The sequence below is a fragment of the Streptomyces sp. NPDC054813 genome, from assembly GCF_053611365.1.
On the sequence record NZ_JBSHAF010000008.1, the window covers coordinates 345881 to 403238 of the forward strand.

The following is a 57358-nucleotide window of genomic DNA, read 5'->3' on the forward strand; positions in this document are numbered from 1 at the left end:
AAAAAAAATATTACACACGCCCCGTGTCCCACCCCCCCCCCCCCACACATATTTTCCCCCCCGCCCCCCGCGGGGGGCGCCCCCCCCCCCCGCGCCCCCCCCCCCCCGCTGGTCGTACCGGCACTCCGGCTCAACTCGACGAGCAGGATCCGCCGTTCAGCGTGAAGCCGTACGGCGAGGAGTTCTTGCCGCTCCAGGTACCGAGGAAGCCGAAGGACAGGGTGCCGTTCGGGGAGACCGACTGGTTGTAGTCGGCCGAGTCCGCGGTGACCCGGCCGCCGCTCTGGCTGACGCTCGCGTCCCACATCTGGGTGACCTTCTGGCCGTCCCGGAAGGACCACTGCACCCGCCAGCCGGACAGGGCCTGGGTGGTGGTGACGGTGACAGTGGCCTGGAAGCCGTCGGTCCACTGGTTGACCAGGTCGTAGGAGACCCGGCAGGTGGCCGCCGCGGATTCCGTGGGCGAGGGAGAGGGAGCGGGGACGGCGGAGCCGGTGGCCTTGCCGCCGGTGCCCGCCGTGGCGGTGGAGGTGCCCTGGGGCTCCGGGTCGGGGTTCCTGTCGGCCGGCTTGCCGGCGGTGGCCGACGAGGGCGGGGCGGCGGAGGCCGTGTGGGTGGCGGGCGGCTCGCTCGGCGGGGGCAAGGTGGTGGGGTCGGCGACCGGCTGACGGTCGTCGTGGGAGGCGGTGGCGGTGTCGTCGCCGGAGCCGCCGCCCATCGGCATCATCGACACGCCGAGCGCCACCAGCGAGATCATGACCGCCGCGCCGAGCAGCCCGTGGCGCAGCACCCGCCCCCGGCCGGTGCCCTCCTTGGGGTCACCGCCGTCGTTGTCGCCGGCGCCCGGGCGGCCCGCGCCGAGCCGTACCTCGGCCGCGCGGCGGCGGCGTTCCAGGTAGGCGAGGCCGCCCCAGCCGATGACCCCGCCGGCGAGCGCCGCGGGCAGTCCGCCGCCGTGCAGACGCAGACAGGCGGCGGCCTCGGCGCACTGCACGCAGGTGGCGAGGTGCCGGGAGAGGTCGTCGGGCGTGTCGGCCGCGGCGGACCGGGTGACCGCGTCCAGGAGCCGGGCGTAGCTGCGGCATTCGGCGGCCATCGGCGTGTCGAGGTGCGCGCGATGGCAGCGGTCCCGGAACAGGCCGCGCACCTGCTCCAGTTCCTGGGCGGCGACGACCGGGTCGAGCCCGAGCCGGCGTGCCACCGAGGGCAGCGGCAGCGCCTCCACCTCGGCCAGCCACAGCAGTGCGGCGTCCGCCTCCTGCATGTCGCGCAGGCCGCGCAGTGCGACGGGCCGCTGCAAGGGCGGGCCCGTATATCGCGTGGCCTTCTCGGAGTTGAGCCAGAGTCTGAGGTCCGGGTCGAGCTTGTGGCCCAGCCCCTCGGCCTCCCAACTGGCGGCCGTGTTGCGGACGGCCGTGAGCAACAGCGGGATCATCGGCAGCCGGGCAGCACGTCGTCCGACGCTGCGGACGGGGGTGAAGTCCGTGTCACGGGCCTCGCGCATACCGAGGGCGAAGGCCTCGGTGGCCAGTTGATTGGCCGTCAGAGAGCCGGACGTGCACAGGTCGGCGTAGGAGAGCACCGCGTCCCAGCATTCGGAGAACAGCGCTGCCTCGGCGGCGTCCTGGGGGATCGGCAGGTCGGGCATGGGTCTCCTGCATCAAAAGCGAGGTCAACTCACCACATCGGCAATGGAGTTGGGGGGAACCTCGCGGCAGGACCCGAGCTTTTCACGTCTCCTGCACAACTGACAAGCGGCATATTCAAAACCGGTTACCGATGGTCGTGCCACGGATCCTCCCCGTCACCCGTACCACCGGTCCCCGGCGTCACGTCAACCGCCTTGCTCAGCTGCCCTGACCGCGCCTCGGCCACCACCCGCCGCCGCCCGTCGAGCGCCCGCACCGGGTACGCCGACCGCGCCGAATCCTCGCGGTCACCGTACCGGGCGAAAGGTACGCCGACGGCCGATGCCGGTACATGGCCGTGGATCGCGGTCCAGCCGGAGAACGCGTTCGTGTCCGCCGTGGCCCACAACTCCGCCCTCCTATACGCACCGCAACCGCGTTCCGACTCACCGTCCTCCTCGGTCCCTCACACATCGAGGCCCGGGAGGTAAGCGCGGTCACCGCGGGCGGAGTCGGGAGCCCGGCCGACGCCGTCCGGAATGCCCAGAAGGGCGTCGGCAGACCGCCTGACGCCCTCCTGTGTCCGGTGACCCGGCGAGTCACACCTTCGTCGGTTCCTCCGCGGGGAGGCTGTCCATGAAGGAGCTGACGGAGAAGACGGCGTTGCCGGGGCCGGGCGGGCCGTAGCCGGGGGGCGAGGACAGGCCGAAGTCCTCCATCGTCTGCCGGTAGGCCTGGAGCAGGCGGATGTGGTACTCCAGCGGGGCGCCCTGCGGGTTGGCCTTGCCGAGCGGGGTCGTCGGCTCCGGGCACCAGGTGGTGAAGCGGGGCGTGATGCCGTGCGACATGAAGAAGCGCAGGCCCTCGGTGGTGGACTTGATCGCCTCGTCGACCGTGGTGAAGCCGAAGGGCTCGGCCATCTCCACACCGGCCACGAAGTTGGGGATCACATTGCGCGCACCGAAGATCTCGGCCGAGTCCAGGATCCGCTTGTGCCACTCGTCCCGGCCGACGTACCGCTCCTTGCCGGGGCAGTACATCTTGAACAGGTACTCGTCCCACACCTCGTAGTTGGGGTGGTAGATCTGCACGCCGTAGTCCTTGAACCGCTGGACGTCGTCCTTGGGCAGCGCCTGGGCGACGACCTTGCCGATCCAGCGGTTCGGGAAGTGCTCCTCGATGGCCTTGGCGTACATGCCGTAGAAGTCGGCCTCGTCACGGCCCTGGAGCTTGGAGGTGATGGCACCGCCGGTGAGGGTGTAGGCGGTGGAGGTCTTCGCCGTGTCGTACCGGTCGATGATCTCCAGGGCCTCCAGGACCTCGTCGACGTCCTTCACTCCCGTGTACGGCCGGCCGGCGGCCTTGTGCTGGCGCCAGTTGTGGTTGATGTCGCAGTACTGGCACTCCTCCTTGGCGCCGAAGTACTGGCAGACCCGGAAGACCGTGAGGTAGATCAGGTAGCCCCACTGGATGGTCGGGGCCACCTCCATCACGGACTTCCCGTTGGCGAGCTTGTGCCGGTAGTACTCCGGCATCGGCGGCACCCCGACGTCGGCGATCCGCTTGCCGTCCAGGTAGAGCCCGAGCAGCCCCTCCTCGTCGGCGGCCACCCGGTACGGCGAGGCGGGGTTCACGCGTACGGAGACGACGGTCCGGCGCAGGTCGTACGGACCGCCCGTGAGGATGATCTCCTCCGGGGGCCGACGCAGCGCGGCCTCGCCCAGCTCGGGCAGAGTGCCGTGGTCGAAGGAGAAGATGAAGTACGACTTCGGCTTGACCTCGCCGCTCTCGTTGTCGCTCAGGGCGGAGGGATCGAAGGCGACACCGCCCCGGAGCAGGTCCTCCTTGAAGACGGCTTCCCTCGGTACGTGCGGGAACCTCTCCATCAGATCCTCGACCAGCGCGGTACGGCTGCCCATCCCGTGTCTCCTTCCGACTCAGGCGTTCGACTCCTCACGGTATGCCCCCGCTCGTTCGTCGGCCGTGCCGGGTCCCCTCACGCCATGCGATTCGTCCACCTTCGGGAGGTTTCACCCCTCTCCTCAGCTGCCGCCGGCCCGTCGTGTCGACTCGCGCAGCACCACATGCGTGCCCAGGACCAGGTGCTGGCCGTCCGGCAGGTCGTCGCGGCGCAGGGCGAGACGGACGGCCGCGCGCCCCAGTTCCTCCTGGGGCACGTGGACCGTGGTGAGCGTCGGGTAGACGTCCCGGGCGACCGGGATGTCGTCGTACCCGGCCACCGCGATGTCGTCAGGGATACGGCGGCCGGATTCGCGCAGGGCCTGGATCACGCCCGCGGCGATCATGTCGGTGGCGGCAAAGACCGCCGTGAACTCCCTTCCGGAGGCGAGGAGTTCACGGGTCGCCTGGTAGCCGTAGGAGCGGGAGAAGGTGCCGTCGGCGATCAGGTCGAGGTCCGGGGTGAGGCCGAGGAGTTCATGGGCGCGGGTGAAACCGGCGATGCGCTGGGCGCTGGTGGAGAGGCCGGGGACGCGGCCGAGGTAGGCGATGCGCCGGTGGCCGCCGGAGAGCAGGTGGCTGGTGAGGGCGAAGGCGCCGCCCTCGTTGTCGTAGTCCACGACCGTGGCCGGGACGCCGGGGCCGAGCGGCGGCCGGCCGACCAGGACGAGCCGGGAGCCGGCCCGGTCCAGGGCGTGGGCGAAGTGGGTCATACGGTCGTGGTAGGCCTTGTCCGCCAGGGCACCGCCCACCACGATCACCGCGTCCGCCCGCTGCTCGCGCATGGTCTCCACCACGGCGAGGATGCGCCGCGGGTCGCCGTGCGTGGTGCAGAGCATGCACAGCCGGCCCTCCGCCGAGGCCTGCTCCTCGACCCCGCGGGCGATGTGCGCGTAGAAGGGGCCGGTGACGTCGTCGACGACGAAGGCGACCGTCTTGTTGGTGGCGCCGCCGAGCGCGCGGGCATGCGCGTTGACCACGTAGTCCAGCTCGCGCATCGCCTTCAGGACCTTGGCGCGGGTGGTGGCGGCCACCGGGTAGGTGCCGCCCAGCACCCGGGAGACGGTCGACGCGGAGACCCCGGCCCGTGCGGCCACGTCCCGTACGGTCGAGGCGTCCCCGTTCGGCGCCGGCTGTGTCCGCTTCGCCACCGCTCGGCTCCCCTTCGTCATGTGTTCAGGTCACCCTACGAGACGGCCGTCACGCGGCCCGTTCGAGGACCGAGTGGTCGACCGCGTACCGCAGGCCGTCGCCGGCCAGCAGCCGTTCGGCCTCCGCCACGACAGTGAGCCCGAGCCGCGCCAGCTCGTTGCCCTGCGAGCCGGCGAGGTGCGGGGTGACGAAGGCGTTGGGGAGGTCGAACAGCGGGGAGTCGGCGGGCAGCGGCTCGGGGTCGGTGACGTCGAGGATCGCGGTCAGGCGGCCGGTGCACAGCTCCTCGACCAGGGCGTCGTGGTCGACCAGCGAGCCGCGCGCGGTGTTGATCAGTACCGATCCGTCCGGCATCAGGGCGAGTTCGCGGGCGCCGAGCAGACGGCGGGTCTCGGGGGTCTGCGGGGCGTGCACGGTGACGATGTCCGAGGTGCGCAGCAACTCGTCAAGGGGCAGCAGGGGCACACCGAGCCGGCCGGCCTCTCCCTCGTCGACGTACGGGTCGGCGAGGCTCACCACCAGGTCGTGAGGGCGCAGGAGCTCGATGAGGCGGCGGCCGATGCGGGAGGCGCCGACGACGCCGACGCGGCGGTGGAAGTTGCCGATGCCGGGGACGATGCCGCCGTAGGGGTAGGTGCGCCGGGTGCGCAGCAGGTCACGGAAGGCGAAGACGTCCTTTCCGGCGAGGAGGATCATCGCGAGGGTGTACTCGGCGACGGGCAGCGCGTTGGCGGCGGCCGCCGAGGAGACGAGGATGCCGCGCTTCCAGACCTCGGGCGTGGTGAAGCCCTTGACCGAGCCGGCCGCGTGCAGCACCGCGCGCAGTGCGGGCACCGCGTCCAGGGCGGCCGCGTCCAGGGTCGGGCAGCCCCAGCCGGTGACGAGGACCTCGGCGCGGGCGAGTGTCTCCCGGGCCCGGGGATCGGTGAAGTCGTCCACCACCAGAGTGGGATCGATTTCTACGCACGCGCGCAGTCGTGCGAGCACCTCCGGCGGAAAGATGTGCGGCACGTTCTGGGCTGTCATGGCGAACACTGCCTGGGGACGCTCGGGCAAGGAAGTGACCTTCCGGCTCGGTGACGCGCGGATAGCAACCGGTCTCTACCGTAGGTCTCGGCGAATGAGAGGGTCAATGCACACGCACTCTCCGGCGGACGAGAGCGCGGAGCACGACAGGCACGGCACAACAGGCATGGCATGGCACGGCAGGCATGGCACGACAGGGATGGGACGACACGATGACGGATCCGGCGCAGACGGTCACCAACTGGGCCCGCAACATCACGTACACGGCCAAGGAGTTCCACCGCCCGGACTCGCTCGACGCGCTCCGGTCGCTGGTGGCGGGCGGTGCGCGGGTACGGGTGCTGGGCAGCGGCCACTCCTTCAACCGCATCGCCGACCCGGGTCCGCAGGGCCTGCTGGTCTCGGTCGCCGGGCTGCCACCGGTGATCGAGGTGGACACGGCGGCCCGCACGGTCCGGGTCGCGGGCGGGGTGCGGTACGCCGAACTGGCCCGCGCGGTCCATGCGTACGGTCTGGCGCTGCCCAACATGGCCTCGCTGCCGCACATCTCGGTGGCCGGTTCGGTGGCCACCGGAACGCATGGCTCGGGCGTCACCAACGGGTCGCTGGCGGCGCCCGTCCGGGAGGTGGAGCTGGTCCTCGCCGACGGTTCGACGGAGACGATCGCGCGTGGCGACGCCCGATTCGAGGGTGCCGTGACCTCGCTGGGCGCGCTCGGCGTCGTCACCGCGCTCACCCTCGACCTGGAACCGGCCTACGAGGTCGCGCAGACGGTGTACGTCGAACTGCCGCTGGCGGGGCTGGACTTCGCGGCCGTGTCCGGGGCCGGGTACAGCGTGAGCCTGTTCACCGACTGGCGGGAGCCGGGCTTCCGGCAGGTGTGGGTGAAGCGGCGCACCGACCGCCCCGCCGTGGACTTCGGCGGGGCCGCGCCCGCGACCGAGGCGATGCACCCGGTGCCGGGCATGCCGGCGCGCAACTGCACCGAGCAGTTCGGGGTGCCGGGGCCCTGGCACGAGCGGCTCCCGCACTTCCGGGCGGAGTTCACGCCGAGCAGCGGCGACGAACTCCAGTCGGAGTATCTGCTGCCGAGGTCGACGGCCGTCGAGGCCTTGCACGCGGTCGACGCCGTCCGGCAGGCGGTCTCCCCCGCTCTGCTGACCTGCGAGGTGCGGACCATCGCCGCCGATCCGCAGTGGCTCAGCCCCGCCCACGGCCGGGACTCCGTGGCCCTGCACTTCACCTGGGTCGACGACCTGGCGGCCGTGCTGCCCGCGGTGGGCCGGCTGGAGGAGGTGCTGGCGCCGTTCGAGCCGCGTCCGCACTGGGGCAAGGTGCACAGCGTCCCCGGCGAGGTGCTCCGCGGCCGCTACCCGCGGCTTGCCGACTTCCGTGCGCTGGCCCGGACCCTGGACCCCGAGGGGAAGTTCGCCAATCCCTTCGTCCAGGATGTACTGGGCGGATGACGAGCTCGCGTATCCCTTCGACAGGCTTAATAAAGCCCTTTTCCTAATCCCTTGTCGAAATCCCGCCGCAGCCCATAGCCTTGCGCCGTGTGAAGCACACATCACGTGACATCCGCACCGCGAACCGCTACGAGGTGCTGCGGCACATCATCGCCGAGTCTCCCACCTCCCGGCAGGAGCTGGCGTCCGTCACCGGGCTGAGTCTGGCCACGGTCGCCACGCTCGTCGGCGAACTGCTCGAACTGCGGATGATCACCGAGGTCGGCTTCGAGGACTCGGCGGGCGGCCGGCCCCGGGGGCTCGTGGCGGTCAACGCCTCGGGGGGCGCGCTGATCGGCGTGGACATCGCGGAGACGTACGTCCATGTCGAGCTGTTCGACCTGGCGCTGAACGTGCTGGCCCGCGCCGAGGAGGACCTGCGCCCCGGTGAACACCGGCCCGGACAGGTGGTGAGCCATGTCGCCGCCGCCGTCGGCTCGGTGGTGGCGCAGGCCGGGGTGGAGGGCGCGCGGGTGCTGGGCGTCGGGGTGAGCGCGCCCGGGCAGGTGGACCGGGACACGGGCATCGCCGAGTACGCGCCCAACTGGGACTGGCACGACGTGCCGTTGCTCGACCTGCTGTCCGAACACGTCGCCTACCCCCTCCACCTGGACAACCCGCTGCGGGCCTGCGCGGTGGCCGAGCAGTGGTTCGGGGCGGCGCGCGGGCGCGGGGACACGGTGGTGGTGAACCTCGGCACCGGGGTCGGCGCCGGGCTCGCCCTCGGCGGCGGACTGCACCGGGGCGTCAGCAACAGCGCCGGGGAGTGGGGGCACACCACGCTCGTCCTGGACGGGCGGCCGTGCCACTGCGGCAACCACGGCTGTGTCGAGACCTACGTCGGCGCGCCCGGCATCATGCTCAACCTGCGCGAACTCAGCCCGGACAGCCCGCTGCTGCGCCCCGAGGACCAGACAGCCACGATCGAGGCGCTGGCCCGCGGGGTGGCGGACGGTGACCCGGTGGCGGTCCAGGTGGTGCGGGACACGGCCCGGTACATCGGCGCCGGGGTCGCCAACCTGGTCAACCTGCTCAACCCCGAACTGGTGGTGCTCAGCAGCTGGGTCGCCCGCAGGCTCGGCGAACCGCTGCTCGCCGAGGTCCGCGAGGCCGTCCGTCGGCATGCGCTCGGGCGGCCGTTCGCCGCCACCGAGATCATGCTCTCCCCCATCCCCACCGACCCGGTCTGCCTCGGCGCGGCCACCTTCGCGCTGGAGGGCGCGCTGCGGTCCGTGGGGCAGCGCAACGGGGTGCGCCCGGCCCGTACCGCGTCCGCCTCCCGGTGATCGATTAGTCCAACTCTCGGGTCCTTTAATCCATTGCCGGGCCCCTCGGCGCTCTGCGACCGTCGTTGCGTATCCGCGGCCGGTCGGCCTCCCAAACCGGCCGGCCGTACGTCGTGTACGGAACGAGGGAGTCCCCCAGCGTGGCCGGAAGCATCGAGGTCCGCGGTCTGTCCCGCACCTTCCACACCACCGTCCGGCGCCCGGGTTTCTCCGGCGCCCTGCGATCACTGGTCAACCCCGAACGCGTAGAGAAGCACGCGGTCTCCGACATCACCTTCGCCGTCGCCCCCGGCGAACTCCTCGCCCTGCTCGGCCCGAACGGCGCGGGCAAGTCGACCACGATCAAGATGCTCACCGGCATCCTCACCCCGAGCTCCGGCCACGCCCGGGTCGCCGGCGTGGTGCCGTACCAGGAGCGGCAGCGCAACGCCCGTAACATCGGGGCGGTGTTCGGGCAGCGCACCCAGCTGTGGTGGGACCTGCCGGTGCGGGAGTCGTTCGCCATCCTGCGGGACATCTACGAGGTGCCGAGGGCCGAACACGCGGGACGGCTGCGGGAGTTCGACCAACTCCTCGACCTGTCCGCCTTCTGGGACACCCGGGTCCGGCATCTCTCGCTCGGCCAGCGGGTCCGCTGCGACCTGGCGGCCGCCCTGCTGCACGATCCGCCGGTGGTGTTCCTGGACGAGCCGACGATCGGCATGGACGTGGTGGTGAAGGAGCAGGTCCGCGAGTTCCTGCGGTACCAGGTGGCCGAGCGCGGCCGTACCGTGCTGCTGACCACGCACGACATGACCGAGGTCGAGCGGCTCGCCGAGCGGGTGGTGCTGGTCAACCACGGGCGGCTGGTGCTCGACGGCACCCTGGACGAGATCCGCCGTACCTTCGGCTCGACCTGGCAGGTGCGGGCCACCCTCGCCGACCCGCACACCCCGGTCGGCCCGCTGCCGGGCATCACGCTGGTGAGCCGGGACGGCCCCCAGGTGGTGTTCGGCCCGGACGGCCCGGCCGCACCCACGGTCCACAAGGCGCTGAAGCTGGTCATCGAGCGGTACGAGGTGACGGGCGTGGCGGTGGACGAGGCCGACCTGGAGGACGTCATGCGGGCGGCCTACGTGCAGGCCGAGGCGGTCTGAGATGGCCCTGTCCTACGGCTGGCGGGCCGCCCGGGTCACCCCGCTCGGCGAGCTGTACACCCCGCCCCGGATCACCGGAGTCCTACTGCGGCTGACCGTGCAGGTGGTGCTGGTGGCCTCGCTGTGGCGCGGCCTGTACGCCCAGTCCGGTACCACCGCGGGTCTGGACCGCGGCCAGGCGGTGACGTACGCCGTGATGGCCGTACTGGCCTCCCGGCTGCGGGAGCTGGACCAGTACGCGGGCCGGGACACGGTCATGCAGCATGTGCACTTCGGCACCATCGTCTACTGGTACCTGCGCCCGATGCCACCCCAGCGCTACCACGCCCTGCGCGCGATCGGCGAGCAACTGTACGGCCTGACCTGGGCGTTGGCCGGGTACGCGGTCTGTCTGGCGGTCGGGGTCGTGCAGCCGCCGGGTTCGGCGGCGGTGGCGGGCGTGTTCGTCCTCAGCCTCGCGCTGGGCCAGTTGGTCCTCTACTACGTCATGCTCCTCATCGACCAGCTGTGTTTCTGGACGCTGCGGAACACGGCCGCGATGCTGATCCTGGTCTTCGCGCAGAACCTGCTGTCCGGGGTGTACGCGCCGCTGTGGTACTTCCCGCACTGGTTCATCACGCTGAGTTCCTTCCTGCCCTTCCAGGCGACCCTGAGCGTGCCGCTGTCGCTGTACGTGGGCCGCGTCCCGCTGTCGGACGCCCCCTTCCAGCTCGGCGTCCAGGCCGCGTGGGTCGTGGCCCTCTACCTGTTCACCCGGTTCGTGTGGCGGCGGGCCGCCCGCCGCGTGATCTCGCAAGGAGGCTGAGACCGATGAACGCCGTACGGATCATGTGGCGCATCACGCGCCTCAACTTCCGCGCCCAGCTGGAGTACCGCACCGAGTTCCTGATGATGATCGCGATCGGCGCGGTCTGGCAGGTGTCGGTGATCGTGTTCGCGACGGTGCTGCTCACCCGGTTCGCCGGGATGGGCGGCTGGGACAGCAGCGACGTCCTGCTGATCCCGGCGACCCGCATGCTGGCGCACGGCCTGTTCGTGCTCCTCCTGGGCCGGGTGCACGGCCTGGGCCGGAGCATCCAGGAGGGCAAGATCGACGCCTATCTGCTGCGCCCACTGCCCGTCTACCGCCAGGTACAGCTGGAGTTCTTCCCCACCAACGCGATCGGCGACCTGACGGTGGCGGCCGGTCTGATGGCGGGCGCGCTCGGCCGCAGCGAGCTGGACTGGACGGCGGGCCGCATCGGCTACCTGGTCGCGGCGGTCCTGGGCGGGATGCTCCTGGAGGCGGCCCTCTTCACGGTGGTGGCCTGCGCCTCGCTGCGCTACCCGGCCGCCGACTACTGGGGGCGCTGGCTGGAGGAACTCCTCGGCACCTTCGGCAGCTACCCCCTGAACGTCCTCCCCCGCGCGGTCGGCGGCCTCCTCACCTACGGCCTGCCCCTCGCCTTCGTCGCGTACTTCCCGGCGGCGGTCCTCACCGGCCACGGCCACTCGACCGGCGCCCCCTACTGGCTGGCGGCCGGATCCCCGCTCCTCGGCCTGCTCGCCTACCTGGCGTCGCGCTGGCTGTGGCGGTGGGCACTGGGCCACTACACGGGGGTGAACGGCTGACCGGCCGGCGGGGCCGTCAGCCGAGCAGCACCTCCTTGACCCGCTCCGCGAAGGCGGCCGGGTGCGCCACGGTGCCCAGGTGCCCGCCGGGGAACTCGGCGAAGTCGCCGCCGGTGTACTGGGCGACGAACTCCGCCGTGCGGTGGAGGAGTTGTTCGCGGGAGTCGGTTCCGGCGGCCACCGTCAGGCGGGGCAGGCCGGTCGCCGGCCGGTAGGCGGTGAACGGGCGCAGGACGTGGTCGAGGAAGACCCCGAAGGGCGTCGGTTCGCCGGCGGGCGGGCGCCCGCCCTCCAACTGCCCGATCAGCTCGGCCCGCAGCCGCTCCCCGTCGGGCAGCAGGGTGACGCACGGCGGCTCGTGGGCGATCACGCCCCGCAGCCGCCCGGGACGGCGGGCCAGCAGGTCGAGGGCGGTGATGCCGCCGGAGCTGGTCCCGAGGACGTACGCCGCCCCGTCCTCGCCCGCCACCTTCGCCAGCACGCGGTGGGCGCCCTCGCTCCAGTCCGCCACCCGCTGATCGGCGACCGGTGCGCCGAGGCGGCCGTGGGCGAGGCCGAGCGGGTCGTACGTCACGACGGTGAAGTGCGGTGCCAGGTGGCCGATCAGCGGGTCCAGGCCCATGGGGTGGCCGGCGCCGCCGGGGAGGAGGAGCAGGACGGGTCCGGTGCCGGAGACGTCGTAGTGGAGTTCAGGCATGGTGGTCGGTCTCCTCGCGGGGCCAGTTCTCAAGGGCGATGTGCAGGGCCTCGATCGCCCGGCCCCAGGAGGCGCGGACGTCCCGCGCGGCGTTGAAGCCGCCGCCCGCCTCCAGGACACAGAAGCCGTGGAAGGTGGCGCGCAACAGGCGTACGGCGTCCGTGAGATCGGGTTCGGCGAGGCCGTAGCCGCGCAGCATGCCGTAGGTGATCTCGACGGTGCGGCGCATGCCGGGGTCGTCCGGGTCGACGAGGGCGGGGTCGATCCGGATCTGGGTGGCCGCGTAGCGGCCGGGGTGGGCGAGGGTGTAGGCGCGGTAGGCGTCGGCGTAGGCGGCGAGCGCGTCCTTGCCGGAGCGTCCGGCCACGGCGGTGGCGATGCGGTCGATCAGCTCGCCGCCCGCGAGCCGTGCGATCCGGTGCCGCAGGTCCTGAAGGCTCCTGACGTGCGAGTAGAGACTCGCGTCCTTCACTCCGAACCGGCGGGCCAGCGCGGACAGTGTGACCTGCTCGAAGCCGGCCTCGTCCGCGAGTTCGGCCGCCGCCGCGACCAGCCGGTCGACGGTGATTCCGGCACGGACCATGCGTCCTCCCTAGGGTTCACAGCCTGAATCCTAGAGGTCCTAGGTTTCGAGGTCCAGGCGATTATCAACGGGACGCGGTCGGCGTAGGGTTGCCGTGACGCGGAAGGGGCAGCCGTGACACGCGAGGCGCGACGGGCGGAGCGGGCGGCGCGCGCCAAGGAGGCGGCGGCCGGTCAACCGCTCTGGAAACAGAGGGACTTCGGCTTCTTCTGGCTCGCTCAGACGCTGTCCGTGCTCGGCGACTCCTTCAGTCTCGTCGCGCTGCCCCTGCTGGTCCTCCAGGCGACCGGCTCGGTGGCCCGGATGGGCCTGCTCACCGCCGTCGGCGGGGTCGCGATGGTGCTGGCGGCGGTCTTCGCCGGGGTGGTCGTGGACCGGGTCGACCGGCGGAAGCTGCTCATCGCCTGCGACCTGGTCCGTATGGTCCTCTACGGCCTGGTCCCGGTCGTCTGGCTCGCCGGGCCGCATCTCTGGCTGCTGTACGTGGTCCTGCCACTGTGCGAGGCCGTCGGCATGCTCTTCGCCGTCGGGTACGTCACCGTCGTACGGGGACTTGTCGACGTCACCCGGCTCACCGAGGCCAACGGGAGGGTCAACGCCACCGCGGCGGCGGCCGGTGTCCTCGGTCCCCTGGGCGCGGGTCTGATGGCCGCCTGGACGGGGCCGGCCGACGCGGTGGCCGTGGACGCGGCGAGCTATGCCGTGTCGGCCGCCCTGCTGTTGCTGGTCCGGGTCCGGGAGCGCGCCGGGGACGACCAGCCGGCCGGGAAGCGGGGCGTGTGGCGCGACCTGCGGACCGGGGTCGGGTACCTGGTCCGGCACCCCGTCCTGCGGTCGGTCACCGGACTGCTCGCCGTCTTCAGCTTCCTCAGCCTCGGCATCAACGACCTGGTCATCTACCACCTCAAGCACGACCTCGGCCACGACGACGGCACGGTCGGCACGGTGCTGGCGGTCGGCGCGGTCGGCACCATCACCGGGGCACTGCTGGTCGCCCGGCTCCGGCGGCGGCTGGGCTTCGGACCGACCTGGATCGCGTCGATGACGGTGTGCGGACTGGCCTTCGCCGGGCTCGGCCGGATGCACACCGTACCTGTCGTGGCCGTCCTGTGCGCGGTCTACCTGGCCTGCGTGGGGGTGGCGGGCACCTGTTCCATGTCCCTGCGTCAGGAGATCACCCCGGAGCCACTGCTGGGCCGGGTCACCTCCGCGCACTGGACCCTCCAGTACGCGCTGGCCCCGGCCGGTGCCGCCGTCCTCACCTGGGCGGCCGAGCGGTACGGCACCGCCGCCGTGGCCGCCGTCGCCGGTGCCTGCTGCACACTGACCGGCCTCGCCGCCCTCGGCACCCCGATCAGAAGGGCGGCGCCACTGCCCGCGGCGGCCGCGCCGGAACACGGCAACCTTCCCCGCGCCGGCGACGACCGGGAGGCATGACTTCCGCACCACGCACCACACGTCACCGCCGCGTCCACGCCTTCCGCAGGCCCGCGATCGGGGCCCTCGCGGCCGCCGGTCTGCTGGCCGGCGCCTGGTACGCCACCGCCGGCGCGGCGACGACCCCCGACCTCCGGGTCACGTCCACGGCGGTGAGCCTCAGCGCCAAGTACCCCTATCTGTCCGCCGGTTACAACAACACCCGGGAGTGGAACCGGACCGCCACCGCGGTCGCCCCCAACGGCACGATCCGGGTCGCCTGGCCCGCCGCCGACGGCGTCCATGTCACCCCGCTCACGACGGCCGGCAAGCGGTCCGGGGCCGACACGGTCGTCAAGGGCGCCCAGGAGGTCGGCGGCCTGGTCGCCCACGACGACGGCTTCGCGCTGCTCACCCGGGTCTCCGACACCAACAAGTGGAAGGACACGGCGGCCGCGATCGTCCGCTACGCGGGCGGCAGGAAGACCTGGTCCGCCAAGCTGACCGGCACCGCCACCCACGACACCTCCCCCACCCTCGACGGCCGGCTCGCCTGGAACGGCTCCAAGTACGGCGCCTACTTCGTGGTGCACGGCGCGGGCGGCTTCGCCGACGGGCACTACGGCGACAAGCTGTCGTACGTCAGCGCCAAGGGCGCGAAGCTCGGCGGCGGTTGGAGCTGGGGCTGCAGCCACAACGAGGGCATAGCGCTGCACGCCGAGACCTCCGGCGCCTTCACCTCCCTCTGCTTCGACGACTGGCGGTCGGGGCTGTTCGTCTCCACCGGCATCGGCGCCCCGGACGCAGCTCCGGTGGTCCAGCGCGAGCAGTGCTGGGCGGGCTACTGCGGCGGTACCTTCCCGAGCCGCACCGGCGACCTGGTGAAGTCGCCGACCGGCAGGTACGCGACGGCGTTCGCCTCCCGGGGCGCCGCCTCCGCGAAGAAGAACCCGGACGACTCCAGCGGCCGCGGCTGGACGGTCACCCCGAAGACCGCCACCCACCAGGTCGCCATCGCGTTCCTGAAAAACCGCAACTCTGGTCCCGGCAAGGCCGTGTACCTCACCAGCGCCAAGACCGTCGAGAACGTCAATGTCCACCTCGCCCCCTACGGCAAGGACAAGCTCCTGCTCTCCTGGGAGTCCCTGAAGAACGCCAGGTGCTCGGCGGGCACCTGCACGGGCACCTTCACCGGCACACACCTGCGGCTGGTCGACTGGAGCGGCAGGTTCGTCAGCGCCGACAAGGTGGTGAGCGCGCGGATCACCGGTGACATCGCGGTCCTCAAGGACTCCGCCCTCACCTGGGCCTACGCGCCGGTCACCCCGGCCTACGGCACTCCGCTCACCGGGGCGTCCCCGACCACGACGACGCTGCGGATCGCCGGTCTCACGCCGTGACGGGTGCCGCCCCACCGAGCGCCTCGACCATCCGGCGCATGACCTCGACGGGCAGCGCCGGATTGCGGGCGGCCGCCTCGGCGCCGCCGCCCCGCAGCAGCTGTGTCAGGAGCCCTACCGGCAGGCGGGGATGGAGGGCGGCCGCGTGCCGTACGTGCTCGTGGGGGTCGGCCAGCAGCCGGGCGGCGGCGACCGGGGACAGCCGGGGGTCGGTCGCGGCACGGTAGCGCACCTCGTCGCTGGGGTCGCGGCTGAGCCGTTCCACCAGGTCGGGCGTGGACTCGGGGTCGTCCAGGGCCAGTCGGCGCATCCGCGGGCTCGGGTCGTCCGCGTAGCGCAGCAGGCCCTGGCGCGGGAAGTTCGGGTGGCCGCGCGGGCGGTCGGGGCTGGTCAGGCTGCCGGTCCACCACCGCCACACCCGCAGCAGCATCTCGGCGGGCGCGTCGTCGCAGGATTCCGCGAGGAAGAGCTGGATGACCCGGTCCTCGTCGTCGGCGAGACGGGCGACCGCGTCCGGCGGCAGATGCCGGGCGCGGGCGACGCTTCTGCGGACGAGGGGGTGGGCGGAGGCGGCCAGGCGGCGCATGGCCTCGGGGTCGTCGTGGAGCTCCATGACCCAGTCGAGCGGGAAGTAGTGGCCGTTCGGATCGAAGTCGACGGGGATGTCGGCGCGTTGTTCCTCGGTGAGGTCGGCCCGGATGGACACGGACCAACGGACGCGGGCGTCGGGATCCCCTGCGAGCAGGGCGACCAGGTCGGGGTCCAGCCGGGGGTTGTGGGCGAGGGAGCGACGCTCGTCCGAGTCGCCGTCGCGGGCCAGGTGCTCGGCGAGTTCGCGCTCCAGCAGGCAGCTCTCCAGCGCCTCGCGCTTGACGTCCCCGGACGCGTACACCGACCGGGGCATCGGGTGGTCCCGGTGGTGCAGCGGCAGCGTCCGCTCGCGCACCGCGCCGGACGGGTCGGCCAGGAGCGCCGCCCGTGCCGTGGCGTCGAGGTGCGGCCAGGCGGTCACGCAGGCCACCGCCCGTACCCCGCCGTCGGGGTCGGTGGTGGCCAGGGCGACCGCCAGGTCGGCGGGCAGGCCCTTGAGACGTGCGGCCTCGCAGCGCACGCGTGCGGACGGATCGGCGGCCAGCTCGCGGCAGGTGTCCTCGGGCAGTTCGGCCCGCCGCTCGGCGGCCACCATGGCGAGGAGCCACCGGTGCCGTTCCTCCCGCTCGGCCGCGATCAGGCGCGCCCACTGCCCGGGCGTGATGTTCGGCTGATGCTCGGCCGCGCTCATCCGGACCTTCCAGTCCGGGTCGGCCAGCAACGCGTCCACGACATCCGCCGGCATGGCGCTGTACATGGCGAAGAAGGTCTTCTTCAGCAGCAGCGGCCGTAGGTCCTTCGGGGTGGCCGGGTTGAGCCAGAGACCGCTCGCCCAGGAGTCCAGCAACTTCGGCGGGGGCCCGGGCCCCCGGAACAGCGCCTCCCAGGCGGCCGCCCGGTCCTCCTCGGTCTCCGCGGCAGCGGCCTGCGCGATCGCCTCCTGCCGCTCCCTGATCCGGTCGACGGCGACGAGCCGGACCGTGTACTCCTCCGTCGTGGCTCCGACCAGGGCGTCCCCGTCCAGGGAGAGCGTCACGAACTCCGGCTGTCCGGGCCGCTCACCGAAGACTCCCGCGAGGTCCCAGGCGTCGGTGAGCCGAACCCGTACCCAGCGCCTGCTCGGATTGCCGGAGAAGTTGACGAGGAACACCCCGTCCCCGTCGAACAGACCCGCCCCGGACGCCAACCGACGCCACTGCGCGTTGAGTTCCGCGACCGAATCGGGCCGGTCGAGCGCGACCTCCACGGTCGGCTCCGCCTCCCACGCGATCACGTACCGCCACGCCACCGACGGCGGCACCACCTCCTCGACACACGGGTCCGCCACCAGCTCCAGCCCGGCCCGCCCCAGCAGTTCGGTCAGTTCGTCCTTCCACCCCATGATCCGCATCATGCCCGACGCGGCTCAGCCCGGCACGATGTGCTCCACATCCACTCCGTCGCCCTGCCAGCGGACCCGCAGACCGGGTCCCCCGCTCCACAGCACGGTCAACTCCTTCGCCCCTTCGGCGCGTACCGTCACTGTCTCCCCCAGCGGCACGGCATCCGCCGCCCCGGTGAGCCGGCTCAGCGCCACGAACAGGGTCGGGTCCTCCCCTGTGACCCCGGTCAGCTCGGCGTCGAGGCCCACGACGGGCAGCAGTTCGGACCGGAGCCCCTCCGGTGCGGCCCAGCCGGTGACCCGTACCGGCGTCCCCGGTTCCGCCCCTGTCACCTGGAAGGCCCGCACCTCCACGGCCCCGCGCACCAGCACGGCACTCGTCACGCGGGCCCCCGAGGCGGCCGTGTGCCGGGAGGCCGCCCAGCCCTGCCCGACGCCCAGCGGCACGATGTCCGTCCGGCTCGGATCGCCGCCGACGAGCACGCTGTTGTCGTACGACGCCGACGGCTCGGTCACGGTCGAGTAGCCGAGCCGGGTGTAGTAGGGGTCGTAGCGGACGTCCTCGCTGCCGTGGTTGTGGAGGCGGACGACGCCGTCCGAACGCGTGGACTGGAGCAGCCAGTTGGCGGGCGCGATCGGCGTGACCGCGTCGGCGCGCTCGGCCGGGCCCGGTTCCTCCGGCACCGTCCACACCGCGTGGTCCGGCGGGAGCAGCAGGCCGAGGAAGCCCTTGCTCGCCCAGTACGGGGACGCCGGCCCCGAATAGCCTTGCAACACCGCCACGTTGGGCCCGTGCCAGCCGAGGGTCAGGAGTCCGTGGGCGTCCACCGCGCCCCGGTCCAGGAAGTACTTCAGCGCTCCGGAGGCCAGCCGCCGGGTCTCCCCGGGAGACAGGGGCGTGCGTCCGGTGAGCGCGCCCAGCCAGAGCGGGGCCGTGGTCGCGAAGCGGTAGGTCAGCGAGCGGCCCTGGTGCATCGGGGCGCCGTCGCCGCCGAACAGCCGGGCGTAGTCGGCGAGATGGCGTTCCAGACGGCCGCCGTACAGGTCGAGCAGCTGCTCGTCGCGGGCCAGCCAGGCGTGCAGCACCGGGTAGAGGTGCATCGCCCAGCCGTTGTAGTAGTCGAACTTGCGGCCGTCGCCGTCGGTGTACCAGCCGTCGCCGAGGTACCACTCCTCGATGCGGGCCAGGCCGTGGTCGACCGCCTTGTGCGCGGCCTCCGGCTCGTGGCCGACCTCGGCGAGGAAGCCGCCGACCGTCACCGGGAACAACTCCCAGTTGCAGGGCCAGGGTTCGGCGGTGAGCGCGTCGGCGAGCCAGGCCGCGGCGCGCTGCCGCACCCGGTCGTCGAGGCGGTCCCACAGCAGGGGGCGGGTCAGGCGCAGGGCGAGGGCGACGGAGGCCGCCTCGACGAGCGGCTGGCTGCGGTCCTCGACACGCGGCCACCCGCCCGACACACCGGCCGCGAGCCCGTCGGCGTACCGCTGGAGCACGGTCTCGTCCCGGCGGAAGGCCGCGAGGAGCAGGGTGCGGGCGTAGCCCTCCAGGCCGTCGGAGAGGTGCCCCGACCAGCTCTGGTGGTCGCCGGGGAGGTGGTAGAGGGCACGGTCCGGAGTGGCGTACGGCTCCACGGCGGCGAGCAGGGCGTCGGCCGCGGCCTCCCAGTGGGCGCGGGTGTAGCCGGTGCGCGGGCTGGGGCCACGGTCCTCGGCGGGCAGCTGCATCAGTGCTCTTTCTCGCTCGTACCGGACCTCGTACCGGACCTCGTACCGGACCTCGTACCGGACCCCGTGCCCGACCGCGTGCCGGATTTCATACCGAACCTCGTGCCGTTCGAACCTGGGGCGCCCCGGTTCCGGTCGGGACGCCCCAGGGGCTCATCCCGCCCGCACGGTGCCCCGGGGCACCAGGTGCCGGGCGAGCAGTTCGTCACGCACCAGACCCGCGTAGACGGTGGCTCCGTACGCGGAGGTGTGCGTGTTGTCCTTCTCCTCGTTGTACAGGTACAGCGCCTTGGAGCCCTCCACGCCGAGGGACTCCACCAGCGCCTTGGTCTTCGCCGTGAGGTCGATCAGCGGAACGTCCTCGGCGGCGGCGACCGAGCGGATCACCTCAGGATGATTGACGCCGAGCCCGTTGACCAGAAGCGCGATGTCGTTGTTCAGCGTGCCGTCGGAATTGAACCAGCGGCGCACGATCGGTGTCACCAGCACCGGCCGCCCACCCCGCTCCCGGACGCCCGCCACCAGCGTCTCCAGATTCGCGCGGTAGGTCGCCTCGTCCGTCGTCTTGTCGTTGTGCGCCAGCTGGATCAGGACCAGGTCGCCCCGGCCGATCAACGGCTGGACGGTACCCCAGAGTCGAGGGTTCTGGAGATAGGTCACCGTGCTTTCGCCGGAGTCCGCGTAGTTGGCGACGGAGACCCCCGTGCGCAGGAACTGCGGGAGCTGCTGGCCCCAGCCCGAGTACGGGGCGGCGGGCTGGTCGCAGACGGTGGAGTCGCCGACCAGGAAGAGCCGCCGGGCGTGCCGGGCCGGGGTCACCCGGATGCCGGCGAGCGCGGGCGCCGAGCCGCCGATCGCCAGGTCGAGGCCGGGCGTTCCGTCGGGTCCGGTCGGCTCGCCCTCGGGCGTCCGGACGTTCACGGTGAAGCTGCGGGTGACGTGCCGCCCCGCCGGCGCGGCCGTCTCGGGGAGCAGCGAGCGCCGGGTCTCCCCGCTGATGCTCGTGCTGGACGTGGCCGCGCCGCCGAGCCGGACCGTCACGTCGTAGTCGCCCGGCGGGACGTCGAAGTGGCAGGCGTCGGCGGTGCAGTTCGCGAGGGAGACCGGCAGGTGCCGGTCGTGCGCCTGGGCGGGAGTGCCCGTCAGGCAGGTGGCTGCGCTCAGGACGACCGCCGCGGCCACGGCGGTACGGACACCGTTGAAACGTCTCACTCGGGACTCCTCCGTCACGGCGACAAGGCCTGGCGGGGACCGTACCGCCACTCGCAAGCGCTTTCTAGCCCTTGGACTGATTTCACGAGAATGCCAACCCCGGGACAGTGAAAGCCCTTTCGCGAAATCGATTCAACTGCCACTCTCACAGTCACCCGCACCCCCGCCCCTCCGAAGGAGGCACCCCCATGTCCGGAGTCAACGGGAGACCCCTCGGACGCCGTACCTTCGTCCTCGGCAGCGCGGCCGCCGCCGGCACCGCCGCCCTCGCCGGCCCGCTCGCCACCACTGCCTCGGCCGCGGGCTTCGGCTGGTCGGACGACGGCTCCCACTACGTCGTCGACACCGGCGCCAACCTGGTCTTCAAGGTCAGCAAGACCAACGGCGACCTCACCTCGCTGGTCTACAAGGGCACCGAGTACCAGGGCTACGGCGGCAAGAACTCGCATGTCGAGTCGGGCCTCGGCACCTCCACGGTGACCATCGCCCAGTCCGGCACCACGATCCTGATCTCGGTGACGTACGGCACGCTGAAGCACTACTACGCGGCCCGCAGCGGCGAGAACAACGTCTACCTGTGGACCGACAAGGCCGACTCCTCCGTCACCGCGACCCGTTACATCGTGCGCGTCAAGGCCGGCCTGTTCCTCAACGACGAGCCGGATTCCTACACTTACGCGCCCACCGTCATCGAGTCCGCGGACGTCTTCGAGAAGTCCGACGGCCAGACCCGCGCGAAGCACTACTCGAAGCTGCGGGTGATGGACTACAGCTACATCGGCTGGACCACCGGCAGCGTCGGCCTGTGGGTCGTGCGCAGCAACCACGAGAAGGCCTCCGGCGGCCCGTTCTACCGCTCGCTGCTGCGCCACCAGAGCGCGGACGGCGGCGGGCTGTACGAGATCCTGTACTACGGCGAGAACCAGACCGAGTCCGAGCGCTACGGCCTTCAGGGCCCGTACGTCATCGCCCTCACGGACGGCGGCGCGCCCTCCTCCGCCCTCTACCCGGGCACCCTCACCACCTCCTGGGCGGACTCGCTCGGCATCTCCGGATACGTCGCGGCGAGCGGCCGGGGCAAGGTCGCGGGTGTCGGGATCAGCGGCCGGGACACGGCGTACGCGTACACGGTGGGTCTCGCCAACTCCGCGGCCCAGTACTGGGGTGCGGCCCGCGCGTCGGACGGCTACTTCACCATCGGGAGCGTGCTTCCGGGGACGTACACGCTGACCGTCTTCAAGGGCGAACTGGCGGTGTACACCACGTCGGTGACGGTGACCGCGGGTGGCACGACCACTCTCAACACCCTTGCGATCCCGTCCTCGAACGACCCGAGCAACGCGAGCGCGATCTGGCGGATCAACAACTGGGACGGCACGCCGGGCGGGTTCAAGAACGCCGACCTGATGACGTACGCGCATCCGTCGGACGTGCGGGCCGCGTCCTGGACCGGGAACGTGGTCATCGGCAGCGGCACGGAGACCTCGGCCTTCCCCTGCTATCTGTGGAAGGACGTCAACAGCGGGATCATCGTGTACTTCAGGCTGACGGCCGCCCAGGCCGCCGCCGCGCACACCCTCAGGATCGGCGTGACGACGGCCTACGCGAACGGCAGGCCGCAGGTCGTCGTCAACGACACCTGGACCTCCGCCGTCCCCTCGCCGCCCAGCCAGCCGAGCACCCGGTCACTGACCGTGGGCTCCTACCGGGGCAACAACTACACCTTCACCTACAGCGTCCCGGCGTCCGCCTGGCTGACGGACACCAGCGCGTACAACACGCTGAAGATCTATGTGGCGAGCGGCTCGGGAACGACGTCCTTCCTCAGCGCCGGCACCTCGATCGACGCGATCGACCTGCTGGCCTGACCTGATCGGAGCTCAGGTTCCGCGGGTCCACTGCTGGTTCGTGCCGCCGTTGCACGTGTACGCGATGACGGCGGCCGAGTTGGCGGTGGACGCGCCGTTCACGTCCAGGCACTCGCCGCTGGTCCGGGCCTTGATGTTGACGTAGGAGCCGGAGGTGACGACCGACCACTGCTGGGTGGTGGCGCCGGTGCAGTCCTCCTGGGTGACGTCGGTGGAGTTCTCCTGGAGGCAGAGCGAACTGCCCCGGCCCATCAGCTCGTAGTAGCCGGTGCCCAGGTCCTTGAACCACCACTTCTGGTTGGTGCCGCTGTTGCAGGTGTACTGGCTGATCGCGATCCCCTCCCAGAGGGACTGGCTCGGGACGTCGGCGCACTTGGCGCTGTGCCGGGCGATCAGCGTGTTGTAGGTGGCGCCGGTGCCGGAGACCGTCCCGGCGGTCGTGTCGACGGACACCTCCGGGTACCAGGACATCGACATCGTGGTGGTGGTCGGGAAGGTCAGCGGCAGCCAGACGTAACGGGAGTCGTCGACCGTGCCGCCGAAGGAGTTGCCCCAGCGGTCGCCCAGGTAGAGGTACGAGGTGCCGGACGTGCCGGTGACCGGAAGGACGTACGCGGTCTGGGAGTTGTAGGCGGTGGAGTCACCGACGTTGGTGAACACCGTCCAGGGGCCGGAGAGCGAGGTCGCGGTGGCGTACTGCTGCTGGTTGGCGCTCCAGCCGGTGGCGCCTGACGTCAGCATGAAGTACACGCCGTTGCGCTTGAAGAGGGCGGGCGCCTCGCGGTGGCCGCCCGCCCAGGGGTTGGCGACCAGGCTCGCGATGGCGGTGTAGTCGGCGGTGAGCTTGTAGATGTGCAGGTCGTAGTTCTCGTTGGCGGCCGAGACCATGTAGGCGGTGCCGTCGGTGTCGACGAACGTCGTGATGTCCCGGGACATGTACTGGCCGAGCGGCTGGAAGCTGCCCTGGTAGCTGTAGTTCCCGTCGACGGTGTCGGAGACGGCGACGGCGGCCTTGGCCTCGCTGTAGTCGACGCCGTTCTCCTTGTGCATCCACATCACGAACTTGCCGGTGGAGGCGTTGTAGATGACCTTCGGGCGCTCGATGTAGGCGGTGCCGAGCTCGGCGGCGGAGGACTGGGTGAGGACGTGGTTGCGGAACTCCCAGGTCTTCAGGTCGGTGGAGCGGTAGGCGTCCACGTACTTGAAGGTGTTGTCGGAGTTGCGGTCCTCGCCGAACCAGTAGTAGTACGAGCCGACCTTGATGACCCCGCCGCCGTGGGCGTGGACGATGTTCCCCGAGGTGTCGGTGAACTGTGTGCCGTTGGTGACGGTCTGTGCGGCGGCCGCGGCCGGGCCCGCGGTGGCCAGGGCGCCGATCACCACCAGGCAGAGGGACAGCAGGATCGCGTACGCACGTCTCATCTCACACACGCTCCTTCGGGTTCGAGATCACGAACGGCGGTTGCCATCACGAACGTTGTGATCGCCGAAAAGGTAAGGGTGTGTTACGGACAGGTCAACGGGTCTGACGAGACAAGGGGGAAAGCGATTTCCAACCGATCGTCGCCCATCCGCGTTTTTCTGTTATCCGGCGCCTTCCACCGCGTCTCCGATGACGTGCGCAGCCACCTCCACACCACCGCAGCGGCCGCCGGCGCCCTCGCCGCCCTCCTGGCCTCCGCTCCCCCGGCGTCCGCCGCCGGCCCCCGGGACGTCACCGCCGACGTACTCGCCGACCGGGACGTGACACTGACCGGCGACACGGTCGTCACCGTGCCGGCCGGGACGACGACGTACGACGGCGTCCTGCACGGCGAGGGCACGCTCACCGTGCGCGGCGGCGGCACGCTGGTCCTCACCAAGGACAGCGACTTCACCCTGCCGAAGTCCCGGCAACGGCAGGTCGTCCGCACCCAGGGCGGCAACCACCCGTACACGACGGTCACCAACCCCGACCCGCCCGCGATCACGGTCGAGCGCGGCACGACCCTCCAGTACGGCACGGGCGGCGGCACCGGCCTGGTCGGCCACTTCCCGTACAACACGCCCGGCTACCAGCTGAACCAGCTGAACATCCGGGTCGACGGCACCCTGCGCCTGTCCCTCACCCGCACGTTCAACATCGGCACCATCAGCGGCTCCGGCCTGGTGACCCAGCCCCGCAACATGTGGGGCACGCTGGACCTGGCCGGCACCCACCCCTTCTCCGGGGTCATCGACAACGGCACCGGCATGGCCGTCGGCCGCCCCGAATACCCGGTCGCGCTGCCCCACGCCCGCGCGATCCTCAACCAGGGCTCCTGGATCATCGACACGCCGCTGTACCAGACGATCACCCTGGGGCAGGACTTCTACCAGCGGGAGTACGGCAGTGACGTCAACGTGCACTCGCGACCGGGCAGCAAGGTGGTGCTCACCGGCCAGTACAGCTACAGCGACCGGGGCGGCGACACCAACCCGTCGCTGAGCGACCCGTCCCTCAACTGGAAGCCCGTCGCCCACCAGTTGAACAAACGGGGCACCAACATCGAGGGCGCCGACGTGCACTGGGGCGACGGCACCACCCACCGCATCTTCATGCCGGGGACGAAGGACACCGTCTACATCAACCTGCACGAGGCGAGCGGCCGCCGCTCCCGGCTCACCTTCGACTACGACGGCCCCGTGACGCTGGGCGCCCCCATCGGCGGCGGCCGCTACCACGACACGCTGGCCGCGCCCGGCGCCGGGGACATCGTGATCGCGGGGACACGCGGCGACGACGTGACCTTCGCGGCCGCCCAGGACTACGACGGTTCGACCACGGTCGAGAAGGGCGCGGTGCTGCGCCTGGGCTCGGGCGCGAAGGGCGGCGACGGCTCCCTGCTGACCGGCACGGAGCGGCGCCGGATCGTGAACGACGGCACGCTGTACGTACAGAACACGTCAACTCCGGTGAAACTGGCCTACATGGGCGGCTCCGGCTCGCTGGTCCAGTCGGGTGCGGCGACGACCACACTGACCGGGAGTTCGGTGACGTACACGGGAGCGACGACCGTCGGAAAGGGCACCCTGGCACTGCGCTCCGGCGCGACTCTCGTGCACAGCAAGGCGATCCGGCTGACGTCGGCGACCGCTCGGCTGGACGTGGGGCCGGCCGGCCTGCGGGTCGCCACCGCCCTGTCCGGCAAGGGCACGGTGCGGGGCGCGGTGACCAACGACAACCTGGTGGCCGGCGGGTTGACGGTGCGGGGCGACTACACCCAGCACAAGCAGGGCGAACTGGTCCTGCGGGACAAGCCGTTGAAGGTGACGGGCCGCCTCACCCTGGCCGGCGCGCTCGACATGTCCGCCGCGGGCAGGTCCCCGGCCGGCCGCGTCACGGTGATCGACCACACCGGTACCGCCCGCACCACCGGCTCCTTCGACGGGCTGCGCGAGGGCGCCGAGGTCAAGCTGGCCGACACGGTCTACCGGATCACCTACCGGGGCGGCGACGGCAACGACGTGGTCCTGGACCCGAAGCAGACGACGAAGGCCGCCCCGAAGGCCGACACCGCCGACGCGGCATCCACCGCTCCCCCGGCCGTGACCACCCGCACCGCCGCCGACTCGGCCGACTCCTTCGGCTGGTGGCCCTACGCCCTGGCCCTCGGCCTCCTCGGCGGCCTGATGGTCCCGGCCGGCATGCGCACCCAGAAGAAGGGCCGGAAGCGGGGCGGGCGGCACGCGGGGTGACCGTCCGGGCCGCGTCCGGCGCCATGATGGGGCCGAGCAACGCACCTCCGAGGAAGGCGGCACGACATGGCCTACGGCTACATCGGCTCGATGAGGACCCGGCCCGGCAAGCGCGACGACGTGGTCGCGATCCTGCTCTCCGCGGCCGGGAGTCTCCGGGAACTCGGCTGCCGGAGCTACGTGGTGGGCCTGGCATCCGACGACCCGGACACGATCGTGGTCACGGAGGTCTGGGACTCCAAGGAACACCACGACGCGTCCCTTCGGCTGCCCGAGGCCAAGGAGTCGATCGCGACCGCCATGCCCATGCTCACCGGCGAGTTCACCAGCCGCGAACTGACCGTCGCGGGCGGCCTCGGCGCAGACGGCACCTGATGGACCACGCTCGGAGGCGGCGACGAACGGCCGCGCCACGGAGCGCGGTCTGACGGGCCGTGGCGCATGCGCCGGTGCGTCCTAGGCACGTATCCCGCCGGGCGCTTCCGGAAAGCCCAGTTCGGGCGCCAGGGCGCGCGCCTCGTTCGCCCAGTCCGCCAGGAAGGCGAGTGTCGCCCCTCGTTCCCGGTAGCGGAGTTCGGCGGAGACCCGGCGGCCGCCACCGTAGTCCAGTTGTTCCTCACCGGCGCAGGCCAGCATCGCGGCGGTCAGCCAGTCGTACTTGACCGCCGAGGCGCACACCGCGAGCCGTACCAGCCGCTCGTCGACGTCCCGGCCGGACTCGCGCAGACCCTGCACATAGGCGTCGTAGGCCGCCGTCGCGTACTCGGGCAGCCGGGCGGCCGGGACGAAGAGGTCGAAGACGGAGTCGGGGATGTAGTTGCCCAGGTCCTCGCCCAGCGCGCCGTCCCCGGCGAACGCCCAGTCGAGGGCGACGGCGGCGGGGCCGTCGGAGCGGAGGTTGGCGGGCCACATGTCGAGGTGGCAGAAGGCTCGCGGCAGGGCCTCCAGCACCTGGAGGAACCACTCCCGGTCGTGGTGCAGCCGGACCGCCTCCCGACGCAGGCCGGCCGGGAAGTGGTCGCGGACCAAGGGCTGCCGCCAGGCCTCGTCGTCGTCCAGGAGCTCCTGACCGAGGGTGTTGCTGCCGATGTACCGGCGCAGGAAGCGGGGGTCAGCCACGGCCGGTCGTCGATCCGTACGGCGCCCTGGGCGGCGCCAAAGGCTAGTTCGCGGGAGAACTCCGCCGCGGTCGGCAGGCAGGGGACACCGTGGGGCGTTCGGCGGCGGATCGACTAGCGTCGAGGCATGACCAGCGACAACTCCCCCAGCCTCGCCGACGCCATCGCCGCCGGGGCGGTCGTGCTCGACGGTGGTATGTCCAACCAGCTGGCGTCCGCCGGACACGATCTGAGCGACGAGCTGTGGTCGGCGCGGCTGCTGGCCGACCGGCCCGACGCGGTCGCCGACGCGCACCTCGCGTACTTCAGGGCGGGCGCGGACGTCGCGATCACCGCCAGCTACCAGGCCACGTTCGAGGGCTTCGCCAGGCGGGGGATCCCTCACGAGGAGGCCGCCCGGCTGCTCGCGCTGAGCGTGGAGCTGGGGCGCGACGCGGTACGGCGGGCCCGGGCGGAGGGGATCGCGCGGCCGTTGTGGGTGGCCGCCTCGGTCGGGCCGTACGGGGCGATGCTCGCGGACGGCTCCGAGTACCGGGGGCGGTACGGGCTGAGCGTCGAGGAACTGGAACGGTTCCATCGGCCGCGCCTCGAGGTGCTGGCCGGGGCGGGGCCGGACGTGCTCGCGCTGGAGACCGTGCCGGACGCGGAGGAGGCGACGGCGTTGCTGCGGGCGGTGCGGGGGCTCGGGGTCCCGGCCTGGCTGTCGTACAGCGTGGCGGGTGGGCGGACTCGGGCGGGGCAGCCGCTGGAGGAGGCGTTCGCCCTGGCCGCGGACGTGGACGAGGTGATCGCCGTGGGGGTGAACTGCTGCGCGCCCGCGGACGTGGAGCATGCGGTGGAGGTGGCGGCGCGGGTCACGGGGAAGCCGGTGGTCGTCTATCCCAACAGCGGGGAGTTGTGGGATGCGCGGGCTCGGGCGTGGACCGGGGAGTCGACGTTCGCCGCCGGGCAGGTGGAGGGGTGGCGGGATGCGGGGGCTCGGTTGATCGGGGGGTGTTGCCGGGTGGGGCCGGAGGCGATTGCCGGGATTGCCCGGGTGGTGTGAGGGCCGCCTGATCGCGGTGGGTCGGCCTGAACGTGCGCGACTGCGGGTGGTGGGGGCTGTTCGCGCCCACGCGGCGGAGCCGCACATTGGTACTGTTCCGCGCCCCTGAGGGGGCGCTAGTGTCCCGGCGTTGGCCAGTTTTCGGGGGTGGGGTTGACCAGGAAAAGCGCGGAAGCGGGGCGGAGCACCGTCCGTGATGTCGCCGCGCGCGCCGGGGTGTCCGCCTCCACCGTCTCCCGGGTGCTCGGCGGCGACTACCCCGTCAGTGCTGCCACCCGGACCCGCGTCCTGCGGGCCGTCCGCGAGCTGGACTACGTCGCCGACGCCCGCGCCAAGGCCGTCGCCGGGGCCGGTACGCCCACCCTGGCCTTCGTGCTGGAGGACATCACCGGGCCGTCCTTCGCGCACATGGCGTACGGCGTGGAGCGGGAGGCGGCACGACTCGGACATCTGAGTCTCGTCTGCAGCACCGACGGCGATGTGGGGCGTGAGCTGGAGTTCATCGGGATGATGCGCGCGCAGCGGGCCGCCGCCGTGATTCTCGTGGGCGGGGCGGCGGACACTCCCGAGTACCGGGAGCGGACCCGCCGTACCGCCGACTCGCTGGCCTCGGCCGGGTCCCGGCTGGTGCTGTGCGGGCGGCCACCGCTCGGGCCCGGCGCGCCGGTCACGGTCATCGAGTACGACAACGAGGGCGGCGCCCACGCCCTGGTCGCCCACGTGCTCGCGCAGGGTCATCGGCGGGTGCTGTTCCTGGGCGGTAAGCCGGACCACACGACGGCGATGGGGCGCGAGCGCGGCTATCTCGCCGCGCACCGGGCCCGGGGCCTTGAGCCCGACCCCGCGCTCCTGCTGCACGGCGACTTCACCCGGGACTCCGGGCACCGGCTGATGCGGCAGGCGCTCACGCGGCGGCTGGAGTTCAGCGCCGTGGTCGCCGCCACCGACATGGTGGCCGCGGGGGCGCTGACCGCGCTGCGCGAGGCGGGGCTCGACGTGCCCGGGGACGTCTCGGTGGCGGGGTACGACGACATCCCCTTCGCCCGGGATCTGCACCCGGCCCTGACCACCGTGCACGTGCCCTACGAGGAGCTGGGGCGGCTCGCCGTGCGGACCGCGCTCGGGCACGGCGGGGACTCGGCCGACGAGCATCTGCTCCTCGGCACGCATGTGGTCGTACGGGACTCAGTGGCGGCGTACGGCGGCCATTGAGCGGCGCAGCCGGCGTACGGCCAGGGCCAGTTCGGCGGCCCGTTCGGGGTGCTCCACGGCGGTGGGTGTCCAGAGGGCGAACTCGCGGTCCCGGGGGCCGGACACCGTGTGGGGCTCGCCGTCACCGAGGACGCGGACCGGGTGGGTGTCGTCCCAGGGCTGCCAGCCGGGGTCGCCGGTGACGGCGAAGCGGACCCAGGCGCCGTGCATCTCGTCGGCGAGTTCCTGCGGGGCACCCTCGCCGGCCAGCCGGGCCGCGTCGGGCCCGTCCCCGGTGTCGAAGACGAACCCCAGCTCCAGGCCGTGGCAGGCGCCGAGTCGGGGCCGGTTGGAGGGCCAGGCGAACTCGTACAGGTAGGACGAGCCCGGGCGGCCCTCGGCCAGCCGGTGCAGCGGGCGGCGGAGCAGGTGGTCGGTGACCATCTGGCCGACGGTCTCGGCGGGGCCGGCCTCGGGGTGCAGGGCGCGGTAGCCGCGCGGCACCTCGTGGCCGGCGTGGCAGCGGGCCATGGCGCCGGCGAAGGCGACCGGGCCGAGCCGGTCGACGTGGTCGAGCAGGCCGCCGGGGACCAGCCAGAGCCGGTACTCGTCGCGGGTCCAGCCCATGAGGAGGTCGACGCCGTGGGCCGCCCCGCCGTCGAGGAGGGCCTGCAGGGGGTCGCGCGGGACGAGGTCGCCGTCGACGACGATCCCGAAGGCGGGGCCGCCCAGGACCGGGCTGCTCAGCCTGCCGACCTCGGCCTGGGTGCGCAGCAGCAGCTCACGGTCGACCTCGGCGAAGGCCTGGGCGGTGGCGGGGATCTTCAGGCGGTTGGCCATCCGGCGGACCATGCGCCGGACCTTGTCGCGCTCCGCGGCCTCGGGCGGGCCGCTCTGCAGGACGGCTCTGCGGATCAGTCCCTGGGCCTGGGGTGCGGCGAGCAGGGCGCCGGCGCTGATGGCTCCCGCGGACTGGCCGCAGAGGGTGATGCGGTCCGGGTCGCCGCCGAACCCGGCGACGGTGTCGTGGACCCAGCGCAGGGCGGCGAGTTGGTCGCGCAGGCCGGGGTTGTGCAGGGTGTCGGGGAACAGGCCGTAGCCCTCGACCCCCAGCCGGTAGTTGACCGAGACGAAGACCACCCCGTCACGTGCGAACGCATGACCGTCGTACACGGGTACCGTCGACGAGCCCCTGGTCAGGGCGCCGCCGTGCAGCCAGACCAGGACCGGGAGCCGGGCGCCGGGGCCCGGCTCCGGGGTCCACACGTTGAGGTTGAGGCAGTCGTCGCCGGGGATCACCGGGTCGGACAGGTACTCCGCGAACGCCTCCGAGTACGGCGGTTTGGGCGCCGTCGGCCCGAAGGCGCCCGCGTCCCGCACGCCGTCCCAGGGCTCGGGCGGCACGGGCGGACGGAACCGGTGCGCCCCGAAGGGCGGGGCGGCGTAGGGGATGCCGCGGAACACCGCGACCGACTTCTCCCACCTGCCGCGCACCGCCCCGTACGGGGTGCCGACCACGGGGTCCTTGACGTCCGTCCGCTCTGCCGTCATCCGCCACCAGCTCCTCCCGCCGCGCGTGCCTCAACGCCGGTACGACAAGAGCAGCACATCGGCTCCCGGAATTCCGGCACCCACGGCGTTCGGATGGCTGCGCGCGGCTACTTGGCGTACATCAGGGTGCCGAAGCCGAGCTGGTCGTACCCGCCGCTGTCGGAGCCGTAGTCCCCGCCGCCGCCCTCGGGGGCGACCAGGTTGTAGTACATGGCGGAGATGTACTTGTCGTCGAGGTAGACACGCCGGTTGTAGTGGAAGTGGAGCATCGCCCACACGGGGCGGATCTGGCCGCGGGAGGAGGCGGAGACCACCGTCTGGGACGACTGGGCGCAACTCTGCCCGGTTCCCCAGGTGTAGGTGGTGAAGGGCACGTCACTGCCCAGGTTGTACTTGGCGACGTACTGGGCGGCCTTCATGAACCGCCGGTCGTCGTACGAGTAGAGGTCGTCGCCCTGGTTCCAGGCCATCTCGCAGATCGCGCCCATCTGGCCCATGCCCAGGACGGTGTGGCCCTGGTCGCGGCCGGACTCCTGCCACTGGCCGAGGGCGTAGCCGTCGGAGTCGGTGTACAGGTAGGGCACGGCGTGCGCGATCGAGCCGTTGCCGGCGCCCGACTTGAAGTAGGTGACGGCCTGGTCGTACTTGGCCTTGTCCTCGTTGAGGATCCCGATGGCCAGGATCGAGGCCATGTTGCACAGGTCCCAGTTGGCCCAGTAGTTGGTGATGCAGGCGTCGTTGTGGTTGGTCAGGAAGCTGTTGTTGAGCGGGTAGAAGACGCCTGCGAGCATCTCCTGGGCCGCGGCGAGGTCGAAGCCGGCGTAGTCGCGCATCAGCTCGCACGCGTTGGCGAACTGCCAGCCGTAGAGGCCGGCGGCGAGGAACCGGTCGGCGTTTCCGGTGACCGATGTCAGCGTCCTCGACCAGGCGTTGAGGATGTTCGCGGCGCAGGCGGCGTTGGCCTCGGTGCCGCCGACCTGCCAGCGCAGGGCGTTCTGGTAGGCGGCGGCGATGTCGTTGTAGAGCAGGCTGTAGTTCTGCCCGTCGCCGCCACGGATGATCGTGGCCGTCGCCCGGTTGGTCCAGGTCGACTGGGAGTGGGAGTTGGCGGTCAGCTTGTTCCAGCCGGACAGCCAGGGGTCGGTGCCGGCGGCGACCCGTACCTTGGCGCGGTTGATGTCACCGGCGTTGTGCAGCATGCCGGGGTGGGTGAAGGTCGCCGGGGCCGCGCCGGCCACCCCGGGGGCGGTGACCGAGGCGGCGACGGCGAGGGCGGCGGCGGACTTCAGGACACTGCGGCGGCTCAACCCGCCCGTCCCGGGACGGTGTTGCTCGCGGCGGCTCATCGCGATGGTTCTCCTTCGGTGGGGGGGGAGTTCAGGTGAGTGCGACACTCACCTCTTCGAATTGCGCGGTGCCGAGGGCCGACGGGGTGCGGGAGCACACCACCAGGCCCACGTGGTAGGGGGCGTCACCGAAGGCGGGGATCGTGCCCGTGGCAAGCGGGCTCCAGGTGACGCCGTCATCGGCGGAGACGGCGGCGGCGAAGGCGGTCCCGGTGCGCTTCAGCCGCAGCAGCAGAGGCAGTCGGACGGCGGTGGTCCCGGTGAAGGTGGAGGCTCCGGCGACGGTCGGGCGCAGCATCAGCTGGGCGCTGGTCCCGCCGGTGACGATCACGCCGGCCGCCTGGTCGAACGGCGACAGCGACTTGGTCATGAGGAGCCCCACCCGGTCGGCGGTGGCCCCGGAGCGGGAGACGAGCCGGGCGGTGAGCTCGCAGTCGCCGGTGACCGGCCGCCGTACGAACTGCCCGGTCATGCCCTGTGAGTTGACGTTGAGGTCGGATCCGGCGCCACGCACGGTGAAGGCGCCGTCGGCGTAGGCCGCGTCGCCCGGGGTGAGGACGGCGACGACGCCGAGGGTGCCGTACGCGCTGCGATCGAGAACCACGTCACCGAGGTCGCCGCCGGTCCAGGGCTCGGGGAGGGCCGGGACGACGGCGGCCGTGGGTGCCGTGGCCGTGGTGACGGACGGCATCACCGCGCTGACGGACGCCGAACGCGGCCCGCGGCCCGCGCAGTTGGTCTTGGCCACGGCGTAGTGGTACGTCGTCCCGGACGTACCGCTCCCGTCCGTGTACCGGACCCGGGTGCCGAAGCCGACCGCGCCCGTGTCCCGGACGAGGGTCCGGTACGGCCCGTGCGCGGCCGGGGCGCGCAGCACGGTGTAGCGGGCCGACGGGTCCGGGTCGGTCCAGGCCAGCTCGACCCCGTCGGAGCCGGCGGCGGCGAGCAGATCACCGGCCTTGCGCACCGGGCGCGGCACCCGCCATCCCGCGCTGCCCCGGGACACCACACTGACGTTGTCGAAGGCGCCCGTGCCGGTCTCGGCGTACTCCTCGTCGACGCCCAGGCAGGAGGTGAGGACGAGCCCGGCGTACGCGGTACGCGGCAGCTCGCACACGGTCGACCCCACCTCGGTCCACCGCACCCCGTCCGCCGAGATCGCCCCGGTACAGCGGTCCCTCTCCCGGGTCACCCGGACCCAGTACGGCGCCCGCAGCCGATAGCCGTCCCCCGCTCCCTCGACGTACGGGGCCGCCAGCGGGGTCGCCGACTCGGGCAGCGTGCCCAGGTCGGAGATCGGGAAGCCGGCGCCGGTGGTGATGGCCCGCTGCTGGCTCGGCGGCACCGGGGTGCTGCCGGTCGCGGAGATCCCGGCACCGGCCGCCGGACGCACGCTCCACACCCCGCTCCAGGTGTGCAGGGGCAGCCCCTGGATCAGCGTCGAGGCGTGGGCGCCGGACGGGTCGAGCGAGGCCCTGAGGGTGACGCCGGTCTTGGCGTACTGCGAGCTGAGCGGCCAGACGATCCGGGCGGTGACACTGCCGTCGCCGTGCAGCGGGAGGTGCACGAGGCGGTAGGTGTCCGCCGTGCCGCTCGCCTCCAGCACGAACCGTTCACCGTCGAAGCGTGCCGAACCGGGGATGCGTACGGCGCCCAGGTCCCGGGTCCGCCAGGGACGCGGGAGTCCGGCGGTCGCCGACACGACGGCCGAAGACCCGCTCCGCCCGCAGGAGTCGGCGGCGACGACCGAGTAGTAGTACGTCCGGCCCGGGCGTACCCCTGCGTCGGTGTACGACGGCGACCCGACCTCGGCAAGCCGCTCATGGGGGCCGTCGGGGTGCTCGGCGCGCCGCACCTCGTAGCGCATCGCGCCCACCGACGGCAGCCATGACACCGTGACCGCACGCTCGTCGCCGTCCGCCGTGACGCCCGCCGGCGGGGTCGGCACGGCCGGGGCGGGGGCCGTACTGCCGGCGTAGGTGAAGGTGCCCCAGCTCGGCAGGTCGTCGTTGCTGCCCTCCACGACCCGGGTGCCGTCGGTGCCGCGGAAGACGGCGGCCTGTGTGCAGGGCGTGGCGAGGCCGCGGACCCCCGCGTAGTGGGCGTAGTACATCTCGTAGACCGGGGGCAGGGTGCCGCGGGAGATGGCCGAGACCGCCGTCTTGAGGTATTTGCCGGTGCGGTCCAGGTCCGGGGTGAAGGGGACGTCGCCGCCGAGGTTGTAGCGGGCCGCGTACTCCGCGTTGGCGAGGATGCGGTTGCCGTCGTGGCCCCACAGGTCGACGCCCTGGTTCCAGGCGACCTGGGCCGCGTCGCCCATCAGGCCCACCGCTAGCTGTTCGTGGCCCTGGTCGCGGCCGGCCTCCTGGCCCTGGCCGGCGTCGGTGACGATGCGGTGGCGGACGCTGCCGTTGCCCGCGCCGGCGGCGGCGAACCGCAGGGCGTCCTCGAAGAGGGTGCGTTCCTCGCAGAACACTCCGATGGCGAGGATGGTCTGAAGGGCCGTCAGGTCCCAGTTGCCGTTGGCGTGGAGCATGTAGCCGGAGACGGCCGGATACCAGACGTCGAGGAAGGAGGCCGCGCAGCGGGCGATGTCGGCGTCCGCCCAGCCGTCGTAGCCGGTGTGGCGCAGGAGTTCGGCCGCGTTGGCGAACTTGAAGCCCTGCAGGCCCGCGCCGAGCGGGCCGTCGGCACCGGTGACGATGGTGAGGGAGCCCGACCAGGCGTTGAGGATGTCGCGGGCCTTGTCGGCGTGCGCGCGGTCACCGGTGACGGCCCAGAGCAGGGCGTTCTGGTAGGCGGCGGCCGAGTCGGCGACGGCCTGGTTCTGGAAGTCGGCGGGGCCGCGGCCCCAGGAGGTGATCTGGCCGGTGTTCTGGACGGCGTAGGTGCTCTGCGAGCGGCCATGGGCGGCGAGGGCGAGATAGCCGTCGTAGAGGGGGGACTGTCTCCTGTCGACCGCGGATCGCATGCGGGCCAGGTCGTCGGCCGTGTGCAGGATGCCGGGGTGGGTGAAGGCGAAGTCCGGAAGGCCGCCCGCCGCCCCGGCTGCGGGCACGAACAGCGTGTCCGCGCCCGCGGCGAGCAGCAGGGCGCCGGAGGACTTCAGCAGGGCGCGGCGGCTGAGCGGGCTCACTGGGCGGCCGCCTCCGCCTCGGCGGTCGTGATGAACTTCAGGTTCGTCACGTGCTCGTTGGAGAACCACTGGATGGTGTCGGTGGTGTAGTACCAGCTCGGCTTCTTCATCGAGTCGGCGACGACGACCCCGTTGATCACCAGGTTCTCGAAGGTGACGTTCGTGATGGCGTGGTCGGCGTCGTAGCCGAGGAGGAGCGACGGTTCGGCGTGGGTGCCGGTGTAGGTGAGGTTCTTGACGTAGACGTCCTCGATGCCGCGGCCGACCGAGGTGTTGTACTTCGTGTTGTACATGACCTTCATGTAGATGACCTGGCCCCAGCGGAAGTCCTCGATCCGGACGTCCTCGATGCGCACGTTCCTGATGAGGTTGGAGTCGCCGGGGTTGAGCGCGATGCAGCCCTGGTAGTTCATCTGGGGTTCGCGGTGGTCGAGGATGTCGATGTTCCTGATGACCAGGTTCTCGATGGTCTCCGGAGCGTCGGTGTTGCCGTGCGTGCCGATGTTGATCGGGTGGGCGACGTCGGCCCACAGCGAGCAGTTCTGCACGGTGATGTTGCGGGTGTCGCCGTAGTAGTCCCAGCGGTGGGCGTAGATGGCGATGCAGTCGTCGGAGTTGCGCAGGAAGCAGCCGTCGAGGACGACGTCGCTGGAGGAGAAGATGTCGATGCCGTCGCCGTTGCCGCGCGAGCTGAACCCACGGACCTTCTTGATGTGGACGCTCTTGGCTTCGCCGAGGGTGGCGATGTAGTTGCCGGGGTTCATGATGATGACGTCCTCGACCCGGATGTGCTTGCTGCCCTCGCAGAGCACGCCCTGGCCGGAGCTTGCCCAGATCATGCCGTGGCCCTTGAGGGCGGCCTTCTCCACGTCCTTGAAGTAGACGGTCGCCTTGAGGACGGCGCCGCCGGCGAGGTAGACGGTCTTGCCGCTGGGGACGGTGAGGACGCCGCCGGTGACGGTCTGCACGCCGGGGCCGAAGTAGATGACGTCGGGGTCGTCGGCGGCCGGCGGGCGGTGCTCGATCCGGTTGGTGACGATGTGCAGGCAGTCGAAGATCTCGTCGTTGATCTGGACGACCAGGTCCTTCGGCTCGTCGAGGGTGAACCGCAGAGTGTCACCGAGGAGTTCGGGCGTGATGCCGTACGAGTCCGGTCTCACCCGGGCCTTGGTGGTGCCGCCCTTGAGGCAGGTCACCTCGACTTCGACGGAGCCCCGGAAGTCGAAGTAGACCAGGGAGGAGTTGTAGACCTTGCCGGAACCGGTGGCCGGGTTGATCTCCTCGAACTGGGGGCGATAGACGTCCAGTGTCTGCCAGTCGCCGTCGGGGGCGGTGCGCACCCGCACCTGGAACCCGGTGTTCGTCGGTACAGCGGACGGGCGGGGGTAAGTGACCAGCCCGCGTGCGGAGTTGCGGGCGTCCGCGTGGGCGGCGCCGGCGGCGAGCCCGCCGGACAGTCCCGCGGCGAGCGCGGTGACTCCGGCCGCCTGCAGGGCGGTACGGCGTGAGAAGGGCGTGTTCATCTATGACTCCTTGCAACAGGTCTGCGGTGCGGGCTACTTGAGGCCGGACGTCGACAGGCCGGCGACGAAGCCGCGCTGGGCGACGAGGAAGACCAGCAGGATCGGGACGACGTACATGACGGAGGCGGCGGCCTGGAGGTGGGTCACCGGCTGGCCGGCCTCGGTGACATAGGTGGTCATGACGGCGACGGCGAGGGTGGTGCGGTCGGTGGAGAGCAGGAGCTGGGGTGCGATGTAGTCGCCCCAGGTCCAGGTGAAGGCGATCACGAAGCTCGCGGCGAGGACCGGCCAGGACTGCGGCAGGAAGATCCGCCAGAAGATCCCGGCGTAGCCGCAGCCGTCGACGATCGCGGCCTCCTCCAGCTCGCGGGGCAGTCCGGCGAAGAACTGCCGGAAGAGGAAGACGAGATAGGGGGTGGCGGCCAGGCCCCACAGCACCCAGGGCCAGTAGGTGTCGACCATGCCGAGCTTGGCGAAGATCAGATAGGTCGGCAGCAGGGTGACCATCTGGGGCAGCATCATCGAGCCGAGCAGGATGCCGAACAACGTCTTCTTGCCGGGCGCGGAGAGCCGGGCGAAGCCGAAGCCGACCCAGGCGGAGCTGAGGGTGACCAGCGCGGCGTAGAGCGTCGCGATGATCAGGGAGTTGCGGGCGTAGCCGAGGAAGTCGATCAGGCGGTAGGCGTCGGCGAAGTTGTGCCACTGGATGTGGGCGGGCAGCCAGTGGACAGGAGACGCGGCCAGTTCGGCGGGGGTCTTGAGGGCGGTGAGGACCAGCCAGCCGAAGGGGCCGAGGAACAGGCCGGTGATCGCCACCAGGACGGTGTAGAGGACCAGGCGGCGGCCGTGGATCCGGGGCCGGGGGGCGGGCAGGGTGGCCGTCACTTCTTCGCCTCCGGGTCGACGTTGTAGAACACCACGCCGGACGTGGCCTTGAAGATGGCCGCGGTCAGCAGCAGGATCAGCGCGAAGAGCACCCACAGCAGCGCCGAGGCGTAGCCGTAGCGGCCGAGCGCGAAGTACTCGGCGAAGACGTGCATCATGTAGAGGTAGTTCGACTGCGGGACGGCGGTGACGCCCGCGGTGGTGCCGTCCGGGGCCAGCAGCAGCGGCATGATGGTCTGCACCGAGGCGATCACCCCGGTCACGGTCTGGAAGAGCAGGACCGGTGACAGCAGCGGCACGGTGACGCTGCGGAAGCTGCGCCAGGCGCTCGCGCCGTCGATGCGGGCCGCTTCGAGGAGTTCCCGGGGGATGTCCTGGAGCCCCGCCAGCGAGATGATCATCACGTTGCCGGCGGCCCACAGCACGGTCATCAGCAGGACGTAGCGGGCGTAGGGGTCGGCGAGCCAGTTCAGTGCGTCGAGGCCGAGGCCGGTCAGCGCCCCGTTCGCGGCGCCCGAGTTCTGGTCGAAGAGCCACTTGAAGGCGAGGCCCGCACCCACCGGGGGCACCACGGCCGGCAGATACAGCAGCGTGCGGAACAACCCCCGGGCCTTCAGGGGCCGGTTGACCAGCGCCGCAAGCCCGAGCCCGGCGACGATCGAGAGCGGGACCGAGGTGACGGCGAACAGTGCGGTCCGGCCGAGCACCTGCCAGGTGACCGAATCGCCCAGCAGTTCGCGGTAGTTGGCGAGCCCGACGAAACGCCAGCGGGGCGAGAGGCCGTCGAAGGTGGTGAGGCTCAGCCACAGGGCGTACCCCATGGGCACGATGGTCAGCAACAGGAAGCCGGCGATCCAGGGCGCGGTGAAGAGGTAGAAGGCGCGGTGCCGGCGGGTGGTCATGGAGGAGCGGGGACTTCTGACCGCCCGGTCCCGGCTGTCGGCCGCGGCCCCCGTACCGCCGTGCACGGCCGGTATCTGCTCGACGCTCATCCCACCTGCTCCTTCCCGCGCTTGAGCTGCTCGTTCATGGCCGAGCCGAGACGCCGGGCGAGGCTGTCGACGGACATCTCGCCGCGCATCGCGGCCGGCGCGGCCTGGTTGAAGAGGGCGTCGAGGGAATCCGTCCGGGCGTACGGGGTGAAGGAGATCACCGAGAAGTGCTTCAGCTCGGCCTGCTGTGTCTCCAGTACCGCCTTCTGGTAACCCTCCTGATGCGGCATCAGGGACCGGAGCGACTTGAGGCTGGGTATCCCCCAGCCGCCCGACGCGCGCGCCTTCGCCGGGGCCTCGCCGAAGAACCACTCGAAGACCCGCCAGGCCGCGTTCTTGTTCCGGGCCTTCCTCGGCATCCACATCCCGGTGCCGCCCTGGCAGGAGCTGATACGCGGGCCGCCGGCGAAGACCGGTGCCGGGGCCAGCCGGGAGACGGCCGCTAGCTTCTTGTCGGTGTTGATCAGACCGCCCAGCCAGTAGCCCGAGTTGGACATCGCCATCCGGCGGGCCTGGTAGGTGGGCCCGTCCCAGCCGTTCGGGTCGGGTTGGATCAGGCTGGGGCCGACCCTGGCCCGGCACAGCTCGATGTACCAGTTCAGGGCAGTGCGCGCCTCGGGGGTGGTGAAGTCGACCCGGGAGAAGTCGTCGCTGAAGAGGCTGCCGCCGGCCGATGCGGTCAGCCCGGCAAGGAGGGTGGAGGCACCCAGACCGTTGTAGCTGCCGCCGAACACGGTCGTCTGGCCCTTGCTGGTCCGGGTCAGCCGCTTGGCCTTGTCCAGCCACTCGTCGAAGGTGACCGGCTCGGTCCGGGAGGGGTGGGTGACGCCCGCGCTGTCGAAGAGGGCGGTGTCGTACCAGTACATGGAGTCCTGGGAGAAGTCCTTGGCCATGCCGTAGCGCGGGCCCTTGCCCTGGGTGCGGCCGTCGTAGCGCCACAGGTCGTTGACCGGGTCGAGGTCCTCGACGTCGAGGACGCTGCTGCGGGCGAAGTACGGGTCGAGTTCCTCGGCCACCCCCCGTGCCGCGAGGTACGGCGTGTCGACCGCGCCGACCCCGCGCACCAGGTCGGGCGGGTTGCCGCTGGTCATCATGGCGATCAGTTTGGTGATGTCGTACCTGACGGTGTTGATGCGGATCCCGAGGTCCTTCTTGGCCTGCTTGACGAGATCCGTGCCGAGGTCCTCGGCCTTGACCATCAGGGTGACGGTCTCGCCCGAGCCGCCGACACTGCCGGACACCGGCAGGGCACAGCCGCCGAGGGCGGCCGTGGCGGCGGCGCTGCCGCCGAGCGCCAGGAGGCGGCGCCGGCTGACCGGGGCTCGGGCATGCGTCTGCATGGACTACCCACTCTCTTCGGGAAGGTGATGGGGCGTCGGCTCGTTTGGCAACCGGTTGCTATGAGCGGTGAGGGGAGCTTCGACCCGTACGGGGGCGTCGTCAAGGGGGGTGACGAACTTTCGAAAGCCGCTCAGCGGCAACCGGTTGCTCTGGTGTACCGGTTGCTGCTCACGGCCCGTTCGGCCGACCGGACAGCGAAAGATTCCGACTCATACCCCTTGCTGGGAGCGGCCGGACCGTCCTACCGTCTCGTGGAAACCGGTTTCTAAGGCACCGTCGAGCCGCCGCCCTCCTCTCCGAGAGCGCCCACCCCGAAGGAACACGGTCTGATGAACTCCACCAGGTTGGTCCGCGCCGCGATCGCGGGCCTCGCGCTGACGGGTCTGCTCTCCGCCTGCGGCGGATCGGGCTCCGGCTCCGGCGGCTCCGATGCGGCCTCCGGCCCGGTCACCCTGCCCTTCTGGGGCTGGGCGAACGGCCAGGAGGCCGTGGTGAAGGCTTTCAACGCCTCCCACAAGGACGTCCGGCTGACGTACACGAAGGTCACCGACCAGCTGACCATGCAGAAGCAGCTCACCAACGCGGTGAAGGCGGGCAACGCGCCCTGCCTGGTGCAGAACACCGCCGAGTACGTGACGAGCTGGGTCGCCCAGGGCGCCCTCGCCGACATCACGAAGTACGTCGGTCCGGCCAGGGACAGGTTCAACCCGGGCTCCTGGTCGGCCGCGCAGGTGCAGGGCAAGCTCTACGGCGTCCCCACCAGCTCCTCGCCGAACTTCACCGTCTACCGCACCGACATCTTCCAGAGGTACGGCCTCAAGGCCCCCACCACCTGGGACGAGTTCATCGCGGCCGGCAAGGTGCTGAAGAAGCACGGCATCAAGATCACCAACTATGCCGGCGAGGACCCCAGCACCCTCGAAGTGCTCGCCATGCAGGCCGGCGCCCACTGGTACGCGATCGACGGCGACTCCTGGAAGGTGAACTTCCAGGACGCGGGCACCCTGAAGGCCGCCGGCGTGATCCAGCAGATCATCGACAACGACCTCGACTCCAAACTGTCGTTCGCCGACTACGCGGCCGTACAGCGGAACTACGACAACGGCGGAACCGCGACCCGGCAGATCTCCACCTGGCAGATGGCCGGCATGGTGCAGAACTTCACCAAGTCCTTCGGCAAGTGGGCGCTCTCCCCCTGGCCCGCCTTCACCGGCCAGGCCGCGAAGACCCCGGCCGGCACCAACCTCACCGGCAGCGTCACGCTCGTCACCGGGCAGTGCGCACACCAACAGCAGGCCGCCGAAGCCGCGTTGTGGGTGTCCACGAACCCCGGCGCGGTGAAGACGATGGCGAGCCCCACCACCGGCAACGGTGTGATGCCCGCACTGGCCGACAGCAGCGCCTACGTCGACGAGGCGATCTCGCAGAAGCTGCTCGGTTCGAACTACGCCCCGGCGAAGAAGGTCGTCACCGACAGCCTGGCCGACGTGACCACCGACTGGACCTTCGGCCCCGACTGGACCGCCATGTACACCGAGTTGCAGAACGGCTGGGCGAAGGTCGTCAGCAAGCAGCAGAAGGTCACCGACCTCCTCGCCCATATGCAGGAGTGGACGGTGGGCGACCTGAAGTCCCGCGGCATCAACGTCAAGGGCTGAGGCGGCACGGATGGTCCGCTCCCAGCGCTGGAAGGGCGCCGCCTTCACGGTGCCCTTCCAGCTCGGCTTCGTCTTCCTCTACCTGATCCCGATCGGATACGCCGTCCACCAGTCGCTGTATCGCGCGCGGTCGTCCGGACTCGGTCTCGGCGGCACCACGGACGAGTTCTCCGGCCTGGCCAACTACCGGCAGGGCCTGACGGACTCTGCGTTCCTCGGCTCCGTGATCCGGGTGCTCCTGTTCGCCTGTGTACAGATCCCGGTGATGCTGCTGGTCAGCCTGCTCCTCGCGCTGTTCCTGGACACGCTCGCGTCCAGGACGGCCGGCCGCTTCCGGGTGCTGCTGCTGGTGCCGTACATGATCCCCGGTGTCGTCGCGGCGATCGTCTGGATCAACCTCTACAGCCCGGACGTCGGCCCGCTCACCCCGCTGGGCAAGGCGTTCGGACTGTCCTGGAACTTCTTCGCGCCTTCGATGGTGTGGCCGTCCATCGGCAACCTGCTGACCTGGCACGGCATCGGCTACAACATGGTGATCATCTACGCGGCGCTCCAGGGCGTCCCGCGTGAACTCTTCGAGGCGGCCCGGCTGGACGGCGCATCCGAGCGCCGCATCGCACTCAGCATCAAAGTCCCCTACGTGCGTGGCGCGTTGGTCCTCACCGGCATGCTGTCGATCATCCAGATGCTCCAGATCTTCAATGAGCCGGCCCTGTTCCGCAATGTCACGCCCCAGACGGTGAGCGACAGCTTCACCCCGATCATGGTGATCTACAACCAGGCGTTCAACGCGGGCAACTACCACTACGCGGCCGCCCTTTCGGTGCTGCTGGCCCTGATCCTCGGCGTCGCCTCCTTCCTCTTCTACCGGCTGACCGCGAAGGAGGCCGACTGATGGCACTCACCGAGGAGCGCACCCGCACGAACCCCGTCCGCCGCGTCACCGAGCCCGATCCGGCGTCCCGCTCCCGGGGCGGCCAGCGCTTCCTGCTCCTCGGCCTGATCCTGGCCGCCACCTACAGCGTCTTCCCGGTCTGGTGGCTGCTGGTCGCCGCGACCAAGGACCGCACCGCCCTCTACCAGAGCAACGGCCTCTGGTTCTCCGGCTGGCACCTGTGGGACAACCTGCACCAGCTGTTCACCTACGAGGACGGCATCTTCCTGCGCTGGACCGCCAACTCCCTCCTCTACGCGGGAGTCGGCTCGCTCGGCGGCACGCTCATCGCGCTTGCCACGGGCTACGGCCTGGCCCGCTTCCAGTTCCCGGGCCGGGGCCTGGTGTTCGCCTGCGTGGTCGGCTCCTTCCTGGTCCCCATCGCCCTGCTCACCCTCCCCCTCTACCTCCTCTTCTCGAAGATCGGATTGGTGGACACGCCCTGGGCGATGCTGATCCCCTGCCTGATCAACCCGTTCAGCGTCTATCTGGCGAAGGTCTACACGGAGGCGACGGTCCCCTTCGAACTCCTGGAGGCCGCCCGCATCGACGGAGCGGGCGAACTGCGCATCTTCTTCTCGATCGTCCTGCGCATGATGACGACGGGAGGGGCCACGGTCTTCCTGCTGGCCTTCGTCAACACCTGGAACGCCTTCTTCCTCCCCCTCACCGTGCTGCGCGGCGAGGAGAACTGGACCCTGAACCTGGGCCTGTACAACTGGTCCGGCAAACGGCTCGAATCCGGGGTCGACCTGACCGGCCTGGTCCTCACCGGCGCCCTGCTCTCCATCGTCCCGATGGCCGTCATGATGATCGCGATGCGCCGCTACTGGCGCACCGGCGTCACCCTGGGAGCCCTCAAGTGACCGTGCTCCACAACCCGGTGATCCGCGGCTTCGCCCCCGACCCCTCCCTGGTCCGGGCCGGCGACCGGTACTACCTGGCGACCAGCTCCTTCGAGTGGTTCCCGACGATCCCGATCCACCGCTCCCACGACCTGGCCCACTGGGAGTACGCCGGCCATGTCGAGGGCGCGGCCCCCGGCGACTCCCTGGCCGGTGTCCCCGACTCGGGCGGCATCTGGGCCCCGTCGCTGAGCTGGGACGGGGAACGCTTCTGGGTGACGTACTCGATCGTCCGCTCGGTCGGCACCCCGTACTTCGACCTGGACACCTACGTCAGTACGGCCAACGACGTGTCGGGCCCATGGACTCCCCCGCGCCGAGTCCCGAGCCACGGCTTCGACCCCGCTCTCCACCACGAGGACGGCCGTATCTGGCTCCTCAACATCCAGAACGACCACCGCCCGGGCGGCCGGCGCTTCGCGGGAATCGTCACCACCGAGCTGGACAGGGAAACGCTCGCCCCCATCGGCATCACTGAACTACTCCTCCAGCACGACCGGTTGATCGAAGGGCCGAAGCTGCTGAAGCGGGACGGCTGGTACGTCCTGGTGCTGGCGGAAGGCGGCACGGGTTTCGAGCACGGGGTGCGGGTGGCCCGCAGCAGGAACCTGACGGGTCCGTACTCGCTGGACGAACGCCCACTGCTGACCACGCGGGACGACCCCGAGTGGCCGTTGCAGAAGGCGGGGCATGCGGAGTTGGTGGAGACGCCTGAGGGCGAGTGGTATTTGAGCCACCTCACAGCACGTCCCCTGCGGACGCCGGAGGGACCGAAGTGCCCTCTCGGCCGCGAGACGGCGATCCAGGCGGTGACATGGGACGCGGAGGGCTGGCCGAGACTCCGGCACGGGGATCACCGACCGGCCGTACTGGTCGAAGGACCTGAGCCGGAGCGCCCCTTTGGGGGCGCGGGACTGCATTCGACAGGCGGCTACCGCGGCGTGGGCGCGACCAGCCCCCACCCACCCTCACACAACAACGCACCCCCCTACTACACCCTCCGCTCCCCAGCAGCCCCCTCCTGGATCGACCCCACCACCCGCCCCGGCTGGCTGCGCCTCCGCGGTCATCACGGCCCCGACTCCCTCTGGTCCCACAACCTCCTGGGCCGCCGCATCACCGAACACCACACCGAAGCCCAAGTCACCCTCCAGGCAAGCCCCTCCACCTTCACCCAGGCCGCCGGCCTGCTCCTCTGGTACAACACCTCGGCCTACTACGCCCTGGACCTCACCTGGGCGGAACCGGAAGGCGAATCACAGCACGGCCAGCAGTGGCAGCACACGGGCCGCATCGTGCTGGCCCTGACCTCGCGCGACGAGAACGAGAGCCACCGCGTGTCCGAAACCGAGGTCGACGCGACCGCCCCCCTCACCCTCGGCGTCACCGTCGACGGCACCGACGCCCGTTTCTGGTACGCCGGAAGCGGCACCCGCCACCCCATCGGCCCGTCCCTCGACTTCACCCGCCTCTCCGACGACCACGGCACCCGCCTCCGCTTCACGGGCGCCATGGCCGCGATCCACGCCGTAGACCTCGTCGACGCCTCCTTCACCGCCGACTTCACCGATTTCCGGGTCACCTGCACACCCGCCTGATCCGCCCACCCCTGTTCGAAGTTTCGAAAGTCCCGCCGCGGATGATCCCGCGAATTCCCAGGTCTTCACGCCGAGTTGACGCGCACCTATCGTAGGAAGCGCTTACTGCACGGCTTGCACGCAGACCGCGGAAGCAGCGTTGGTCGCAACTTTCGTTACTTTCGTTGGCCCAAGGGCGGGCCGGAGAGGCGGTTCCCCATGGTCCGTGCCGGGGGTACGAGCGTGGCGGCGGCCGGGCCGACGCTGGCGGTGGTGGCCCGCGAAGCCGGCGTCTCCGTACCGACCGCGTCGAAGGTGGTCAACGGCCGTGACGACGTGGCTCCCGAGACCCGCCGCCGGGTCACCGCGGCTCTCGAACGGCTCGGTTACGTCCGCAGACCGCGGTTCGACACGGCGAAGGCCCCCACCCTGATCGACCTGGTGGTGCACGCGCTGGACAGCTCGTGGGCGGGCGTGGTGCTGCGCGGCGTGGAGGAGGCGGCCTACGAGGCGGGGCTTGAGGTCGTGGTGTCGGCGGGGCTGACCCGGACCCGGGCCGGCCGCCCGGAACGCGGCTGGCTGGACAAGCTCACCGCGCGCGGCTCCTCGGGGGTGCTGTTCGACCTGGCCGAGCTGACGCCGTCGCAGTACGCCTGGCTGGACCACCACCGCATCCCGTACGTGCTGCTCGACCCCGTCCACGAACCCCCGGCGGGAGTCGTGTCGGTCGGGGCCGCGAACTGGCAGGGCGGGGTGTCCGCGACCGAGCATCTGCTCGCCCTCGGCCATGAGCGGATCGCGGTGATCGCCGGCAGCCGGCGCAGCATGTGCAGCGGCGCCCGGGTGGCCGGTTACCGTTCGGCGCTCGCCGCGGCCGGGCTGCACCAGCGCGGCGGGTACGTGCGGCACGCGAGCTTCGACGAGGGCACGGCCCGGCATCGTATGCACGAACTGCTCGACCTGCCGGAACCGCCGACCGCCGTGTTCGTCTGCTCGGACCGGATGGCGCTCGGGGTGTACACGGCACTGGCCGAGCGCGGGCTGCGGGTGCCGGACGACATCAGTGTGGTCGGCTTCGACGATCTGCCCGAGGCACGCTGGGGCACCCCGGCGCTGACCACGGTCCGCCAGCCGCTCGCGGAGATGGCGGCGACCGCGCTGCGGCTGCTGGTGCGGCTGATGCACGGGGACCGTCCGGAGGGCACCCGGACCGAGCTGTCGACACGGCTGGTGGTGCGGGCGAGTACGGCCGCCCCGTCTGCCCGTTCGGCCGTACGAGGGTGACCGGGGTCCCGTCAAGATCGTTTCCAGTGCATGAATCTCACCCTGCGCACCTCGGCGGCCTGCGCCCTGGCCGTGGCCGCCGTGGCCACGGTCCTGGGCTCCGCCCAGGCCACGACCCGTACCGTCGCCCCGGCCGAGCACCACACCAAGGTGGCGGCCCCGGGCGAGGAGCACGACCCGAAGGAGGACGCGGAGCTGGACGAGAACGGCCGCCCGGATCTGAACGAGGACTGAGGCGGCGCGCCCCGTCAGGGGCGCTGGGGGTCCCCCCGGCCGAAGGCTGGGGGAGGAACTGCGCGTCCAGCCACAACGGACCCGCAGTTCCCCACCGGCCGGTCTTTCAGTCGTCGGCTCGAACAGGCTCACCGAGCAGCGCCTGGATCGCGTCCACGGCGCTGCCGTCGTGGTCGCTGCCGGCCGTGCCCCGCCCGGCCTGGACGTTCGCCGTGCGGTCCACCTCGAGGATGGAGTCCGCGTGGGAGTTGTCGATCACAGTGATCAGACTCCCGGCCGCGTGCGAGGAGACCGCGGCCGCGCCGAGAAGCGCCGCCGCGACCGCCACAGCCGTCGGCAACCGCATCACACGCCCACGCCCTCGGGCTCGGGCTCGTCGAGCCGTTCCCGCGCGATGTTGCGCTCCAGCAGGGTGGTGGACACCTTGACCCCGACACCGCCGGCCGCGTCCACCTCGGGCAACCGGCCGTCCGCCGCCTTGAGCTCGCCGAGCGCGCTCTCCATGGCCTCGTGCGCGGCGAACAGACAGGGGGTGGAGTAGATGGCGACGTCGACGCCGAGCTCGTCCAGTTCGGTGAGCGAGAGCCGGGGTGACTTGCCGCCGCCGATCTGGTTGAAGAGCAGCGGTTTGTCGCCGACGACCTTGCGGATGCGGCGGATCCACTCCTCGCTGCGGACCCCGTCGACGAGGATCACGTCGGCGTCGGTGGCGGCCAGCCGCTCCGCGCGGTGCAGGATGTCGTGCTCGTCGGTGGCGTCCGTACGGGCCACGACGACCAGGTCCTGGCGCGTCTCCAGAACCTTCTCCAGCTTGTCCAGGTACTCCTCCAGGGGCAGTACCTGCTTGCCGTCGGCGTGCCCGCAGCGGCGGGGCCGCTTCTGGTCCTCCAGGATCACCCCGGAGGCGCCGATCCGCTCCAGCCCCTCGACGACATGGCAGGCGACCTCGGGGTCGACGTACCCGTCGTCGATGTCGACGAGGAGGTGGTGGTGCGGGAACGCGCCCCGCAACCGCTGGACGAAGGCCACCATGTCGGGCCAGGCGATGAATCCGATGTCCGGCAGGCCGTAGTACGACGCGGCGAAGCCGAAGCCGGAGACGAACATCCCGTCGTAGTGCTTGGCCGCGATCGACGCCGAGTACATGTCGTACACGCCGATCAACGGGGTGGTCCCCGGCCCGGCGATCTGCTCGCGCAGCTTCTTCCCGTAAGTCAAGGTCCGGCTCCTCCTGTGGGTGGGTGGCGCGGCGGCTCGGTGGCCTCCGCGTCTCGACAGCCCTTTGCCAAGACAAGAGCATCTCTAGGTACGCACGTGACTATCTCCGTGCGCGAGCTTTACTCACCCCAATGGCGGATCGGGTTCACCGGAGAAACGTCACTGGCCGAGCTGAGCGACCCAGGCGAGACCCCCGTGCAGATGGGCAAGGAAGGCCGGATCCCGGTACGCCTCCCGGGCGTGCCCGAGTGCCGTGTAGAACACCCGTCCGGTCCCCTGCTCGCGGCACCAGGCCAGCGGATGGTCGTCGCCCATGGTGCCGCCGTCGTACGACGACTCGTCGGCGCGCAGCAGCACCCGCACCCGGCCGCGCGGGTTGTCCCGGAAGTCGTACCACTCGTCGGTGAAGTCCCAGACGGCCGGCAGCTCCCGGGTCGCCGGATGGCCGTGGTCCTCGACGAGCGCCCGGCCGGGCTGGTACTCCGGGTGGCGGTCGAAGCGGGCGCCGAGGAGTTCGCCGTAGTACGGCCAGTCGTACTCCGTGCAGGCCGCCGCGTGCACACCGGCGAAGCCGCCGCCCGCCTCGACGTAGGCGGCCAGCCGGGCGCGGCCCCGCGGGGTCAGGATCTCGCCGCTGGTGGAGAGGAACACGACGGCCGCGTACCCGTCCAGCGGCTGTTCGAGGGCGGCCGGATCCTCGGTGGCGTCGACGTCGAGATCGGTGAACTCCCTTACGGCGGCGACGGCGTCGGGGATCGAGTCGTGGCGGTAGCCGGTGGTTCGGGTGTGGACGAGCAGTCGAGGGACCATGGCCGCATGGTCGCCCATGGCCGCCGACGGTTCAAAGGCCGGGCGTCGGCACGCTGTTGTCGGGTGCGCCGTCGCCGTTGGACGGCAGGTCGCCGCGCTGTACCGGCTGGTCGTCGGTGAAGGCCGGGTCGGGCGTGGGCAGCAGGGTGTCGAGTTCACCGGCGGTGGGGCGGTGGATCGCGCGCAGCGCCTTGCCCAGTACGGCGCCGGAGACCCCGCCCTCGCCTTCGAGCCACACCACGCAGCCCTTCTTCGACACCTCGTACCGGTGCGTCCCGGCGTAGCGCAGGTGGTCGGTGTAGAGGTGGATGACGGCGCCGGTCCTGTCCGTGTAGGCGGCGGAGAATCCGTCGTCGCCCTGCACACCGACGGACTGCTGGGCGAGGGTGAACCCCGGGGCCTCGGTGACATAGACCAGCTCCGGATCCATGCCCAACGCCTTGGCCTTGGCGGCGAGTTCGGCCGGGTCGGCGGGCGAGGCGGAGGCTCCGGGGGCCGCCTTCTCGGTACCGCATCCGGTGAGCAGGGCGGCGGCGAGGAGCAGCGGCGGCAGGGCGCGCACGGCACGGATCATGCGCCCATCGTGCCGCACACACGTTCCACAGGCATCGGGATTTCCGGTCGCCCCGCCGCTTGTCCATCGTCGCCGACGGCGCCTAGCCTCGGCTTCGATGAACGCCACCCCGCCCCTCCTCGACCACCTGGTGCTGGCGACCCCCGACCTCGCCGCGACGGTCGCCGACTTCGCCCGGCGGACCGGTGTGACGCCGGCTGCCGGCGGTGCCCACCCGGACCTCGGCACCCGCAACCATCTGGTTTCCCTGGGCGGCGCCGGCTACCTGGAGATCATCGGGCCGGACCCGGAGCAGTCCGTACCGCCCGGCGCCCGCCCCTTCGGCGTCGACGGGCTCACCGCCGCCCGCACGGTGACCTGGGCGATCCGCCCGCGGGACCTGGACGCGACGGTCGCGGCCGCGCGGGCCCGGGGCTACGACCCCGGTGACCCGCGTCCGATGAGCCGCCGACGCCCCGACGGAACGCTGCTGGAGTGGCGGCTGACCGACAGCACCACCGCGCATCCCTCCGGCCTGGTTCCGTTCCTGATCGACTGGGGTTCCTCGCGCCACCCGACGGCCTCCGGGCTGCCGGTCACCCCGCTGCTCGCGGTGTCCGCGACCGTCCCCGACCCCGCGGTGGTCCGCCCCCTGCTGAGGGCCCTGGGCACGGACCTGACCCTGACCGAGGGACCGGTGGCGATCTCCTTCACCGTCGACACCCCGCGGGGAGCCGTGACCTTCTCCTGAGTGTCCGATTCCTTCAAGACCGGCGCTCGGCCCCCCGCCTACGGTGACGTCATGACTCCACGATTCGCCGTGATCGGCCTGGTCGCCGCCGACCTGACCGCGTCCCTCGCCTTCTACCGGCGCCTGGGCCTGGACTTCCCGCCCGGCGCCGAGGAACAGCCGCATGTCGAGGCCGAGTTGCCCGGCGGGCTCACCCTCGCCCTGGACACCGAGGAGACGGTCCGCTCCTTCCACCCGGCCTGGCGCCCGCCGGCCGGCGGCGGCCGGGTGGGGCTCGCCTTCCGCTGCGGTTCGCCCGCCGAGGTGGACGCGGTCTACGAGGACCTGGTCGGCGCCGGGTACCACGGCGAGCTCAAGCCGTGGGACGCCTTCTGGGGCCAGCGGTACGCCACCGTGCACGACCCCGACGGCAACGGCGTCGACCTGTTCGCCCCGCTACCCGCCGAGTAGTCCGGTCAGTGGCAGGCCGGCCAGCTCCCGTACGTCCCGGGCGAGATGAGGCTGGTCCGCGTACCCCGCCCGGACCGCCGTCTCCGCGAGCGGCACCCCGCCCCGGGCGAGCGCGAGCGCCCGCTGCATCCGGAGCACCCGCGCGAGCGTCTTGGGACCGTAGCCGAACGCGTCGCGACTACGCCGGTGCAACTGGCGGGCCCCCAGGCCCAGCTCATCGGCCACGGCGGCCACGGCGCGCCCCGCGTCCAGGGCTTCGACGAGCCGCTTCAGGGACGGGTCGGGCGGGACGCCCCGTTCCAGAGCGATCTCCTCCAGCGCGGCGACGGGGTCGGTGGCGGCGCCGACCCGGGTACGCAGCCGCCGTACGACGGCGGCCGGCCAGAGGTCGCTCAGCTCCACACGCCGGTCGAGCAGTTCGTGCGCCGGTACGCCGAGGACGGCGGGGGCGGTACCGGGATAGAAGCGGAGGCCCACCCACACCCCCTGGGCGCCCTCGGTGACGTACGCGCGCGTATCGGGCCCGGCGACCAGCAGTCGCCCCTCATGCCAGAGCAGATCCATACACCCGTCGGGCAGCACGCGCCCCGATCCGCCCTCGCCAGGGGTGTTCACCCAGCCGACCGCACCGGAGATCCGAGACGCCCGCTCCTTGTACACATACGCCAGCGTAGACGCGCCCCCTCAGGGGCGCGGGGCTGTGCTCGACATGCGGCTGCCGCCGCGTGGGCGCGATCAGCCACAGCGAACCCGCACCCCGCCCACGAGGCGAACCCCGGAAACGAACCCGCCCCCGGCCCTCAAGCCTCCGGCTTCCGCGGCGGCGGATGGCTGCTCTTCACATGCGTACGCAACCGCGCCGTGACGTCCTCGGGCGGCAGGAAGCGGGACCAGCGTTCCGGGAACTCGGACGGCATGTCCGGATCGTCGGGGTCGACCTCCCGCGCCGCGGCCGCGCGGGCGACGTACTCGGCGACCTGGGCCTCCCGCAGCCGTTCGTTGGCGGCGCGGGCCGCGGCCGTGGCGGCGGCCGGCCAGACCCGGTCGATGGCGGCGTTCATGGCGGCGCCGACCAGCACGGCGAAGGCCGCCACACCGATCCACAGCAGCACGGCGACGGACGCGGCCAGGGAGCCGTAGATCGTCGCGCCCTCGATGGTGCTGGTCAGGTAGATGCGCAGCAGGAAGCTGCCGAGGACCCACATGGCCAGGGCGACCAGGGCGCCCGGCACGTCCTCGATCCACGGGGAGCGCACCGGCACGGAGACGTGGTACAGCGTGGTCAGGAAGACGATGGACAGGACGATCACGACCGGCCAGTACAGGACCTGTACGAGCGTCTCCGACCAGGGCACGATCCCGACCACCGCGTCCGGCCCTGCCACCATCAGCGGCAGCGCCACGGAGCCGATCAGCAGCGCGGCGATGAAGAGCAGGAAGGACACGATCCGGGTCTTCACGATGCCCCGGACGCCGTCGAGGCCGTACATCACGGTGATCGTGTCGATGAAGACGTTCACCGCGCGGGAGCCCGACCACAGGGCGAACAGGAAGCCGATGGAGATCACGTCGGGGCGGCCGCCCCGCACCACGTCGTGCAGGATCGGCTCCGCGATCTCCTTCACGCCCTTGTCGGACAGGACCGTGCGGGAGGCGTCCAGGAGGTTGGTCTCCAGGCTGGCGATGGTGTGGGCGCCGGTCCAGTCGTCGACGTAGCCGAGCAGGCCGATGAGGCTGAGCAGCAGCGGCGGGACGGACAGCAGAGTGAAGAAGGCGGCCTCGGCGGCGAGGCCGAGGATGCGGTACTCCATGCAGGAATTGACGGTGTCCTTGAGCAGCAGCCAGGCCGTCCTGCGCTTGGAGACGTTCCGGTAGAGGGCCCTGGCCCGGTGGAGCCGGCCGGAGGGCCGCTCGGGAGTATCGCTTGCTGGCTGCACGCCCTAACGGTATCCGCCGTCCGGGGCAGTACTCATCTTCCGGGGTCCCGAAGCGATCTTCCGGACCCGGCAGGATCTTGCGGGGCGACCGGGGGTACCCCTGTGTCACGCTGGAGACCACCGCCGTCGCCCCGGGTAGGTTCGCAGACATGGCAGGCACCACCACCCATACCGTGACCAACCAGCCGCCCCCGCTGGTCGGATACGACCTCTTCGCCGCCGACCGCGCCCTCGTCGAGGCGGTGGCCCGGCACACCGCCCCGGAGCTGCTGGACGAGGTGCGCGCCGAGCTGTCGTCGATCGGTGTCTCGGCCGGTTCGGCGCAGGTGCAGGAGTGGGGGGCGCAGGCCAACGAGCACCCGCCGCGGCTGCGCACCCACGACCGCTACGGCCACCGTGTCGACGAGGTCGAGTTCCATCCCGCCTGGCACCGGCTGCTCGGCAAGGGCGTGGGCGCGGGCCTGACCAGCAGCTGGGTACGGCCGTCCGGGCACGTCCGGCGGGCGGCCGCCTTCCTGGTCTGGACCCAGGCCGAGGCCGGCAACTGCTGCCCGCTGTCGATGACGAACGCGGCGGTGCCCGCGCTGCGCACCGACCCGGAGCTGGCCGCCGCGTGGGAGCCGCTGCTGACCTCCATGATCTACGACCGTGAGCTGCGGCCCGCCGCACAGAAGGCCGGCGCCCTCTTCGGCATGGGCATGACGGAGAAACAGGGCGGCAGCGACGTACGCGCGAACACGACCGCCGCCGCCCCGCTCGCCGAGTCCGGGACGTACACGCTCACCGGACACAAGTGGTTCTGCTCGGCACCGATGTCCGACGGTTTCCTGGTGCTGGCCCAGGCACCGGGCGGACTGACCTGTTTCCTGGTGCCGCGTGTCCTGGAGGACGGCACCCGCAACGTCTTCCTCCTCCAGCGCCTCAAGGACAAGCTCGGCAACCGGTCGAACGCGTCGAGCGAGGTGGAGTTCGACGGCACCTGGGCGCGGCGCGTGGGCGAGGAGGGGCGCGGGGTGCGGACCATCATCGAGATGGTCGCCGCGACCCGGCTCGACTGTGTGCTGGGCTCGGCGGGGCTGATGCGGCAGGCGGTGGCCCAGGCCGTGCACCACTGCACGCACCGCGAGGCGTTCGGCGGGAAACTCGCCGACAAGCCGCTGATGCGCAACGTCCTGGCCGACCTCGCGATCGAGTCGGAGGCCGCGACGACGCTCGCGCTCCGGCTGGCCGCCGCCTACGACGACGGCAGCGAGGCCGAACGGGCCCTGCTGCGGCTGGCGTTGCCGGCCGCCAAGTACTGGGTGACCAAGCGCTGTGCGCCGGTCGCCGTGGAGGCCGCCGAGTGTCTGGGCGGCAACGGCTACGCGGAGGAGTCGGGGCTGCCCCGGCTGGTGCGCGAGTCACCGCTGAACTCGGTCTGGGAGGGCGCGGGGAACATCCAGGCGCTGGACGTCCTGCGGGCGTTGCAACGCGAACCGCAAGCGCTGGACGCCTACCTCCAGGAGATCGGCCGCGCCCACGGCGCCGACCACCGCCTTGACCGCGCGGTCAAGGACCTCTTCTCCGAACTGGCCGACCTGGAGGGTATGGAGGCCCGGGCCAGACGCCTGGTGGAACGCCTGGCGACGGTACTCCAGGGCTCCCTGCTGGTCCGCTTCGCGCCCCCGGAGGTGGCCGACGCCTTCTGCGCGTCAAGACTGGCCAACGACTGGGGTTCATCCTTCGGCACCCTGCCGAAGGGCCTGGACCTGGCCTCCGTGGTGGATCGAGCACGGGTGCGCATCCCTGCCTGAAGGGGCGCGGGACAGTATCGATGTGCTGCTCCGCCGCGTGGGCGCGACAAGCCCACCGCAACCGTCAGCCGCCAACGCACCTGAAAGCGCACGCCCGCGGCTATCGGCTCTCCGCCCGGGCACGGGGGTGGTGCTGCGCCGACACGGCACCACCCCCGCTTCTTCGGCCCATGTCAGGCCACCGACGCCGGAGCGTCGGCTCAATTTTCGGCCACCCCAGGTCCGTTCACCAGGGTTGCAAGGGGTTGCAACATATCGGTGTCTGTGTGCGGACTGTGTGCCTCCGGCGCTGGAAAACGGCAGTATGAGACGCACAGTCGGACCGGAAACCGCCGCCCGGGCGGCTTGACAAGACACTTCCACACCTTTTCCGAGGCTGTCCGGGAGGACCTCAGTGGGGAACCCGCCGATGGACGTGGCGCGACTCGCCGCGGTGGACGCGGCGCAGGCGGCGCGGTTACTGAGCGAACTGCGCGAGGCCAGACTCGCCGGACAGCGTGGGCGGATCGCGCCCCGGCCGGTGATCGAGAAGTCCTGGGGGCGGATGCTGCGCGGCGGCGTCGACCCCGAACACGACTTCCGTTCGGGGCTGCTGTCCGCCGACGAAGTCCGGCGCAGACGTGAGGAGTCACCGCTCCGGGACGTACTGCCGGTGCTGCGCGAGGGGTTGCTTTCGGTCGCTGACGTCGCCCAGCACATCATGGTGGTCGCCGATGCCGACGGCCGGGTGCTGTGGCGCGAGGGTTCCTCGCCGGTGCTGCGCAAGGCGGACGGCGTCGGCTTCACACCCGGCGCCGACTGGCGCGAAGACGTCGTCGGCACCAACGGGGTCGGCACCCCGGCGGTGGTGCGGCGCCCCGTCCAGGTCTTCGCCGCCGAGCACTTCGTCCGCTCGCTCAGCTCCTGGACGTGTTCCGGCGCTCCCATCACCGACCCCCGGGACGGCAGGCTGCTGGGTGTGGTGGACGTCAGCGGTCCGCTGGAGACCATGCATCCGGCCACCCTGGCCTGGGTGAACTCGGTGGCGAAACTCGCCGAGGCCCGGCTGCGGGAGCTGCACCTGGCCGCGCTGGAGCGGCTGCGCGCGGTCGCGGCACCGGTGCTGGCCCGGCTGGGCGGGCGGGCGCTGGCGGTGGACGCCGACGGCTGGACGGCGGCGGTCACCGGCATGCCGTATCCACAGCGGCTCGCGCTGCCCAAGTCCCTGTCGCCGGGCCGCCGCTGGCTGCCGGCGCTCGGGCTGTGCTCGGTGGAGCCGCTGGCGGGGGGCTGGCTGCTGCGGGCGGTGGACGAGCCGGCACCGGCGGGCGGCGGCCGGCTGGTGCTGGACCTGGCCCAGCCGCGCCGGCCCTCGGTGACGGTGGGCGGCGGCGCCTGCTCCTGGTCCCGGGAACTGAGTCCCCGGCACGCCGAGTTGCTGTACCTGCTGGCGGTACGGCGCACCGGGCGGAGCGCGGCCGGGCTGGCCGAGGACGTCTTCGGGGACGCCTCACGGACGGTGACCGTGCGCGCCGAGATGTCCAGGATCCGGCGCTATCTGGGGGCGCTGCTCGAACACCGGCCCTATCGCTTCCGGGAGGACGCGGAGATCGAGGTACTGCTCCCCGCCGACCCGCACGACCTGCTGCCCTGCTCGAACGCCCCGGCGGTGGCGGCGGGCAGAGGGCCGGGCCCCCGGTCCGCGTGAAAGGCCGGCGTGAAGGCCGGGGGTGAAGACCGGGTGAAGGCCGGTGTGAACGCCCGCGCCCCGGGGCTCATTCAACGCATCAGGGGCATCCGGTGACGTATCTTCCGCATATTTGCCGGGTCTTCGCGGTACGGCCGCCTCGACTGCCGTAGCATCCCGGTGCGGGCATCCCCAACTGCTCCTCGGTCAACGTACGGACCATGAGGCGCAGTTGGCCCGCCTCGGGAGGAAACATGAAGCATCGCGGCAGACACCGGCGGCGCAGGCGGGGCGCGGCACTGCGCGCGGCCCTGGCCGGGGCCGCGCTGGCGCTCACCGCGACCGCCACGATCGTCAGCGCCTCGCAGGCCACGGTCGCCGAGGACCCGGGCGCGCTGAAGCCGCTGACCTCCGCCGCCGACACCGCGCGCCTCCAGCTTCAGGAACACCTGGTGCCGCGCCGCTCGCTGGACCGGCTCGCCTCGGCGATGGGCGGCACGGTCGGGGTCGCCGACGTCCTGGCGGACGCCGACCACACCCTGCGCGGGGCGGCCGACTGCGACTCCGACGACCGGGACTCGCTGCCGGTCACCCCGGCGGCCACCGAGGCGTACTGCTGGGACCCCACCGACACCCTCACCGACGACTGGCGGCCGGCCTCGGTGACCACCTCCTCCGACGCGGACGACGACGGCCTGTGGGGCGCCAACCGGGTCGTCCTGGCCGGCTGGACGCACAGCACCTCCAGCGGTCCCGCCGCCTCCCGGGGCCTGGCCAGGGTCGCGGTCGTGAACGAGAACGACCCGGCACACCCCTCGTACTCCTGGGTCCTGCTGACCGTGCCCAGCGCCGACGGCCGTACGTACCGGGGCCTGACCTCGGAGATCTCTGGCATGGCCTGGTACGAGGACAAACTGCTGGTCACCACCACCCCGGGCAGTGCCGACGCGCTCTACGTCTACGACCTCAACCGCATCCAGCGCACCTCGGTGCTGACCGACGCGGTCGGCCGGGTGCCCGGCGGCTGGTCGGCCGACGGCTTCCGGTACGTGATGCCCGCCGTGGGCTCGTACCGGTTCACCGCGGGAGCCTGCTCCGAGGCCGGCGCGCCCTGTCCGAGCGCACTCTCCGTGGACCGCGGGACGGCCCCGGACAGCCTGGTCCTCGGCGAGTGGACACCCGCCGGCGGCGATCAGCGGGCCCGGCTGTGGCGGTACGCGTTCGACGAGAACCCGAAGCACGACGGATCGCTCGCCACCGACGCCGTCGGCCGGGCGGACGCGGTCCAGGCGTACCGGACCGGGGCCTCCGAGATCCGGGGCGTCCTGTCGTACCGCCCACCGGGCGCGACCTCCTCCGAGTGGTACGTCGGTCACCTCCCCGGCGCCATGGACGGACACGGCAGCCTGTGGCGGCAGGACACCGCGGGCGCGCGGGCGGCCCGCTGCGGCTCCGACACCTCGCACCGCTGCTGGGCCGAGAACACCGGCTCGCTCTCCTACGCCCCCGACACGGGCGAGGTGTGGTCGGTCACGGACCGCATGCTGTTCTCGGTGCCGCTGCGCTCGAT

General features: G+C 71.5%; 47 protein-coding genes (1 of these 47 only partly in view). 23 read left to right on the forward strand and 24 right to left on the reverse strand.

The features are described 5' to 3' along the window. Positions 1-130 precede the first annotated feature (130 nt). The 4 genes from ACWGJB_RS19010 to ACWGJB_RS19025 form a co-directional block, all read right to left on the reverse strand. Positions 131-1648, reverse strand: coding sequence for a cellulose binding domain-containing protein (locus ACWGJB_RS19010; protein WP_453381297.1), 1518 nt, complete (start codon positions 1646-1648; stop codon positions 131-133). A 579-nt stretch (positions 1649-2227) separates the two neighbouring features. Next, positions 2228-3547 carry a radical SAM protein gene (locus ACWGJB_RS19015; protein ID WP_453381298.1) on the reverse strand — a complete coding sequence of 440 codons (1320 nt, stop codon included), beginning with the start codon at positions 3545-3547 and terminating at the stop codon, positions 2228-2230. A 123-nt stretch (positions 3548-3670) separates the two neighbouring features. Next, a complete protein-coding gene (locus ACWGJB_RS19020) occupies positions 3671-4738 on the reverse strand; it encodes a LacI family DNA-binding transcriptional regulator (protein ID WP_453381299.1) in 1068 nt (355 codons plus the stop codon). A gap of 49 nt (positions 4739-4787) precedes the next feature. Continuing rightward, on the reverse strand, positions 4788-5795 hold the full coding sequence (locus tag ACWGJB_RS19025) for a hydroxyacid dehydrogenase (RefSeq protein ID WP_453381300.1): 1008 nt from the start codon (positions 5793-5795) through the stop codon (positions 4788-4790). Positions 5796-5950: 155 nt separating this feature from the next. On the opposite strand from ACWGJB_RS19025, the gene ACWGJB_RS19030 reads away from it, so the two are divergent. The 5 genes from ACWGJB_RS19030 (at position 5951) to ACWGJB_RS19050 (ending at position 11303) form a co-directional block, all read left to right on the forward strand. Next, positions 5951-7231 (forward strand): FAD-binding protein, encoded by a 1281-nt coding sequence (locus ACWGJB_RS19030; protein WP_453381301.1) that lies wholly within the window; start codon positions 5951-5953, stop codon positions 7229-7231. 89 nt (positions 7232-7320) lie between these two features. Beyond that, the gene (locus ACWGJB_RS19035) at positions 7321-8556 is read left to right on the forward strand and encodes an ROK family transcriptional regulator (RefSeq protein ID WP_453381302.1); all 1236 of its coding nucleotides are present in this window, start codon (positions 7321-7323) and stop codon (positions 8554-8556) included. 140 nt (positions 8557-8696) lie between these two features. Continuing rightward, the gene (locus tag ACWGJB_RS19040) at positions 8697-9692 is read left to right on the forward strand and encodes an ABC transporter ATP-binding protein (RefSeq protein WP_453381303.1); all 996 of its coding nucleotides are present in this window, start codon (positions 8697-8699) and stop codon (positions 9690-9692) included. Between the two features lies 1 nt (position 9693). Next, entirely contained in the window at positions 9694-10497 is an 804-nt protein-coding gene (locus ACWGJB_RS19045) for an ABC transporter permease (RefSeq protein ID WP_453381304.1), read from the forward strand. A 5-nt stretch (positions 10498-10502) separates the two neighbouring features. Further along, positions 10503-11303 (forward strand): ABC transporter permease, encoded by an 801-nt coding sequence (locus ACWGJB_RS19050; RefSeq protein WP_453381305.1) that lies wholly within the window; start codon positions 10503-10505, stop codon positions 11301-11303. 16 nt (positions 11304-11319) lie between these two features. Here ACWGJB_RS19050 and ACWGJB_RS19055 read toward each other — a convergent pair whose 3' ends face one another. Then, complete coding sequence (locus tag ACWGJB_RS19055) at positions 11320-12000, reverse strand: alpha/beta fold hydrolase (protein WP_453381306.1); 681 nt, start codon at positions 11998-12000, stop codon at positions 11320-11322. Further along, positions 11993-12583 (reverse strand): TetR/AcrR family transcriptional regulator, encoded by a 591-nt coding sequence (locus tag ACWGJB_RS19060; RefSeq protein WP_453381307.1) that lies wholly within the window; start codon positions 12581-12583, stop codon positions 11993-11995. The genes ACWGJB_RS19055 and ACWGJB_RS19060 overlap by 8 nt, the downstream gene beginning before the upstream one ends. Before the next feature lie 114 nt (positions 12584-12697). Between ACWGJB_RS19060 and ACWGJB_RS19065 the strand changes: the two genes are divergently transcribed. Further along, positions 12698-14020, forward strand: a complete 1323-nt coding sequence (locus ACWGJB_RS19065) for an MFS transporter (RefSeq protein ID WP_453381308.1) — start codon at positions 12698-12700, stop codon at positions 14018-14020. Continuing rightward, a complete protein-coding gene (locus ACWGJB_RS19070) occupies positions 14017-15399 on the forward strand; it encodes a hypothetical protein (protein ID WP_453381309.1) in 1383 nt (460 codons plus the stop codon). Before ACWGJB_RS19065 ends, ACWGJB_RS19070 begins: the two co-directional genes overlap by 4 nt. On the opposite strand, the gene ACWGJB_RS19075 is transcribed toward ACWGJB_RS19070, so the two are convergent. The 3 genes from ACWGJB_RS19075 to ACWGJB_RS19085 all read right to left on the reverse strand — a co-directional run bounded on the left by ACWGJB_RS19075 (position 15389) and on the right by ACWGJB_RS19085 (position 20305). Continuing rightward, positions 15389-17371, reverse strand: coding sequence for a PE-PGRS family protein (locus ACWGJB_RS19075; RefSeq protein WP_453381310.1), 1983 nt, complete (start codon positions 17369-17371; stop codon positions 15389-15391). The two genes, ACWGJB_RS19070 and ACWGJB_RS19075, sit on opposite strands and share 11 nt — an antisense overlap. 24 nt (positions 17372-17395) lie before the next feature. Continuing rightward, positions 17396-19093: a DUF2264 domain-containing protein gene (locus ACWGJB_RS19080; protein WP_453381311.1), complete on the reverse strand. Its 1698-nt coding sequence runs from the start codon at positions 19091-19093 to the stop codon at positions 17396-17398. A gap of 153 nt (positions 19094-19246) precedes the next feature. After that, entirely contained in the window at positions 19247-20305 is a 1059-nt protein-coding gene (locus ACWGJB_RS19085; protein WP_453381312.1) for a rhamnogalacturonan acetylesterase, read from the reverse strand. Between the two features lie 188 nt (positions 20306-20493). Between ACWGJB_RS19085 and ACWGJB_RS19090 the strand changes: the two genes are divergently transcribed. Beyond that, complete coding sequence (locus ACWGJB_RS19090; protein ID WP_453381313.1) at positions 20494-22173, forward strand: rhamnogalacturonan lyase B N-terminal domain-containing protein; 1680 nt, start codon at positions 20494-20496, stop codon at positions 22171-22173. Between the two features lie 12 nt (positions 22174-22185). Here the strand turns inward: ACWGJB_RS19090 and ACWGJB_RS19095 are convergent, their stop codons facing one another. Beyond that, positions 22186-23595 carry an RICIN domain-containing protein gene (locus ACWGJB_RS19095; protein ID WP_453381314.1) on the reverse strand — a complete coding sequence of 470 codons (1410 nt, stop codon included), beginning with the start codon at positions 23593-23595 and terminating at the stop codon, positions 22186-22188. A gap of 195 nt (positions 23596-23790) precedes the next feature. Between ACWGJB_RS19095 and ACWGJB_RS19100 the strand changes: the two genes are divergently transcribed. Both ACWGJB_RS19100 and ACWGJB_RS19105 read left to right on the forward strand, forming a co-directional pair. After that, positions 23791-25890: an autotransporter gene (locus ACWGJB_RS19100; protein WP_453381315.1), complete on the forward strand. Its 2100-nt coding sequence runs from the start codon at positions 23791-23793 to the stop codon at positions 25888-25890. A 66-nt stretch (positions 25891-25956) separates the two neighbouring features. Next, entirely contained in the window at positions 25957-26265 is a 309-nt protein-coding gene (locus tag ACWGJB_RS19105; RefSeq protein WP_453381316.1) for a putative quinol monooxygenase, read from the forward strand. An 81-nt stretch (positions 26266-26346) separates the two neighbouring features. Here the strand turns inward: ACWGJB_RS19105 and ACWGJB_RS19110 are convergent, their stop codons facing one another. Next, positions 26347-27009 (reverse strand): hypothetical protein, encoded by a 663-nt coding sequence (locus ACWGJB_RS19110; protein ID WP_453381317.1) that lies wholly within the window; start codon positions 27007-27009, stop codon positions 26347-26349. Positions 27010-27135: 126 nt separating this feature from the next. Between ACWGJB_RS19110 and mmuM the strand changes: the two genes are divergently transcribed. Beyond that, a complete protein-coding gene (gene mmuM, locus ACWGJB_RS19115) occupies positions 27136-28053 on the forward strand; it encodes a homocysteine S-methyltransferase (RefSeq protein WP_453381318.1) in 918 nt (305 codons plus the stop codon). Between the two features lie 153 nt (positions 28054-28206). Next, positions 28207-29265, forward strand: a complete 1059-nt coding sequence (locus ACWGJB_RS19120; RefSeq protein ID WP_453381319.1) for a LacI family DNA-binding transcriptional regulator — start codon at positions 28207-28209, stop codon at positions 29263-29265. Here ACWGJB_RS19120 and ACWGJB_RS19125 read toward each other — a convergent pair. The 7 genes from ACWGJB_RS19125 to ACWGJB_RS19155 form a co-directional block, all read right to left on the reverse strand. Beyond that, entirely contained in the window at positions 29239-30795 is a 1557-nt protein-coding gene (locus tag ACWGJB_RS19125; protein ID WP_453381320.1) for a carboxylesterase/lipase family protein, read from the reverse strand. The genes ACWGJB_RS19120 and ACWGJB_RS19125 overlap by 27 nt on opposite strands. 107 nt (positions 30796-30902) lie before the next feature. Then, entirely contained in the window at positions 30903-32141 is a 1239-nt protein-coding gene (locus ACWGJB_RS19130) for an alginate lyase family protein (RefSeq protein WP_453381321.1), read from the reverse strand. A gap of 31 nt (positions 32142-32172) precedes the next feature. Continuing rightward, positions 32173-35277 (reverse strand): alginate lyase family protein, encoded by a 3105-nt coding sequence (locus tag ACWGJB_RS19135; protein ID WP_453381322.1) that lies wholly within the window; start codon positions 35275-35277, stop codon positions 32173-32175. Continuing rightward, on the reverse strand, positions 35274-36800 hold the full coding sequence (locus tag ACWGJB_RS19140; protein ID WP_453381323.1) for a glycosyl hydrolase family 28 protein: 1527 nt from the start codon (positions 36798-36800) through the stop codon (positions 35274-35276). The genes ACWGJB_RS19135 and ACWGJB_RS19140 overlap by 4 nt, the downstream gene beginning before the upstream one ends. Positions 36801-36833: 33 nt before the next feature. Further along, the gene (locus ACWGJB_RS19145; protein WP_453381324.1) at positions 36834-37685 is read right to left on the reverse strand and encodes a carbohydrate ABC transporter permease; all 852 of its coding nucleotides are present in this window, start codon (positions 37683-37685) and stop codon (positions 36834-36836) included. Continuing rightward, positions 37682-38677 carry a carbohydrate ABC transporter permease gene (locus ACWGJB_RS19150; protein WP_453381325.1) on the reverse strand — a complete coding sequence of 332 codons (996 nt, stop codon included), beginning with the start codon at positions 38675-38677 and terminating at the stop codon, positions 37682-37684. Before ACWGJB_RS19150 ends, ACWGJB_RS19145 begins: the two co-directional genes overlap by 4 nt. Next, a complete protein-coding gene (locus ACWGJB_RS19155) occupies positions 38674-40017 on the reverse strand; it encodes an ABC transporter substrate-binding protein (RefSeq protein WP_453381326.1) in 1344 nt (447 codons plus the stop codon). Before ACWGJB_RS19155 ends, ACWGJB_RS19150 begins: the two co-directional genes overlap by 4 nt. Before the next feature lie 330 nt (positions 40018-40347). Here ACWGJB_RS19155 and ACWGJB_RS19160 point away from each other — a divergent pair, with 330 nt between their 5' ends. From ACWGJB_RS19160 to ACWGJB_RS19185, 6 genes are all read left to right on the forward strand, one after another. After that, entirely contained in the window at positions 40348-41676 is a 1329-nt protein-coding gene (locus ACWGJB_RS19160) for an ABC transporter substrate-binding protein (protein WP_453381327.1), read from the forward strand. 10 nt (positions 41677-41686) lie between these two features. Beyond that, positions 41687-42571: a carbohydrate ABC transporter permease gene (locus tag ACWGJB_RS19165; RefSeq protein WP_453381328.1), complete on the forward strand. Its 885-nt coding sequence runs from the start codon at positions 41687-41689 to the stop codon at positions 42569-42571. Beyond that, positions 42571-43476: a carbohydrate ABC transporter permease gene (locus ACWGJB_RS19170; protein WP_453381329.1), complete on the forward strand. Its 906-nt coding sequence runs from the start codon at positions 42571-42573 to the stop codon at positions 43474-43476. Before ACWGJB_RS19165 ends, ACWGJB_RS19170 begins: the two co-directional genes overlap by 1 nt. Continuing rightward, positions 43473-45113, forward strand: coding sequence for a family 43 glycosylhydrolase (locus ACWGJB_RS19175; RefSeq protein ID WP_453381330.1), 1641 nt, complete (start codon positions 43473-43475; stop codon positions 45111-45113). Before ACWGJB_RS19170 ends, ACWGJB_RS19175 begins: the two co-directional genes overlap by 4 nt. Positions 45114-45311: 198 nt before the next feature. Further along, a complete protein-coding gene (locus tag ACWGJB_RS19180; RefSeq protein WP_453381331.1) occupies positions 45312-46376 on the forward strand; it encodes a LacI family DNA-binding transcriptional regulator in 1065 nt (354 codons plus the stop codon). 30 nt (positions 46377-46406) lie between these two features. Beyond that, complete coding sequence (locus ACWGJB_RS19185) at positions 46407-46610, forward strand: hypothetical protein (RefSeq protein WP_453381332.1); 204 nt, start codon at positions 46407-46409, stop codon at positions 46608-46610. Between the two features lie 106 nt (positions 46611-46716). Here the strand turns inward: ACWGJB_RS19185 and ACWGJB_RS19190 are convergent, their stop codons facing one another. The 4 genes from ACWGJB_RS19190 to ACWGJB_RS19205 all read right to left on the reverse strand — a co-directional run bounded on the left by ACWGJB_RS19190 (position 46717) and on the right by ACWGJB_RS19205 (position 49212). After that, positions 46717-46956, reverse strand: a complete 240-nt coding sequence (locus ACWGJB_RS19190; RefSeq protein ID WP_453381333.1) for a hypothetical protein — start codon at positions 46954-46956, stop codon at positions 46717-46719. Beyond that, positions 46956-47828 (reverse strand): isocitrate lyase/PEP mutase family protein, encoded by an 873-nt coding sequence (locus ACWGJB_RS19195; RefSeq protein ID WP_453381334.1) that lies wholly within the window; start codon positions 47826-47828, stop codon positions 46956-46958. The genes ACWGJB_RS19190 and ACWGJB_RS19195 overlap by 1 nt, the downstream gene beginning before the upstream one ends. A 159-nt stretch (positions 47829-47987) precedes the next feature. Next, positions 47988-48638: a ThuA domain-containing protein gene (locus ACWGJB_RS19200; protein WP_453381335.1), complete on the reverse strand. Its 651-nt coding sequence runs from the start codon at positions 48636-48638 to the stop codon at positions 47988-47990. 31 nt (positions 48639-48669) lie between these two features. Next, positions 48670-49212 carry a membrane lipoprotein gene (locus tag ACWGJB_RS19205; protein WP_453381336.1) on the reverse strand — a complete coding sequence of 181 codons (543 nt, stop codon included), beginning with the start codon at positions 49210-49212 and terminating at the stop codon, positions 48670-48672. Positions 49213-49309: 97 nt separating this feature from the next. Here ACWGJB_RS19205 and ACWGJB_RS19210 point away from each other — a divergent pair, with 97 nt between their 5' ends. Then, positions 49310-49942: a VOC family protein gene (locus tag ACWGJB_RS19210; RefSeq protein WP_453381337.1), complete on the forward strand. Its 633-nt coding sequence runs from the start codon at positions 49310-49312 to the stop codon at positions 49940-49942. A gap of 51 nt (positions 49943-49993) precedes the next feature. Then, positions 49994-50392, forward strand: a complete 399-nt coding sequence (locus ACWGJB_RS19215) for a VOC family protein (RefSeq protein WP_453381338.1) — start codon at positions 49994-49996, stop codon at positions 50390-50392. Here the strand turns inward: ACWGJB_RS19215 and ACWGJB_RS19220 are convergent. Beyond that, positions 50378-51052, reverse strand: a complete 675-nt coding sequence (locus ACWGJB_RS19220) for a helix-turn-helix domain-containing protein (protein WP_453381339.1) — start codon at positions 51050-51052, stop codon at positions 50378-50380. The two genes, ACWGJB_RS19215 and ACWGJB_RS19220, sit on opposite strands and share 15 nt — an antisense overlap. A gap of 140 nt (positions 51053-51192) precedes the next feature. Next, entirely contained in the window at positions 51193-52329 is a 1137-nt protein-coding gene (locus tag ACWGJB_RS19225) for a YihY/virulence factor BrkB family protein (RefSeq protein WP_453381340.1), read from the reverse strand. A 149-nt stretch (positions 52330-52478) separates the two neighbouring features. Between ACWGJB_RS19225 and ACWGJB_RS19230 the strand changes: the two genes are divergently transcribed. The 3 genes from ACWGJB_RS19230 to ACWGJB_RS19240 all read left to right on the forward strand — a co-directional run. Further along, positions 52479-54122, forward strand: coding sequence for an acyl-CoA dehydrogenase family protein (locus ACWGJB_RS19230; protein ID WP_453381341.1), 1644 nt, complete (start codon positions 52479-52481; stop codon positions 54120-54122). Positions 54123-54531: 409 nt separating this feature from the next. Then, positions 54532-55809 carry a GAF domain-containing protein gene (locus tag ACWGJB_RS19235; RefSeq protein ID WP_453381342.1) on the forward strand — a complete coding sequence of 426 codons (1278 nt, stop codon included), beginning with the start codon at positions 54532-54534 and terminating at the stop codon, positions 55807-55809. Positions 55810-56042: 233 nt separating this feature from the next. Next, on the forward strand, positions 56043-57358 hold the 5' portion of the coding sequence (locus ACWGJB_RS19240) for a hypothetical protein (RefSeq protein ID WP_453381343.1). It continues 19 nt past the right edge of the window; 1316 of the gene's 1335 nt are visible here — the first part of the coding sequence; it begins with the start codon at positions 56043-56045; its stop codon lies beyond the right edge, outside the window.

Coding starts and splice junctions, on each gene's coding strand:
- ACWGJB_RS19050 (WP_453381305.1), top strand. CDS start 10,503: ATGAACGCCGTACGGATCATGTGGCGCATCACGCGCCTCAACTTCCGC.
- ACWGJB_RS19185 (WP_453381332.1), top strand. CDS start 46,407: ATGAATCTCACCCTGCGCACCTCGGCGGCCTGCGCCCTGGCCGTGGCC.
- ACWGJB_RS19230 (WP_453381341.1), top strand. CDS start 52,479: ATGGCAGGCACCACCACCCATACCGTGACCAACCAGCCGCCCCCGCTG.
- ACWGJB_RS19045 (WP_453381304.1), top strand. CDS start 9,694: ATGGCCCTGTCCTACGGCTGGCGGGCCGCCCGGGTCACCCCGCTCGGC.
- ACWGJB_RS19070 (WP_453381309.1), top strand. CDS start 14,017: ATGACTTCCGCACCACGCACCACACGTCACCGCCGCGTCCACGCCTTC.
- ACWGJB_RS19165 (WP_453381328.1), top strand. CDS start 41,687: ATGGTCCGCTCCCAGCGCTGGAAGGGCGCCGCCTTCACGGTGCCCTTC.
- ACWGJB_RS19130 (WP_453381321.1), bottom strand. CDS start 32,141: ATGAGCCGCCGCGAGCAACACCGTCCCGGGACGGGCGGGTTGAGCCGC.
- ACWGJB_RS19015 (WP_453381298.1), bottom strand. CDS start 3,547: ATGGGCAGCCGTACCGCGCTGGTCGAGGATCTGATGGAGAGGTTCCCG.
- ACWGJB_RS19010 (WP_453381297.1), bottom strand. CDS start 1,648: ATGCCCGACCTGCCGATCCCCCAGGACGCCGCCGAGGCAGCGCTGTTC.
- ACWGJB_RS19105 (WP_453381316.1), top strand. CDS start 25,957: ATGGCCTACGGCTACATCGGCTCGATGAGGACCCGGCCCGGCAAGCGC.
- ACWGJB_RS19125 (WP_453381320.1), bottom strand. CDS start 30,795: ATGACGGCAGAGCGGACGGACGTCAAGGACCCCGTGGTCGGCACCCCG.
- ACWGJB_RS19080 (WP_453381311.1), bottom strand. CDS start 19,093: ATGCAGCTGCCCGCCGAGGACCGTGGCCCCAGCCCGCGCACCGGCTAC.
- ACWGJB_RS19140 (WP_453381323.1), bottom strand. CDS start 36,800: ATGAACACGCCCTTCTCACGCCGTACCGCCCTGCAGGCGGCCGGAGTC.
- ACWGJB_RS19060 (WP_453381307.1), bottom strand. CDS start 12,583: ATGGTCCGTGCCGGAATCACCGTCGACCGGCTGGTCGCGGCGGCGGCC.
- ACWGJB_RS19150 (WP_453381325.1), bottom strand. CDS start 38,677: ATGAGCGTCGAGCAGATACCGGCCGTGCACGGCGGTACGGGGGCCGCG.
- ACWGJB_RS19075 (WP_453381310.1), bottom strand. CDS start 17,371: ATGGGGTGGAAGGACGAACTGACCGAACTGCTGGGGCGGGCCGGGCTG.
- ACWGJB_RS19090 (WP_453381313.1), top strand. CDS start 20,494: ATGTCCGGAGTCAACGGGAGACCCCTCGGACGCCGTACCTTCGTCCTC.
- ACWGJB_RS19190 (WP_453381333.1), bottom strand. CDS start 46,956: ATGCGGTTGCCGACGGCTGTGGCGGTCGCGGCGGCGCTTCTCGGCGCG.
- ACWGJB_RS19030 (WP_453381301.1), top strand. CDS start 5,951: ATGGCACGACAGGGATGGGACGACACGATGACGGATCCGGCGCAGACG.
- ACWGJB_RS19200 (WP_453381335.1), bottom strand. CDS start 48,638: ATGGTCCCTCGACTGCTCGTCCACACCCGAACCACCGGCTACCGCCAC.
- ACWGJB_RS19055 (WP_453381306.1), bottom strand. CDS start 12,000: ATGCCTGAACTCCACTACGACGTCTCCGGCACCGGACCCGTCCTGCTC.
- ACWGJB_RS19095 (WP_453381314.1), bottom strand. CDS start 23,595: ATGAGACGTGCGTACGCGATCCTGCTGTCCCTCTGCCTGGTGGTGATC.
- ACWGJB_RS19170 (WP_453381329.1), top strand. CDS start 42,571: ATGGCACTCACCGAGGAGCGCACCCGCACGAACCCCGTCCGCCGCGTC.
- ACWGJB_RS19235 (WP_453381342.1), top strand. CDS start 54,532: ATGGACGTGGCGCGACTCGCCGCGGTGGACGCGGCGCAGGCGGCGCGG.
- ACWGJB_RS19160 (WP_453381327.1), top strand. CDS start 40,348: ATGAACTCCACCAGGTTGGTCCGCGCCGCGATCGCGGGCCTCGCGCTG.
- ACWGJB_RS19205 (WP_453381336.1), bottom strand. CDS start 49,212: ATGATCCGTGCCGTGCGCGCCCTGCCGCCGCTGCTCCTCGCCGCCGCC.
- ACWGJB_RS19155 (WP_453381326.1), bottom strand. CDS start 40,017: ATGCAGACGCATGCCCGAGCCCCGGTCAGCCGGCGCCGCCTCCTGGCG.
- mmuM (WP_453381318.1), top strand. CDS start 27,136: ATGACCAGCGACAACTCCCCCAGCCTCGCCGACGCCATCGCCGCCGGG.
- ACWGJB_RS19210 (WP_453381337.1), top strand. CDS start 49,310: ATGAACGCCACCCCGCCCCTCCTCGACCACCTGGTGCTGGCGACCCCC.
- ACWGJB_RS19180 (WP_453381331.1), top strand. CDS start 45,312: ATGGTCCGTGCCGGGGGTACGAGCGTGGCGGCGGCCGGGCCGACGCTG.
- ACWGJB_RS19215 (WP_453381338.1), top strand. CDS start 49,994: ATGACTCCACGATTCGCCGTGATCGGCCTGGTCGCCGCCGACCTGACC.